Raw genomic sequence first — 57,671 nt, 5'->3', positions numbered from 1 at the left:
ATCGCCAATTGTTGCGCCAGCCCGAAGTGGGCGGCCTGATCATTTTTGCCCGCAACATCGAACACCCGCGTCAGGTGCGCGAATTGAGCGCCGCGATCCGCGCCATTCGTCCCGATCTGCTGCTGGCGGTCGACCAGGAGGGCGGTCGGGTTCAGCGGCTGCGTCAGGGCTTCGTGCGACTGCCCGCCATGCGCGCCATCGCCGACAACCCGAATGCCGAATACCTGGCCGAACAGTGCGGCTGGATCATGGCGACCGAAGTGCTCGCGGTCGGTCTCGACCTGAGCTTCGCCCCGGTGCTGGATCTGGATTACCAGCGCAGTGCGGTGGTCGGTACCCGTTCGTTCGAAGGTGATCCCGAGCGCGCAGCCTTGCTCGCCGGTGCATTCATCCGCGGCATGAACAGCGCCGGGATGGCTGCCACCGGCAAGCATTTCCCCGGTCATGGCTGGGCCGAGGCCGATTCCCACGTTGCGATTCCCAACGACGAGCGCAGCCTCGAAGAGATCCGCGCCAACGACCTGGTGCCATTCGCGCGATTGAGCAAGCAATTGGCCGCCGTCATGCCGGCCCACGTTATTTATCCACAAGTCGATTCCCAGCCTGCCGGCTTCTCCCGTCGCTGGTTGCAGGACATCCTGCGCGGCGAGCTGCAGTTTGATGGCGTGATCTTCAGCGACGACCTGTCGATGGCCGGTGCGCACGTGGTGGGCGATGCCGCCAGTCGCATCGAAGCGGCATTGACCGCCGGTTGCGACATGGGCCTGGTGTGCAACGACCGTGCGGCTGCCGAGTTGGCTTTGAGTGCCGCCCAGCGGTTGAAGGTCAAGCCTTCGGCGCGTATCGCGCGGATGCGTGGGCAGGCGTACGCCAGCACCGAATACCGTCAAGACCCGCGCTGGCTGACGGCCGTCGGCGCGCTCAAAGAAGCTCAATTGATTGATTAAGGACTTTTCGTTATGACGGTTTACGCGATTATCGGTGGCACCGGCCTGACTCAACTCGAAGGCTTGAGCATTCGTCAGTCATTGGCGGTGGACACCCCTTACGGTGCGCCTTCGGCCGAGGTGCAGATCGGTGAGTACGCCGGCAAGGAAGTACTGTTTCTCGCACGTCACGGCCACCCGCACCGCTTCCCGCCGCATCAGGTGAACTACCGCGCCAATCTGTGGGCCTTGAAGCAGGCCGGAGCTGAAGCGATTCTCGCGGTCAACGCCGTGGGCGGGATTCATGCCGCGATGGGCACCGGGCATTTCTGCGTGCCGCATCAATTGATCGACTACACCAGCGGTCGCGAACACACCTATTTCGCCGATGACCTGGAACACGTTACACACATCGACTTCAGCTATCCCTACAGCGAACCCCTGCGTCAGCGATTAATCGCGGCGTTGGCGGCTGAAGGCGTCGGCTATAGCAGCCATGGCGTGTACGCCTGCACTCAAGGGCCACGTCTGGAAACAGTTGCTGAAATCGCGAGGCTGGAACGTGACGGTTGCGACATCGTCGGCATGACCGGTATGCCAGAAGCTGCATTGGCGCGTGAACTGGAACTGGACTATGCCTGTCTGGCGCTGGTGGTGAACCCCGCGGCGGGCAAATCGACGGCGGTCATTACCATGGCCGAGATTGAACAGGCACTGCATGATGGCATGGGCAAAGTGAAGTCGACGCTGGCGCGGGTATTGAAAGGCTAAGCTCGACACTCTCGAGCGCCAGTCTCGACGGGCTGCTGGCGAGCAATCGGTTGTTGATCGATGCGGCGATGCCGGCCATCGACTATCTGGCCGATCGCCAAGGCAAGGAAGGGCTGATCATCCTCGCCAATTCCGACGCCACCATCCTCGCCGTCGAAGGTCGCGCCGACCGTCTCAAGGGCAGCGGCCTGCAAGACATCACCCTTGGCGCAGGGGCATGGTCTGGCCGTCGGCGGCCTCGACCCAGTCACCGCCAATGAGCATGCGCGGTGCGCGCTGGATGAACGCCGAGGTGGCGGGAAGCAGATAAGGGAGGGGCATGGCAAGACCTCTTGTTGTGCGTGAAAACGGGGGCTTGCTCAATGTTTGGCAATGGCTGTGCCAAGTGCCGGGAAGGGGCTGATCGCCCAGTGTCGGCGGGGTTTTGAGTGATGCGAGGGGGCGGGCGACTCGCTTGGAGGTGTCGCAAATCGCGACAGCCCGATGAGACGACGAGCAACCTGTCACAGCCTTGAGACACCCGCTAATGAGGATTAGAATTTTCAGGCTAAAGGGTGAAATGACGGAGCATTTGCCCGGCATCCATCTGGCGTGAGGGAGGTAGCGATGTTCCTATCACCCCTGGAAATCCAAAACATCATCGAGCAAAGTTTTCTGCCCGCCGTGTGCACCTGTAGCATGGAGGCAGACCAGTTCCTGACGATTCGGGTCTGCGATTGCATGACCGGCAAAGTGGATCTGGTGGCCACTCACGTACCGGTATGGACACTGGACAGTCCCCATGCAATTGCATCGCTGGTGGCTGATATGCGGTTGGAAATCGAGGCTCACAAAGGCGTTCACCCGACGTTCTACAGCTGAACCGATGTCACGCCGCACCTGTCGATGGTGCGGCGTGCGTCTGTCATGTCAGGACGGGATTTTTCGGGAAATCTCATCGAACGTGTCGTTGTCTACAGCCGCAAGCAACCTTCTTCCATCCTTGAGTGTGGCCAGAAAGGTTACCTCGGTTTCCTTGCCAGCCAACATGAAGCCGGCAATTGCGCCGATAGGCCCCAGCAACATGGCCCCCGCCACGCCGAAGCCGATGACATCCTTGATGTTGTTGATCGAATCCTCGTTGGCCACTTCTACACTCTTGAACAATGAGAGCGGGAGGGTGATGCCGGGCCACGGGTGAAGCGACGTCCTGAGCGTGAAAACGCCGTCTGTGTACTCTCCATCACCCTGCAGAAAGTCCCCCGCCAGGACCGTTATGCTTGCCATGTTCTTACCCTCTGACTGGCAATCGGTGAACCCACATTTCGCGCCTGCACTGCAGCATCGTCAATCGCCGGGCGATGAAGTGTTCCAGCCGGGGGCCTCTATGCTTGTCTCACACTGCAAACAGGTATCGCGATATTAGACGCGGGCGATCTCGTTCAGACGCGCCCATAAGCCAGTTATTTCAAGTAACTGATTGATTTTTATAGTGATCGTTAAGCTGGCACGCGGCGGCCTCAAGAACGCCGCAGCATCAAGCCTCAGGCACCGGGCAACTCAAATCCCCTTCCTTACACTTCAAGTAAGTCTTGAATGCTTCGACCCGCGCCTTGGTCAGCGCCGTGGTGCAGTTGCTATAGATCAGCGGGTAAACACTGCCTCCCTCCACTCCGGACGCCGAGAACTTGCACTCGGCATCGCGAAACGCAATCCATGAGCGCTGGGCACCGACCAACAGCTTCTTGGCGTCAGGGCTGTCCTTCAATCGCGTGGTGATCTGCTGGTAAAGCGCATTCAGCTCCTTGTCGGCCGCTTTGTTCTGCTGCGCCGCGCACTGATTCATCGTTGTCTGGTCGGTGGCGTTGTCGCAGTCGACGGCATGCGCAAGAGGGGTGAACAGCAGCGGCGTCAGTGCCAGGAGCAAGCGTGGGTGCATGGGAATTCTCGCTGTGACAATTGAAAAGAGGAGGTTGCAGTGTAGCGAAGACGCAGGCTTCAGCTTGTAGAAAGGGCGCCTGAAGCCGCGAGTAACTGGTCCGCACAAACCTGGATGTCAGCGCGCCTGTGCAACTTCGCCAGCCAGCCTTCAGGGATGGCCTGCGCACCATAGTGAGCCCCGGCCAACTGACCGACGATGGCGGCAGTGGTATCGGCGTCGTCACCCAGGTTCGCGGCTTCGAGGATGGCGGCTGCAAAACTGTCAGTGTGGTGAAAGCACCACAAGGCCGCTTCCAGTGATGCAACGCAGTAGCCGCTGCCCCGGATATCGTCTTTGGACTTGTCGAGGTAGTCGCCTCGGGCGATGGCCATGACTTTTGGTTCCAGGAATATTGTCTCTGGCAGGCGCTGCAAATCCGGCTTGGTGGCGCCTAGCAATGCCTTGCGGAGCAGTTCGGCAAGCAACTGACAGCATTCAAGTGCCTCCGGCGCGGCATGGGTAGTACGCGAACTGTCTACGGAAAACGTCCTGATCCGGTCGCGGTCGGGAAAGTAGTACAAGACTACCGGCGCCAGCCGCATCAGCGAACCGTTGCCCGCCGTGTCGGGATCGGAGGAGCCTGCGAATGGCTGACCGGTTTTCTGATAACGAGCCAGCGCGTCACGTACGGTCATGCCAATGTCGAAGCATTCGCCGGTCGAACTCTGGTAACCCCATTGCCACCAGTTGAGGTAACGGCCCATCTGGTCAGCCGCATCAAAACCTTTTTTGTTCAGCAGACTTTCAGCCAGGCAAAGTGCCATGGATGTGTCATCGGTCCATTGCCCCGGCTTCAGATTGAACGGGCCGCCGCCAACCATATCGGTCAGGGGCTCGAACGAGCCGCGTGGCTGGAATTCGACACTGGTGCCGATAGCATCTGCGCAAGCAAGCCCAAACAGGGTTGCGCGATAACGCTCCGTGAGTGAAGGCTGCATGAATCTTCCTTGTAAGGTTGCACGTCGTTGCAAACGTTAGCAGTTTCAATCCGTTGACTGTGCCTTTCAAACCAGAACTTATGGCCAAAATCGAGGCCGAATATTTCAGGTACGGTTGATTGCATCAGCCGTTTGATACAACTTTTAGGTTGGTCTTCTGGTCTTTACGGGCCTACTGTTCAATACAGGAGGTGACTTATGAACCCAGCATCAGATCGCATCGAAAGGAAGATCCTGCTCAAGGCGCCGCGCTCGCGGGTCTGGCGCATGCTGGCCAATGCCGAAATGTTCGGACAATGGTTCGGCGTGGCACTCGAAGGCAAGCGCTTTGTCGCCGGCGAGTGGACCCAGGGGCAGATTACGTATCCTGGTTATGAGCACTTGTTGTGGAATGTACTGGTGGAGCGGGTCGAGCCGGAGCGGGTGTTTTCGTTTCGCTGGCACCCGTATGCGGTGGAGCCGGAAGTCGATTACTCTCAGGAGCCCACCACGCTGGTGAAATTCGAACTCCAGGACATGGACGAAGGCACGCTGTTGACGGTCGTCGAGTCCGGTTTCGATCACGTTCCCCAGTCGCGCAGGCTCAAGGCTTTCCGCATGGACAGCCGTGGCTGGGATGAGCAGATGAACAACATCGAACAGTTTCTGGCAGAAAACACCAAGGCCCACGAGCGTCAGGGAAGTTGATGGCTGCAAGCCGCGAAATTCGCGGCTTCGGCCCATGATGGTTGATACGTCCAAGGGTTTTCGGAAGGGTGGCTATAGCGAATGTCTTACACGCGGTAGTAGCTATATCGTCTATTGCTGATTGGATCCGAAGCGTAATCTAGCCCCATCAACTGAAGCACAGGAAGTGCTCAGGGTCACGGATGATCGACCATAAGCAAGGATTGCTGCCGACAGGGAGTCGATATGGTCTTGGGAAAACCCGCTTCGGCGGGTTTTTTTTCGTCTGCAGGAAACTGCGACCGATCGCCCGTACCTGTACCCGTACTAGTAGCAGCTGCCGAACGCAGCCTTCGGCAGCTGCTACAGGGGCTGCTTTCAGGTGCTGAATGGTCAATGGCTTACACGCAGCCGCTGTTATGTCGTCTTTTGAAGCTTCGCCAATGTGTTTAATCTGGATCCATCAACTGAACACAGGACGTGTTCAGGATCACGGATGATCGACCATACGCCAGGATGGCTGCCGACAGGATGTCGCAATGGTCTTGAGAAACCCGCTTAGGCGGGTTTTTTTATGGGTGTCAGAAAAGTCCGTCAGATGTCCACGACTTCACGCAGAGTCTCCAGGGCGCGCTTCAACACGTCGAGGCTGATCGATCCCATGGCCACCCGCAGTGCAGGAGGCACATGAGTGGTCGTGGCAAAGGGTGCGGCGCTGGTCACCTGCACACCTTTTCGTTCCAGCTCGGCAACCACCGTTTCGGCCCGCAAGCCTTCGGGCAATCTGAGCCAGAGGTAGTAGGAAGCGGGATGCGCCACCAGTTCGCAGTTTTTCAGGATTTGCCGAGCCAGGTCCTGTCGCTGCCGGGCGTCCAGGCGTTTTTGCTCTTCGAGGTTGTCGACTTCGCCGCTATCGATCCAGCGGCAGGCCAGCGCGACGGTCAGCGACGGGGTGCTCCATGTCGACACTCGGATGGCTTGCTCCAGCGCCGGCATCATCGCTTTCGGTGCAACGATGAAACCGATGCGCAGGCCCGAGGCAACGCTTTTCGACAGGCCGCTGATGTACAGCGTGCGCTGCGGGGCCAGGGTAAACAGCGGTTTGGGGGCCGGTTCTGCGAGGAAGGCATAGGCGCCGTCTTCGATGATCAGAAAGTCGTATCGCTCGGCCAATTGCACCAGGCGTTCACGGTCGGCGATGGACATCACCGTCCCCAACGGATTGTGCATCGTCGGCATGCTGTAGAGCGCCCGCACGGGGCGCCGCTTGCACAGCGCTTCCAGGGCGTCGAGGTCGGTGTGCCCGGCGATTTGCGGGAGGGCTTCGAGGTCCAGCCGATGGGCCTGGGCCAAGGTTTTCAGGCCGGGGTAGGTGAGGGCGTCGAGGGCCAGAATATCTCCCGGCTTGAGCAGTGCCATCAGCGTCACGGCAAGACCTTGCTGGGCGCCGTTGACGATCAGAACCTGATCGCCCCCCACCCGAATGTCCCGATTGCGTAAATGCCGGGCCGCCGTCTGCCGTTCATGCGGCCGCCCGCCCTGAGGCGCGGAATGCAATAGCGCATCGATATCCCCGGAGGCGGCAATCGCTCGCAAACCCTCGCGCAATAACTCGTCCTGACCGGGTACCGACGGGTAATTGAAGGTCAGGTCCACCGTGCCGATGCCCAGTGGTTGCTGTTCCAACCCCAGTCCGCGAGGCAAGGACGTGTCGCGCACAAAGGTGCCACGACCGGTCTCGCCGACCACCAGGCCGATCGCCTCCAACTCGTGATAGACCCGCAAAGCCGTGGCCAGGGCGATCCGTTCGCTCTGCATCAACGCGCGAATGGTCGGCAATTGTGTGGCGGGTGGCAGTTCACCGCTGCGAATCTTCCCGGCGAACTGATCCACCAGGCGTTTGTAGCGAATACGGGTCATGGGTGAGCGCTCTTTGTATCTGGATCAATTTTTTGTTTGTATCAGATTGGCGCTCTAATCTACAGGCTTTCCAGGACGGAGACTTCGCTGTGATTGACCCTGCGACCTTATCGATTTTCGTCGGCGCGGTGATGCTGTTGCTGCTGTCACCCGGGCCGAACATGGCCTTCGTAATCAGCCATGGTGCCAGTTATGGCTGGCGCGGCGGTGTGGCGTCGGGATTGGGCATTGGCCTGGCCGATCTGATCCTGACGGCGCTGACCGCGATGGGGGTTACGGCACTGGTTGCCAGTTGGCCACCGGCCTTCGACCTGATCCGTTATGCCGGCGTTCTGTATCTGCTGTGGCTGGCGTTCAAGGCGTTGCAAAAGCCATCGGCCAGCGGCACGTCGGATGTTGCGCAGGTGCCGCTCAAGACCCTGCTGATCCGGGCGATGCTCAACAGCCTGCTGAACCCCAAGGCCTTGCTGTTTTTCATGGTGTTCCTGCCGCAATTCGTTAACGCGCAACGAGGCTCGATTGCCGTACAGCTGGTGCTGCTGGGCATGGTGCTGACCCTGGTCAGTGGCGTGTTTCACACCCTGCTCGGGGTTTTCGGCAGCACGGTCAGCCGGCGTATTTCCAGCACGTCGACATTCGCCACATGGCAGTCATTGGGGCTGGCCGCGGTATTGCTGTTGCTCGCCGTCAGGCTGGCCCTGATGACACGTCCGGCCTGACTCATTCACTGAAAAGGAACCTCTACATGTACATCGCATCGTTTATCTACAAACCCGGGCAACGAGACGAGGAGTTCAACCTGTTGAGCACGTTGATCGACGAAGTCGCGATCAGCATCGAAGGGTTCGTCGGTACCCAGTCCTGGTGCTCGGCCGATGGCGAAATGGTCAACGCCAGTTACTACTGGCAGGACGAAACCTCTATCCGGGAATTCGCCAGCCACCCCAGGCACCTGGAGGCCAAGCGCCAGTACCGCAAGTGGTATGCGGGTTATCAAGTGGTGATCGCTAAAGTGGAGCGGGCTTATGGCGATGACTCGTTCGAGCTGTTTGTGCCGAATGGCCGGCGTGAGTGACTGGCTGCGGGGGATAGCCCCCCGCGGCCATCTCTTTCACTGGAGGTCGAGTTTCGCCGCTGCACGTTCGGTGATTTCCGTACGTAATTTCAACGACCCGGCAGCACGTTTACGGGCTTCCTCCAGTACGCCGGCTGGCGCTGTCTCGGGGCTGCCCGAAGCAAACGGCGGTGCCGGGGCGTATTCCAGCTGCAATTGCACCAGTTGCGCGGTGTCCTTATCGAACAATTCAGCGGCCAGGGTCAGGGCAAAATCGATTCCCGCGGTGATCCCGCCACCGGTCAGCAGATTGCCGTCGCGCACCACCCGATCCTTCACCGGGATCGCCCCCAACAGCCCGAGCAACTCGTGATACGCCCAGTGCGTGGTGGCGCGCTTGCCCTTGAGCCGCCCTGCCGCGCCAAGCACCAGGGCACCGGTGCAGACCGAGGTGACATACCGCGCCGTGGCGGCCTGAGTCTTGATGAAGGCCAGGGTTTGTTCATCCTCCATCAATGGGCCGACGCCGCCACCTCCGGGAATGCAGATCACATCCAGCGGCGGGCAATCGTCGAAGGTGATGGTCGGTTTCAACACCAGCCCGGTACTCGCGGTGACGGGCACCAGGTCTTTCCAGATCAGATGCACCTTCACGTCCGGCAGCGAGGCCAGCACGTCATATGGGCCGGTCAGGTCCAGTTGTTGAACCTGTGGAAACAACAGTAAACCGATCTGCAACGTCATGGCGTTTTTCTCCTGATTGGGGTGGACGGCTTCACTGTAGGCTCGTAGGATTTGGCGAATACGCCAATAACCCCACGAATTACGCCAATCATGCCAAACCACCCGAAAACCATTCATGTGCTGGCCTTCGCCAACGTGCAAGTGCTCGATGTCACCGGGCCGTTGCAGGTGTTTGCCTCGGCCAATGACATTGCCCGCCAGCAAGGTCTGCCGCCGCCCTATGCGCCGTCAGTGATTGCCAGCGGTGGCGGGGCGGTGATGTCGTCGGCGGGGTTGGCACTGTTGGCAGAACCGCTGCCGAATCGGGGCAGCGACACCTTGATCATTGCCGGTGGCTGGGGCGTTTACGCGGCGGCGCAGGACGCGTCGCTGGTGGGGTGGGTGCGTGAGCATGCGCGAGATTGCCGGCGGGTGTCGTCAGTGTGTACCGGGGCGTTTTTGCTGGCGGCCAGCGGCTGGCTTGATGGTCGACGGGTGGTGACGCACTGGACCCGCTGCGAGCAATTGGCGCAGCAGCATCCCAAACTGCAGGTCGAACCCAACCCGATCTTCATCAACGACGGTCCGGTCTGGACCTCGGCCGGGGTTACCGCGGGCATTGACCTGGCGCTGGCCATGGTCGAACAAGACCTCGGCCGAACCATGGCCCTCGAAGTCGCCCGGCAACTGGTGGTGTTTCTCAAGCGTCCGGGGGGCCAGTCGCAGTTCAGCGTGACCCTGTCTTTGCAGAAAGAAGGCAACCGATTCGACGAGCTTCACGCCTGGATCAGCGAAAACCTCACCAAGGACCTTGGCATCCCGACCTTGGCCTTGCAGGCCGGGATGAGCGAGCGCAGCTTCGTCCGTCACTACCGCGCCGACACCGGCCAGACCCCGGCGCGGGCCATAGAACTGATTCGGGTCGAGACCGCGCGACGACTGCTCAGCGACACCGGCGTACCGATCAAACGGGCCGCGATGCAATGCGGGTTTGGTAGCGAAGAGACCCTGCGCCGCAGTTTTCTGCGGGCCATGGGCGTGACACCGCAGGCTTATCGCGAGCGGTTTTCCGTCAGCCCTTCAGCAGATCCAGTATTGCCTTGAGCGTCGCCTCGGGCGCTTCCTCGGGAATGTCATGCCCGACGCCCGCCAACACTCGGCGTTCGTAGGGGCCGGTAAAATGCTCGGCGTCTTCATCGACTTCAGGCGCGGGTCCCACACCGTCATCGGCACCGCACAGGGAAATTGTCGGCACGCTGATTGCCGGTTGTCGGGTCAGCGCTTCTTCCATCCATTCCAGCGTCGGGTCGCCGGGCGCATACATGAACCGGTGCCGGTACGAGTGAATTACTACGTCGACGAAATCCGGATTATCGAAGGCTGGCGCGCTCAAGGGATATCGTTCGGCATTTTGCGCCCAGGTCGGTGACCACAGGCGCCAGAGCAGTTCGCACAGGGCCCGGCGGTTTTGGGTCAAGCCTTCCACGCCGCGCGGGGTGTGGAAGTAATACTGATACCAGAGACGATGTTCAGTCTGCGGATCCAGAGGCTGGGTGGAGCGGGGGATGTTCTGCAGGTTGTAACCGTCCCCGGTCACCAGGCAGCGCACCCGCTCCGGCCTTAGCGCCGCGACAATGCACGCCGCCCGACCACCCCAGTCGTAACCGCACAGCGCGGCCTGTTTGATGGCGAGGGCGTCCATCAGGTCCAGTAAATCCTGGGCGAGGGCGGCCTGCTGGCCAGAGCGCAGGGTGGCGGGGGAGTTGAAACGGGTCGGGCCGTAGCCGCGCAGGTACGGGACGATCACACGGTAGCCCTTTGCGGCGAGGGCTGGCGCGATGTCGTCGTAGGCGCGGGGGGAGTAGGGGAAACCGTGCAGAAGGATGACTGGGTCACCGGTGCTGGGGCCGTGTGTTTCGCAGGCAATATCGAGGTTTGGCGTCAGGACATGTTGGATCTGCATTCGATGCTCCATGGGCTGTCTATCAACGGCTGATTCAGATCGACCCGGGCTCTTTCCTCAGGCTTCCACGTCCATCTGATTGAAGTACTTCGACCGATCCGGCGTAAATGTCACGACCATTTTGGTCCTGGAACAGGTCAACGCCCGTTCTGCGCTCAGATCAATATCCAGATCTTCCCCGCGTAACCCTTGCCATTGGGCGAGGTATTTGAGGGATCCGTATTTTTCGAGTTTCTTCAGGCTGCGGCTGACGCCACCTTTCCAACCCAGCACCGGGAGTTCGCCGGTGAGGCATTGGTGGGCGAGGTCGGGGAAGCGGGCGGCGCGCTGACGGCCGATTTCCCAGCATTTGATCAAGCCTTTGTCGGGGCCTTCCCACAGTTCAGTCCGATTCAGGCCTGATCGGAGTGGGACGTTGATGCTGCGATGGATGCGCTGGGTCATTCTGGTTCCTTGAATTCGGGTTTTGTTGGACAGCTCCGCTGTGCCCGTTGAGCGTGGATGGTAGGGATGGATGTAGGTGCTGGCAACAAGGTATTTCCGGATGTAGGAATCAGTTACCAAGTGTTGATTGGGCAGTTTTGTTTAGTAAATGTAGGTGTTCGACCTACACGATCCTGTGGCGAGGGTGCCTGCCCCCGTTCGGCTGCGCAGCAGTCGCTGAGCCAGTAAATACGGTGCTTCTGGAGGAATGTGGTTGCAGATTTCAGGGCCGCTGCGCGCCCCAACGGGAGCAAGCTCCCTCGCCACAGGAGGTCAGCCCTGCCAGGCAGAGTGTGTTTAAGTTCACCGCGGGTAGGTCTTGATCCTACAAAAAGTGTCGTAAAAGTGGATATTTCCGACGAGTTTTGGCGGTTGTTGGTTAGGAAAGGGAGCCGATAGGCTTTGGGGGTCGTTGCAAATTCAGCGACCGGGCGTCGCAGTCCGTTCAGTTCATTTGGTGCATAATCGCCGCCGCCCAACCAACGCTCCTTCGGAGTGTGTCGTTTGGTCTTATGGTGGCTGTGCGCGGGATACCTTCGGGTATGCCGGGTTTCCAAATGACTCGGTCTGCGACCCCGCGTACAGCTGCCTCCCTCCATCGCGTCGCAGCGATCAGTGGCAGCTCAACTTCTCATTTGGAGTGTCACCATGTTCAAAGCCACACCGAATCCCCCAGAAACCGACGACGTTTCGCCCTATGAATCCCTCGATTCGAAAAAACTCCACGACGCTGCCGAACGCGCGCTCGACCACTACCTCAAACCCACCCCGAAAAAAACCGAAGGTCGTAAGCCAAGCAGGATGTTTCTGGTTGCGCCGGATATGGATAACGAAAGTCTGCTGGCCCATGTCTGCGAATCACTGGCCTCAGCCAGCGTCATGACCAGCGACATTGCCGCTTATGTCGACGCCCCACAGCGGCATACGCTCCTGGCGATTCAGCAAGTCATCATGCTGGCCGAGCTGGCAGTGAATCGGGTGCTGGATAACGTCGACGTACCGAAGCCTGCGCCACACAGCTGATCCCTCGTCATCGCGAGCAAGCTCGCTCCCACATTGGACTCGAATTGAACCCGGTTCCGTGTAGGAGCGAGGCTTGCCCGCGAAGCAGTCACCTCAGTCTCAAGGCTGCCAGAAGTTCTTCTCCCCACTCAACTTCCGATCCAGAAAGCTCGCCGCGCTGATCAGCGCCAGGTGCGTCAGTGCTTGCGGTGTATTGCCCAAATGCCGCGCGTGGCTGTCTAGCTCTTCGGCGTACAGCCCCAGCGGGTTGGCGTACCGCATCAATTGTTCGAACTCCAGGTGCGCCTTTTCTATCTGGCCGGCGCGGGCCAGGCATTCGACGTACCAGAACGAGCAGGCGGCGAAGGCGCCTTCGGTGCCGGGCAGGCCGTCGATCTGGCTGTCGTCGTTGCGGTAGCGGTAGACCATGCCCGCGCGCACCAGGTGTTTCTCGATGGCTTCGAGGGTCGCGATCCAGCGCGGATCCTTGGCGCTGACGAAGCGCACCAGCGGCATCAGCAGCATCGAGCCGTCGAGGCCGGTGCCGCCGATGTGCTGGACGAAATGCCCGCGTTCTTCGTTCCAGAAGTTGCTCCAGATGTCGGCGTAGATCGCTTGACGGGTCTGGTCCCAACGGGCGAACGGGGCGGGCAGCGAGCGTTTGGAGGCCAGCCGGATGGCCCGATCCAGCGCCACCCAGCACATCAGTCGCGAGTGCAGGAAATGATGCTGCTCGCCGCGCATTTCCCAGATGCCAACGTCCTTTTGCTGCCAGGTTTCGCAGACCTGATCGACCACTTCCACGGTGTGTTTCCAGCCTTCATGGGAGATCGCTTCACCGTACTTGTTGACCAGGTACACCGCGTCCATCAGCTCGCCGAAGATGTCGAGCTGGATTTGTTCGTAGGCCTGATTGCCGATGCGCACCGGCGTCGCACCGCCATGGCCGGACAGGTGCGCAAGTTCGACTTCCGGCAACTCCTGGCGGCCATCGATGGCGTAGAGAATATTGAGTTTCATCGGTTTACCACGGCAATCACTGACCCTGCCGCGCAGCCAGCGCATGTAGGCGTTGGCTTCCTCGACGAAGCCCAGGCGCATGAAGGCGTAGACGGTGAACGAGGCGTCGCGGATCCAGGTGTAGCGGTAGTCCCAGTTGCGTGTGCCGCCAGGTGTTTCCGGCAGACCGAAGGTGGCGGCGGCGAGGATGGCGCCGTGTTTGCGCGAGGTCAGCAGCTTCAGCGCCAGGGCCGAGCGATTGACCATTTCCCGCCAGCGCCCGCGGTAATTGGACTGGCCGATCCAGTCGCGCCAGAACTTCAGGGTGCGCTCCAGGCACAGATCGGCGGCGCCTTCCTTGAAGCGCGGATCGTCAACGCCGCCGAGCAAAAACTCGGCGCTCTGGCCCTGTTCGAGGGTGAATTCGGCAATCGCTGCGTTGCCCTCGACGCGCAAGGGCTGATCCGCACACAGCTGCATGGGCGGCTGACCGGTGGCCTCGAAATACACACTGCGGCCGCGCGCCCGCGCCTTGGTGTGAGCCCGCGCATAGTCATGACGCAGGTTGCACAACATATGAATCGTCGCTTGACCGCTGACCACGCGCACCCGGCGCATCAACATCGGCAAATCATCCTCGCTGTCGCCGATGGGCAGCAGGTCGGTGACTTCGACCACCGCATGATCGCTGAGCCAGCGGGTTTGCAAGACGTTGGTGTCGGGCAGGTAAATCTGCTCGCGGCGGGCGTCGGGCAAGTCCGGAGCCAATTGGAAGATGCCGGCTTCGGGGCTGTCCAGCAGCGAGCAGAAGATCGACGGGCTGTCGAATTCCGGCCAGCAGAAAAAGTCCACGCTGCCCTTGTCGTTGACCAGCGCCGCGCTGCGCATGTCGCCAATGATGCCGTGGGCGTCGATCGCGCTTTGTCGTTCGGAAGGATCAGCCATTGCCGCAGAACTCCGGGAATCGAGGGCTTAACCAGCTGACTGGTTTAAGCCACGGAGAGTTCATTTGGCGACGAACCGGCCTTCACACTCAACCAATAATTCGACGCTTTCTCCCAGACGGGATATACCGGCGCCGACTAATTTGCGCCCCTCGCGGGTCGTCTTCCCTTACAGACGACTTTTTGAGGTAAACGTGGTGACCAAGCTGACCCTGCTGTGCCTGCCGTATTCTGGCGCCAGTGCCATGGTCTACAGCCGTTGGCGACGCAAGTTGCCGCAGTGGCTGCAGTTGCAACCGGTGGAGCTGCCGGGGCGGGGCGCACGGTTTGGCGAACCGCTGCACACCGACATGCGCGCGCTGGCGATGCAATTGGCCAGGGAGTTGCGTTCGACGCTCAAGGCGCCCTATGCACTGTTTGGCCATAGCCTGGGCGCCTTGCTCGCGTGTGAGCTGGCCCACGCCTTTCGTGCGTTGGGTTGCCCGGAGCCGGTGGCGCTGTTTGCCTCGGGAACGGCGGCGCCAACAATGCGGGCCGATTACGATCGCGGCTTTGCCGAGCCGAAAACCGATGCGCAGTTGATCGAGCAGCTACGCACGCTCAATGGCACCAGCGAAGAGGTGCTGGCCAATGAAGAGCTGATGAGCCTGACACTGCCGATTCTGCGTGCGGATTTTCTATTGTGTGGGCGTTTTCAGCCGGTGCAGCGGCCATTGCTCAAGTGCCCGGTGCATGTGCTGGGTGGCAAGGCCGACAAGGCCACCACTGAGCAGTTGATCGGCTGGAGCAGGGAAACCCTCGGCAGCTTTTCGGTGGACATGTTGGCCGGTGGGCACTTCTTCATTCATGAGCACGAAGCCAAGGTGCTGCGGGTGATCAAGGATCAGCTGGAGGTTCACCATCGGCGGCATGCCTTGGTTGCAACTGCCTGAACATCCGCCCGGTTTCACCCTGTGAGCGAGCCTTTGTGGCGAGGGGGCTTGCCCCCGTTCGGCTGCGAAGCAGTCGTAAGCCCTATGCATGCGGTTTGACTTTGAAATGCCGGGGGCGCTTCGCACCCCAACGGGGGCAAGCCCCCTCGCCACACAAGGGTTACGGTCATCTGTGTTTCCTCGCTCGACCTTCCTTCCTGATACTTGTTCTCAAGCGCTAATTTTTCCAGTCTGCATTCGTTTCATAGGGACGACGTGCCTTTGTGCTTCCTGCCTACTGATCCGGATGCTAAGAAATGAATGCTGAAGACTCCTTGAAACTTGCTCGCCGGTTTATCGGGTTGCCCCTGGAAAAGCGCCAGATGTTCCTTGCGGCCTTGCACAWGGAGGGCGTGGACTTCGCCCGTTTTCCGATTCCGCAAGGGGTCGAGGCCGAGGACCGGCAAGCGCTGTCCTACGCCCAGCAGCGCATGTGGTTCCTCTGGCAACTGGACCCGCACAGCGGCGCCTACAACTTGCCGGGCGCAGTGCGCCTGACTGGGCAACTGAACCTGCCGGCCCTGGAGCAAGCGTTCGCCAGCCTGGTGGCGCGTCATGAAACCCTGCGCACGGTGTTCCAGCGCCAGGCCGACGAGTCCCTGCAACAGGTACCTGCCAGTGCGCCGTTGGTGATCGAGCAAATTGATTTCAGCGCGCTGCCAACCCTTGAGCGCGAACAGGCCGTGGCCGAGGCCGCCCAGCAGCAATCGTTGCTGCCGTTCGATTTGGCCGTCGGGCCGCTGCTGCGGGTCAAGCTGCTCAAGCTCGCCGAGCAGGAGCACGTGCTGCTGCTGACCCTGCACCACATCGTTTCTGATGGCTGGTCGATGAACGTGTTGATCGACGAGTTCATCCGCTGCTACGACGCCCATGATGCCAGCGTGCAACCGCAGCTCGCGCCGTTGCCGATTCAATACAGCGACTACGCCTTGTGGCAACGCCGCTGGCTGGAGGCCGGCGAGCAGGCGCGGCAGCTGGAATACTGGCAAGCCCAATTGGGCTTCGAGCATCCGGTGCTGGAGCTGCCCACCGATCACCCGCGCCCGGCGATGCCCAGCTATCGCGGCACGCGTTATGAGTTCGGCGTCGACGGCCCACTGGCCGAGCAACTGCGAGCCACCGCGCAGAAGCACAACATCACCTTGTTCATGCTGTTGTTCGGCGCATTCAACGCGTTGCTGCACCGTTACACCGGGCAGACCGACATCCGCGTCGGCGTGCCGATCGCCAACCGCAATCGCGGCGAAATCGAAGGCCTGATCGGTTTCTTCGTCAACACCCAAGTGCTGCGCACCCGGCTCGACGGCCAGACCCGCGTGGCGGATTTGCTCAGTGACATCAAGGAAACCGCCCTCGGCGCCCAGGCCCATCAGGACTTGCCATTCGAGCGGCTGGTGGAAGCGTTGAAGCTGGAGCGTAGCCTCAGCCATACGCCGTTGTTCCAGGTGATGTACAACCATCAGCCGCAGGTGGCAGACATTTCCACGGTAACCACCGCCTCGGGCCTGGAGCTGGGCGTGATCGAATGGGAAGGGCGCACCACCCAGTTCGACCTGACCCTGGACACCTATGAAAAGGCCGGCACACTGCATGCCGCGCTGACCTATGCCAATGATCTGTTCGATGCGCCGACCATCGAGCGCGTGGCGCGGCACTGGACCCATTTGCTGCACGGCATGGTCAACGACAGCCAGCAGCGCATCAGCGATTTGCCGATGCTTGAAGCCGAGGAATACCAACGCATCGTCCATGATTGGAACCGCGCTGACGAAGGTTTCGCCGATGATCTGTGCATTCATGGGCTGATCGCCAGGCAGGTCGCGGCCATGCCGGACGCGCTTGCGGTGACCTTCGCGGCCAAGCAACTGACTTACGCCGAGCTCGACAGCCGCGCCAACCACCTCGCCCACAAGCTGATCGAGTTGGGTGTGGGGCCGGAAGTGCGGGTCGGCGTGGCGATGCAGCGTTCCGACAGCTTGCTGGTAGCGCTGCTGGCGGTGCTCAAGGCCGGTGGCGCTTATGTGCCATTGGACCCGGATTATCCAGCCGACCGCGTGGCCTACATGCTCGACGACAGCCGCGCGTTGGTGCTGCTGACCGAGCAGGCTGTTGCGGCAACATTGAACGTCACTGCGGGCACTCAAGTGCTGTTGATGGACAACGCCGAGCCATGGCTGGCCACTTACCCAAGCAGCGCTCCGGTCACTCGCGTCACGCCGGATAACCTCGCTTATGTGATCTACACCTCCGGCTCCACCGGCAAGCCCAAAGGCGTGGCCATCGCCCATCGCAACGTGCTGGCGCTGATCGACTGGTCGCAATCGGTGTACAGCCGCGACGATATTCAGGGTGTGCTGGCCTCGACCTCGGTGTGTTTCGACCTGTCGGTGTGGGAGCTGTTTGTCACCCTGGCCAACGGCGGTTCGGTGATCATCGCCCGCAACGCGCTGGAGCTGCCGCAATTGCCGGCCCGCGATCAGGTGCGCCTGATCAACACGGTGCCATCGGCGATCAATGCGCTTCACAGTGCCGAGCAGATTCCGCCGGGCGTGCGCATCATCAACCTCGCCGGTGAGCCGCTGAAGCAGTCGCTGGTCGACGCGCTGTATCAGCAACCGACCATCGAGCACGTCTACGACCTCTACGGCCCATCGGAAGACACCACCTATTCCACCTGGACTCGCCGCCAGTCCGGCGGCAGCGCCAACATCGGCCGACCGCTCAAACACACCGCCAGCTATTTGCTCGACGCCGATCTGCAACCGGTGCCGCAGGGCGTATCGGCTGAGCTGTACCTGGCCGGTGCGGGCATCACCCGGGGTTACTTGGCGCGACCGGGCATGACTGCCGAGAAGTACGTGCCGAACCCCTTTGCCAGCAACGGCGAGCGTCTGTATCGCACCGGTGATCTGACCCGCTATCAGGTCGACGGCGCGCTGCAATACGTCGGTCGCATCGACCATCAGGTCAAGGTTCGTGGTTTCCGCATCGAGCTGGGTGAGATCGAAGCGCGGCTGTTGCAGCAGGACGCGGTACGCGAACTGGCGGTGCTGGCTCAGGATGGCGCCAGTGGTCAGCAACTGGTCGCCTACATCGTGCCGACCGATGCCGCGGTGTTGGCGGATGATGCCGACGCTCAAGCGAGCCTGCGCGAAACCCTGAAAGCCGCGCTGCGCCAACATTTACCGGACTACATGGTCCCGGCGTATCAGCTGTTCCTCGAACAATTGCCGTTGACCCCCAACGGCAAGCTCGACCGCAAGGCCTTGCCTGCGGTCGACGGCTCCCAGCAACAACGTGAACACGTGGCGCCACGCACGGCGCTGGAAAAGTCGCTGGCAACGATCTGGCAAGACATCCTGGCCATCGACAATGTCGGCCTGGAAGACAACTTCTTCGAGCTGGGCGGCGACTCCATTGTGTCGATGCAAGTGGTCAGCCGCGCGCGTCAGGCGGGCATCCTGTTGAGCCCCAAAGACCTGTTCCAGTACCAGACCCTCCGCAGCCTGGCGCAAGTGGCCCGCAGCGGCGAACAGAAGCTGATCGATCAAGGTCCGGTTGTTGGCGCGGTGGCCTTGGCGCCGGTGCAGCACTGGTTCTTCGAGCAAGCCATTCCTGAGCGTCATCACTGGAACCAGTCGCTGCTGCTGGTGCCGCGCGAAGCGCTGGATGTCGGGGCGCTGGATCAGGCGTTGGCGCAGTTGTTCCAGCATCACGATGGGTTGCGTCTGCGTTATCAACAGACCGACGCCGGTTGGCAGCAGGCCTATGGCGCAGCGTCTGTTGAGTCGGTGTTGTGGCAACGCTCGGCGCAATCGCTCGAAGAACTGAATGCGTTGTGCGACGAAGCCCAGCGCAGTCTTGATCTGGGCAACGGCCCGTTGCTGCGAGCGTTGTCGGTGCAGATGGCCGACGGCACTCAGCGGCTGCTGCTGGTGATTCACCACTTGGCGGTGGACGGTGTGTCGTGGCGGGTATTGCTGGAGGATCTGCAGCAGTTCTATCGCCAGGCACGCGACGGCTCGACGCTGACGACGGCGGTGAAAACCAGTTCATACCAGCGCTGGGTGGCGCGTCTGCAAAGCCACCTGCCAACGTTCCACAACAGTGTCGATTATTGGCAGGCGCAACTGCGCGATGCGCCGCAAACCGACTTGCCGTGCGACCGCCCAGACGGTGCACTGCAAAACCGTTTCGAGCAGAAAGTCGAACTGACCTTCGATGCCGAACAAACCCGCAAACTGCTGCAACAGGCGCCGGCGGCTTATCGCACTCAGGTCAATGATCTGCTGCTGACCGCGTTGGCGCGGGCCGTGTGCCGCTGGACCGGGCAGGGCAGCACGCTGATCCAGCTCGAAGGCCACGGCCGCGAGGACCTGTTCGACGACATCGATTTGACCCGCACTGTCGGCTGGTTCACCAGTCTGTTCCCGGTCAACCTGAGCCCGGTCGGCGACCTCGGCGCATCGATCAAAACGGTCAAGGAGCAACTGCGCGCGGTGCCGGACAAAGGACTGGGCTACGGCGTGCTGCGCTATCTGGGCGACTCGCAGGTTGGCGCCGCACTGGCAGCCATGCCGCAACCGCGCATCACCTTCAACTACCTGGGGCAGTTCGACCGTCAGTTCGACGAAGCGGCGTTGTTTGTGCCGTCCAGCGAAGGCAGCGGTGTGGCCCAGGATCCGTCGGCGCCGTTGGCCAACTGGCTGACGGTCGAAGGCCAGGTGTACGGCGGCGAGCTGTCGATGAGCTGGGCCTTCAGCCGCGAGATGTTCGACACCACGACCATCCAGCAGCTGGTTGATCAATACGCTGTCGAACTCAACGCATTGATCGAGCATTGCTGCACCCTTGAGGTGCCACAGGCCACGCCGTCGGACTTCCCGCTGGCGCGCATCACCCAGGCACAACTCGAGGCATTGCCGGTGGCCATCGGCCAACTCGACGACCTCTATCCGCTGTCGCCGATGCAGCAGGGGCTGTTGTTCCATACCCTGTACGAGCAGGCGGCGGGTGAATACATCAATCAGTTGCGGGTGGATGTGCAAGGCCTCGAACCGGAGCGTTTCCGCGCCGCCTGGCAGGCCACGGTCGATGCACAGGACATCTTGCGCACAGGTTTTGTCTGGCAAGGCGAACTGGAACAACCGGTGCAGATCGTCCACAAGCAGGTGCAGTTGCCGTTCACCGTGCTCGACTGGCGTGAGCGTGACGATCAGCTTCAGGCCCTGAATGAACTGGCCAATGCCGAGCGCCAACAAGGATTCGACCTGAGTCAGGCGCCGTTGCTACGACTGGTGCTGGTGCACACCGCAGCCGATCGCTGGCAGCTGATTTACACCCATCACCACATCCTGATGGACGGCTGGAGCAACTCGCAGTTGCTCGGCGAAGTCTTGCAGCGTTACAGCGGTCGCGTACCGATGGCCACCGGCGGGCGCTATCGCGATTACATCGCTTGGTTGCAGCGTCAGGATGCGCAACTGAGCCAGGACTTCTGGCGCGAGCCATTGGCCTCCTTGCAAGAGCCGACCCGACTGGCGCGGGTGGCGTCCGGCAACGAAAGCCTGAGCGGACATGGCGACCACTTCCAGACCCTGGACATCAGTCGCACCCAAGGCCTTGAAGCCTTTGCCCGGCAACAGAAAGTCACCCTCAACACGTTGGTGCAAGCCGCGTGGCTGCTGTTGTTGCAACGCTACACCGGTCACCCAACCGTGGCGTTCGGCGCCACGGTGGCCGGGCGACCGGCAGACTTGTCCGGCATCGAGCAAGCGGTCGGCTTGTTCATCAATACCTTGCCGGTGATCGGCACGCCGCGTCCGGACCAAAGCGTCGGCCACTGGTTGCAAGCGGTACAGGCGCAAAACCTCAGCCTGCGCGAGTTCGAGCACACGCCGCTGGCGGACATTCAACGCTGGGCCGGGCAGGGCGGCGAAGCGCTGTTCGACAACATTCTGGTGTTCGAGAACTACCCGATTGCCCAGGCGCTGCAACAGGGCGCGGAGCAAGGCGTGGTGTTCGGCGATGTCGCCAACCTCGAGCAAACCCATTATCCGTTGAGCGTGGCCGTGACATTGGGCCAGACCCTGGCGCTGCATTACAGCTTCGACCGGGCGCATTTCTCAGCGTCCACGATCGAACGCATCGCTGCGCACCTGCTGCAACTGTTGGAGCAGTTCGCCGAGTCGGCCGAACGCAATCTTGGTGAAATTGCCCTGGCCAGCGCCGCCGAACAGGCGCAGCAACAGGCCGATAACCAGCCGCAGCCGTACCCGGTGAATGTCGCCGTGCACCAACGCATCGCCGAACTCGCCGCCCAGCGCCCGGAGCGCACGGCGGTGATTTTCGCCGGCCAGCGGTTCAGCTATGGCGACATCGACCAACGCGCTAATCAGTTGGCCCACGCCCTGATCGCGCGGGGTGTCGGCCCGGAAAGCCGGGTCGGCGTGGCCTTGCCGCGCAGCGAAGGGGTGATTGTCGCGCTGCTGGCGGTGCTCAAGGCCGGCGGTGCCTACGTGCCGCTGGACACCAGTTACCCGCGCGAGCGTCTGGCTTATCTGATCGAGGATTCGGGGCTGGCGCTGTTGATCACCGATTCGTCGGTTTCTGTGCAGTTGCCGGTGGATGATGCGGTCCCGGTGCTGGAGCTCGACCGTCTCGATCTGCGCAGCCAATCCCTCACCGCGCCCAAGGTGCCGCTCGATCCGCAGAACCTCGCTTACGTCATTTACACCTCCGGCTCCACCGGTAACCCCAAAGGCGTGAGCGTCGCCCATGGCCCGCTGGCGATGCACTGCCAGGCCATTGGCGAACGCTATGAAATGCGTGACAGCGACTGCGAATTCCACTTCATGTCCTTCGCCTTCGACGGCGCCCATGAGCGTTGGCTGACCAACCTGACCCACGGCGCTTCGCTGCTGGTTCGCGACGACAGCCTGTGGACCCCGGAACAGACCTACAACGTCATGCGCGAACACGGCGTGACGGTGGTGGCGTTCCCGCCGGTCTACCTGCAACAACTGGCCGAACACGCCGAACGTGAAGGCCATCCGCCGAAGGTGCGGATCTACTGTTTCGGCGGCGATGCCGTGCCCAACGCCAGTTTCGAGCGGGTCAAGCGTGCGCTCGATCCGGACTACATCATTAACGGCTACGGCCCGACCGAAACCGTGGTCACGCCGCTGATCTGGAAGGCCGGGCGCGACGTGCAGTGCGGCGCGGCCTACGCGCCGATCGGCAGTCGCATCGGCGACCGCAGCGCTTACGTGCTGGACGCCGACCTGAACCTGCTGCCCCAAGGCATGGCCGGTGAGCTGTACCTGGGCGGCACCGGCCTGGCCCGGGGTTACCTGAACCGTCCGGGCCTGACGGCGGAGCGCTTTGTCGCCGATCCGTTCAGTGCGGTCGGTGGCCTGCTGTACCGCACCGGCGACCTGGTGCGGCAACGCGCCGACGGCACGTTCGATTACCTGGATCGCATCGACAACCAGGTGAAAATTCGCGGTTTCCGCATCGAACTGGGGGAAATCGAAGCGCGCCTGCAAGCCCTCGAAGGTGTGCGCGAAGCCGTGGTGGTTGCCCAGGAAGGCACCGCCGGCAGCGGCAAGCGCCTGGTGGCTTATGTGGTCGCCGATGCGTTCAATGCCGAACGGGCCGATTTCGCTGACAGCCTGCGCGAGCAACTTAAAGTCGCGCTGCCGGCGCACATGGTCCCGGCGTATTTGCTGCTGCTTGAGCGCCTGCCGCTGACCCCCAACGGCAAACTCGACCGCAAGAACCTGCCCAAGCCGGACATCAGCCAATTGCAGCAAGCCTATGTGGCGCCGCAAAGCGCACTGGAGCAGCAACTGGCGACAATCTGGCAAGACGTGCTGAAACTCGATCAGGTCGGTTTGAGTGACAACTTTTTCGAACTGGGCGGCGATTCGATCATCTCGATTCAAGTGGTCAGCCGCGCCCGTCAGGCCGGCATCCGCTTCACGCCAAAAGACCTGTTCCAGCACCAGACCATCCAGGCACTGGCCACGGTGGCGCGGTTGGGTGAGCAGGCTCAGGTCATCGATCAGGGGCCGGTCACAGGCGATCTGGTGTTATTGCCGGTGCAGCAGGCGTTCTTCGAACAGACCATCCCCGAGCGTCAGCACTGGAACCAGGCGGTGATGCTCAAGCCGACGCAAAAACTGAACGCCAATGTGCTTGAGCAGGCGTTGGGCGCGCTGGTTGTGCACCACGATGGCTTGCGCTTGAGTTTCGTCGAACAGGCCGAGGGCTGGCAGGCGCAATACCGTGCGCCGGGCAGCCAGACCGAGGCGTTGCTCTGGGCGGTTGACGTCGCCGACGCCACGGCACTGGAAGCGGTGGCCAATGAGGCGCAACGCAGCTTGAACCTGCAGCACGGGCCGCTGCTGCGCGCGGTGCTGGCGAACCTCGATGACGGCACTCAGCGCCTGTTGCTGGCGATCCACCATCTGGTGGTGGACGGCGTGTCGTGGCGGATTCTGTTTGACGATCTGCAAACCGCTTACCGTCAGCTGTTGAGCGGCGAGCCCCTGCAATTGCCGGCCAAAACCAGTGCGGCCAAGGTCTGGGCCGAGCACCTGCAAACCTACGCCCGCAGTGCTGAATTGCGCAGCGAACTGGCCTGGTGGCAACAGCAGTTACACGGCGCCGACGTGGCGTTGCCGGTGGACAATCCCGAGGGCGGGCAGCAGAACAAGCATGCACTGACGGTGCGCACGCAACTGAACAAGGAAATGACCCGGCAACTGCTGCAAGACGCCCCGGCGGCGTATCGCACGCAGGTCAACGACCTGCTGCTGACCGCTCTGGCCCGCGTGATGGTGCGCTGGACCGGGACCGACAGCGCATTGATTCAGCTCGAAGGTCATGGCCGTGAAGAGCTGTTCGACGGCGTTGACCTGACCCGCACCGTCGGCTGGTTCACCAGCCTGTACCCGGCCAAACTGACGCCGGTCGCTGACCTCGGTGGCTCACTGAAACAGATCAAGGAACAGCTGCGCGCGATCCCGAACAAGGGCCTCGGTTTTGGTGCGCTGGCCCATCTGGGTGACGACGCTGCACGTCAAATCCTCAGCCAATTGCCGGTGCCGTGCCTGACCTTCAATTATCTTGGCCAGTTCGACGGCAGCTTCACCGAAGCCGACGGCGCCTTGTTCGTACCGTGCAGTGACGCGGCCGGTGATGAACTGGATGCTCGTGCGCCATTGGCCAACCAGTTGGCCCTCAATGGTCAGGTGTATGGCGGTGAACTGAACCTGGGCTGGACCTTCAGTCGCGAACGGTTCAATGAGGCGACCATTCAAGCGCTGGCCGACGATTACGCACTGGAACTGCAAGCGATGATCGCCCATTGCTGCCAGGCCGGTCAGCACGGCGTTACCCCGTCGGACTTCCCGCTGGCGCGCTTGAGCCAGGCACAACTGGACGGTTTGCCGCTGACGCCGCAATCGATCGAAGACCTGTATCCGCTGTCGCCGATGCAGCAGGGCATGTTGTTCCATGCCGTGTACCAGGAAACCACCGGTGATTACATCAACCAGATTCGCCTGGACGTCGACGGGCTCGACCCCGAGCGTTTCCATCAGGCCTGGCAAGCGGCGGTAGAGGCCCACGACATTCTGCGCACGCGCTTTGTCTGGCAGGGCGAACTGGAAAACCCGGTGCAGGTGGTCAGCAAATACGCGCAGATGCCTTACAGCCTGCACGATTTACGCGCCCATCCGCAGCGCGATCAGGCCTTGCAGACGCTCGCCGACACGGAACGCCAAGCCCTCAACTTGAGCGCGCCGACCCTGTTGCGGCTGGTGATTACGCGCATCGACGACCACCGTCATCACCTGATCTACACCAACCATCACATCCTGATGGACGGCTGGAGCAACTCGCAATTGCTTGGCGAAGTGCTACAGCGTTACCGCGGCCAGTTCAACGCCGCTCACAGCGGACGTTACCGCGATTACATCGCCTGGCTGCAACGCCAGGATACGGCAGCCAGCGAAGCGTTCTGGACCCCGGCGCTGCTGGCGCTGGAAGAGCCGACGCGCCTGGCCCAGACCGTCGCAATGCCGCAAGCGTCTACCGAAACCCAAGGTTACGGCGATCACTTCCAGGTGCTGGAGGCCGATCAAACCCTGCGTCTGGGCGAGTTCGCCCGGGCCGCGAAAGTCACGGTCAACACGCTGGTGCAGGCGGCCTGGTTGCTGCTGTTGCAACGCTACACCGGTAAGAACACCGTGGCCTTCGGCGCGACGGTCGCCGGTCGTCCGGCGGACTTGCCGGGTGTCGAGCAGCAGATCGGGCTGTTCATCAACACCTTGCCGGTGATCGCCAGTCCACGGGCCGAGCAATCGCTTACTGGTTGGCTGCAAGCGGTGCAGGCGCAAAACCTGGCCTTGCGCGAGTTCGAACACACCGCGCTGTTCGATATTCAGCGCTGGGCCGGGCAGGGCGGTGAAGCGCTGTTCGACAACATTCTGGTGTTCGAGAACTACCCGATTGCCCAGGCCCTGGAGCAGGGCGCCCCGCAAGGGCTGCGTTTTGGTCCGGTGGCCAGTCAGGAGCAAACCAACTATCCGCTGACCCTGCTGGTGAGCCTCGACACGCAACTGTCGCTGCACTTCAGCTATCAACGCGGCAGTTTTGCGCAGGCGACAGTGACGCGACTGGCGGCTCATTTGCAGCACCTGTTGAGCCAGATGATCGACGCCGGTGAACGCTGTCTCGGCGAGTTGTTGCTTCTGGATGAAACCGAGCAGCAACAAGTGTTGCTGGATTGGAACCCTGCTGACGAAGGTTTCGCCGATGATCTGTGCGTCCATCAATTGATCGACCGTCAAGTCGCCGCCCAACCGGATGCGCTGGCGGTGACCTTCGCGGCCAAGCAACTGACTTACGCCGAGCTCGACGCCCGGGCCAACCGTCTGGCCCACAAGCTGATCGAGTTGGGCGTGGGTCCGGAAGTGCGGGTCGGCGTGGCGATGCAGCGTTCCGACAGTCTGCTGGTGGCGCTGCTGGCGGTGCTCAAGGCCGGTGGCGCTTATGTGCCATTGGACCCGGATTATCCAGCCGACCGCGTGGCCTACATGCTCGACGACAGCCGTGCGCTGGTGCTGCTGACCGAGCAGGCTGTTGCGGCAACATTGAGCATCGCTGCCGAGACACAAGTGTTGTTGATGGACAGCGCCGAGCCATGGCTGGCTGCTTACCCGAGCAGCGCACCGGTGACCGGTGTCACGCCGGATAACCTGGCCTACGTGATCTACACCTCCGGTTCCACCGGCGAGCCCAAAGGCGTGGCCATCGCCCATCGCAACGTGCTGGCGCTGATCGACTGGTCGCAATCGGTGTACAGCCGCGACGACATTCAGGGTGTGCTGGCTTCGACTTCGGTGTGTTTCGACCTGTCGGTATGGGAGCTGTTTGTCACCCTGGCCAACGGCGGCTCGCTGATCATCGCCCGCAACGCCCTGGAGCTGCCGCAACTGCCCGCCCGCGATCAGGTTCGCCTGATCAACACCGTGCCGTCGGCGATCAATGCGCTGCACAGTGCCGGGCAGATCCCGCCGAGCGTGCGCATCATCAACCTCGCCGGTGAGCCGCTGAAGCAGTCGCTGGTCGATGCGCTTTATGGGCAACCGACCGTGGCGCATGTCTACGATCTTTATGGCCCGTCGGAAGACACCACCTATTCCACCTGGACCCGTCGCGAAGCGGGTGGCACGGCGAACATTGGTCGCCCGCTCAAACACACCGCCAGCTATTTGCTCGACGCCGATCTGCAACCGGTGCCGCAAGGCGTATCGGCCGAGTTGTACCTGGCCGGTGCCGGCATCACCCGGGGTTACCTGGGGCGGCCGGGCATGACCGCCGAGAAGTACGTGCCGAACCCGTTCGCCAGCAACGGCGAGCGCCTGTACCGCACCGGTGATTTGACCCGCTATCAGGCCGATGGCGTGCTCGAGTACCGAGGCCGAATCGATCATCAAGTGAAGATCCGCGGCTTCCGCATCGAACTGGGTGAAATCGAAGCGCGCCTGCTGGAGCAGCCAGCGGTTCGCGAAGTGGCGGTGCTGGCGCAGGAAACCCTGGGCAATCAGCAACTGGTGGCCTACGTGGTCGCTTCACCACTGGAGCTCGATGATCAGCAGTCCCTGCGCGATGAACTCAAGGCACGGCTCAGGGAGTCTTTGCCGGAATTCATGGTCCCGGCGCACCTGTTGTTCCTCGAACAATTGCCGCTGACGCCCAACGGCAAACTCGACCGCAAGGCGTTGCCGACGGTGGAGGGCGGTCATTTGCAGGTGCGTTATGTCGCCCCGCAGAGCGAGCGCGAGCAGCAGGTCGCGGCGATCTGGCAGCACGTACTGCAAGTCGAACGTGTCGGCCTGCTGGATCACTTTTTCGAACTGGGCGGCCACTCGTTGCTGGCCGTCAATGTGGTTTCACGCCTGCAACTGGAACTGGGCCTGAAACTGACCCCGCAACTGATTTTTCAACACCCCGTACTCACGGATTTCGTCAGCAGTCTGGCAACCGCAGGTGAGCAGGTCGATACGTTGAAACTGAGCAAGCTGGACGCCCTGCTTGATGAAATGGAGGAAGCTTGATGGATACCAATGTCGCTTTGAAGATCGCCCGGCGCTTCATTACTTTGCCGCTCGACAAGCGCAGGGTCTATCTGCAGAAGATGCTCGAGGAGGGCGTTTCGCCGGCGAACCTGCCGATTCCCGAAACCCAGTCGCAGTTCGATCCGGTGCCGCTGTCTTTTGCTCAGGAGCGCCAGTGGTTCCTCTGGCAGATGGACCCCGACAGCGCCGCCTACAACATCCCCAGTGCCATGCATTTGCAGGGCGAACTTGACGTAGCAGCACTCGAACGGGGGTTCAATGCGCTGATTGCCCGTCATCAAAGCCTGCGCACCACGTTCCGGCAGCAGGATGAGCAAGCGGTGCAGGTGATTCATCCGCACATGAACCTGACCGTCGCCGTGCATGAACTGGATGAAAGCCCCGATGCCCTGTCGCCAGAAGCGCAGATTCAAGCGTTCGTCGCCGAACAGGCCGGGCAGCCGTTCGACTTGGTCAACGGGCCGCTGTTGCGCGTCAGCCTGCTGCGCCTTGGTGCGCAGGAGCACGTGCTGACCCTGACCCAGCACCACATCGCCTCGGATGGCGCGTCGATGCGGGTCATGGTCGATGAACTGCTGCAACTGTACGGCGCTTACCGCCAGGGCCAGGAACTCGCTTTGCCGCCACTGTCGATCCAGTACGCCGACTATGGCATCTGGCAACGGCACTGGATGGAAGCCGGGGAGCGCGAGCGGCAGCTGGAGTATTGGCAGGCGCACTTGGGCGGCGAACATCCGGTGCTGGAATTGCCCACCGATTACCCGCGTCCGGCGGTGCAGAGCCTGCGTGGCGCCCGTCATGAGCTGGCGTTGCCGCCGGCACTGGGCGAGCGCCTGAGGGCCTTGGCCAAAAGTGAAAACGTCACCCTGTTCATGCTGTTGCTGGCGTCGTTCCAGACCTTGTTGCATCGCTACAGTGGCCAGGCCGAGATTCGCGTCGGCGTGCCCACCGCTAACCGCAACCGGGTCGAGACCGAGCGGCTGATCGGCTTCTTCGTCAACACCCAGGTGCTCAAGACCGAGTTCGACGCTCAGGCCACGTTCAGCACGCTGCTGGCCCAGGTCAAGCAGACCGCGATGGCCGCCCAGGCGCATCAGGACCTGCCTTTCGAGCAATTGGTCGAGGCCTTACAGCCGGAACGCAGCCTGAGCTACAGCCCGCTGTTTCAGGTCATGTACAACCACCAGAGCACCGGCGCCAGCCAAAGCCGCCAGGGCACCGGCGAGTCGGCGCTGACGATCCGCCACTTGCATCAGCCATCGCGCACCGCGCAATTCGACCTGACCCTGGAAACCTTCGACGGCCCCGAGGGCCTCGGCGCACAGCTGACCTATGCCACCGACCTGTTTGACGGCGCGACCATCGAGCGTCTGGCACGGCATTGGCAAAACCTGTTGGGCAGTATCGTTGCCGATCCGCAGCAGCGGGTGGGCGAACTGGCGCTGCTCGACGAAACCGAACAACAGCGGGTGCTGGTCGACTGGAACCGCAGCGCCGCCGAATACCCGACCGACCGTTGCATCCATCAATTGATCGAAGCCCAGGCCCGGCGCACGCCAGAGGCCACGGCGTTGGTGTTCGACGGGCAATCCCTGAGTTATGCACAACTCAATCGCCAGGCCAACCAGTTGGCCCATCGGCTGATCGAACGGGGCGTCGGCCCGGATCAGTTGGTCGGTATCGCCATCGACCGCAGCCTGGAAATGCTGATCGGGCTGTTGGCGATTCTCAAGGCGGGCGGTGCCTACGTGCCGCTGGACCCGCAATACCCTGAAGACCGTCTGGCGCACATGATCGAAGACAGTGGCTTGCAACTGCTGCTGACCCAGGCGCATTTGATCGGGCAATTGCCGATTCCGGCCGGCGTGCAGACCCTGTTGCTCGACCCGCAAGGCGAGCACGCTCGCGGTTACAGCGAGGCCGATCCGCAGGTAGCGCTCAGCGGTGAACACCTGGCGTATGCGATTTACACCTCCGGCTCCACCGGCAAGCCCAAAGGGGTGATGGTGCGCCATCAGGCGCTGGTGAACTTCGTGGTGAGCATGGTCAAGGCGCCGGGCATCGAGGCCCAGGACCGCATGCTGTCGCTGACCACGTTCTCGTTCGATATTTTCGGCCTGGAAATCTACGGCCCGCTGCTCAGCGGTGCCGGTGTGGTGTTGGTGGACAAGCACACCGCCCAGGATCCGCAAGCGCTGCTGGAGATGATCCGGCAGCAGGAAGTCACGGTGGTGCAAGCCACGCCGTCGACCTGGCGCATGTTGCTCGACCATGAACAGGCGCCCACCCTCCAGGGTTGTAAATTCCTCTGCGGCGGCGAAGCGCTGGCCGATGACCTGGCCCAACGCATGCTCGGCCTGGCGGGGCAGGTCTGGAACCTTTATGGCCCGACCGAAACCACCATCTGGTCGGCGGCCTGGCAGCTGACCCGCGAGCAGCGCCAGCCGTACCTGGGCAAACCGATTGCCAACACCACGCTGTACATTCTGGGTGACGATCTGGCGCCGAACCCGGCGGGCTCGATTGGCGAACTGCTGATCGGCGGCGACGGCCTGGCCCGTGGGTATCACCACCGTGCGGCGATGACCGCCGAGCGCTTCCTGCCCGACCCGTTCGGCAACGGCGCGCGGCTGTACCGTACCGGCGATCTGGCACGCCATCGTCATGACGGCGTGCTCGAATACATGGGGCGTATCGACCATCAAGTGAAGATTCGCGGTTTCCGCATCGAACTGGGTGAAATCGAGGCGCGTTTGCTGGAGCAGCCAGCAGTCCGTGAAGTGGCGGTGCTGGCGCAGGAAGCCCTGGGCAGCCAGCAACTGGTGGCCTATGTGGTCGCGCCGCAACTGGACCTCGATGCCGCCGACGAGCAACTGGGTCTGCGCGATGAACTCAAGGCGCGGCTCAAGGAATGCCTGCCGGAATTCATGGTCCCGGCGCATCTGCTGTTCCTCGCCAACCTGCCGCTGACACCTAACGGCAAACTCAATCGCAAGGCGTTGCCAGCGGTGGACGCGAGCCAGTTACAGGCGCGTTATGTCGCCCCACAGAGCGAGCGGCAACAGCAAGTCGCGGCCATCTGGCAGGACGTACTGAAGCTGGACCGCGTGGGCCTGACCGACAACTTCTTCGAGCTGGGCGGGCACTCCCTGCTGGTGACCCAAGTGGTGTCGCGGGTGCGGCGGGTGCTGGGCATTCAGGTGCCGTTGCGCAGCCTGTTCGAGCACAGCACCCTGGAGGATTTCGTCCAGGCGCTGGGCGCCGAGCCGGGCGAACAGTCACCGCCGATGACCCGGGTCGACCGTGACCAACCGCTGGCGCTGTCCTTTGCCCAGGAGCGCCAATGGTTCCTGTGGAAAATGGACCCCGACAGCGCCGCCTACAACATCCCGACCGCGCTGCGGATGCGCGGCGCGCTGGACAAAAATGCCCTGCAACGCAGCTTCGAGACGCTGGTGGTGCGCCACGAAAGCCTGCGCACAGCGTTCGTCGAGGAAGATGGCCGCACCTGGCAGGTGATCCGCCCGCAAGGTCGCGTGAGCTTTGTCGAACAACGCCTGGCTGCCAGCGATGAAGCGAGCATCAAGGCCTTCATCGAGAAGGAGACGCAACGCCCGTTCGATGTGCTCGACGGCTCGTTGGTGCGTTTCGTTCTGCTGCAGGTGGGCGAGCAGGATCACGTGCTGATTCTGACCCTGCACCACATCGTTTCCGACGCCTGGTCGTTGCAGGTGATGATCGACGATTTGATGGCCCTGTATGCGGCGATCARCCAGGGCCGGCCGGCTGAACTGCCGCCATTGCCGGTGCAGTACGCCGACTACGCGGTGTGGCAGCGTCAGTGGATGGCCGCCGGCGAACGGGATCGGCAGTTGGCCTACTGGCGCGAGAAACTGGGCAGCGAACAGCCGCTGCTAGAGCTGCCACTGGATCATCCGCGCCCGGCGCAGCAAAGTTTCCGCGGCGCGCGGCTACCGATCACCCTCGACGAATCCCTGGGCAATGCCCTGAAGGCCTTGGCCCGGCGTGAAAACGTCACGCTGTTCATGCTGTTGCTCGGCTCGTTCCAGACCTTGCTGCATCGCTACAGCGGCCAGGCCGATATCCGCGTCGGCGTGCCGATTGCCAACCGTCATCGGCTGGAAACCGAGCGTCTGATCGGTTTCTTCGTCAACACCCAAGTGCTGCGCGCCGAGTTCGACGGCCAGCTGACGGGCGCTCAATTGCTGCAACAGGTGAAGCAGACGGCCATGGCGGCGCAGATGCATCAGGACCTGCCGTTCGAGCAACTGGTCGATGCCTTGCAACCGCAACGCAACCTGAGCCACAGCCCGCTGTTCCAGGCGATGTTCAACCATCGCAGCGAATCGGCGTCGACGCTGGCCGAATCCTTGCCGGGCATCGAGCTTGCTCATCTCAGTTGGGAACACCGCACCGCGCAGTTCGACCTGACCCTGGACACCAGTGATAACCCGCAAGGCCTGCACGCGTCGCTGACCTACGCCACTGATTTGTTCGAGCCATCGACCATCGAGCGCATGGGGCGGCATTGGCTGAATCTGTTGCAGGGCCTGGTCGAGGACATCCACCGCCCGGTCGGGCAATTGGCGTTGCTCGATGACCGCGAGCGGCAACGGACGGTTGTCGAATGGAACGCCACTGCCGTCGACTACCCGTTGCATCGCAGCGTGCAGGCGCTGATCGAAGAGCAGGTCGGTAAAACCCCGCAGGCATGTGCGCTGGTGTTTGCCGAGCAACGCCTGAGCTACGCCGAGCTCAATGCTCGAGCCAATCAACTGGCGCACGTGCTGATCGAGCAGGGCGTCGGCCCGGATGTGCTGGTGGGCATCGCGGTCGAGCGGTCGGTGGAAATGGTCGTGGGCCTGCTGGCGATTCTCAAGGCCGGCGGTGCCTATTTGCCGTTGGACCCGGAATACCCACAGGAACGTTTGGCCTACATGTTTGAAGACAGCGGCATCCAGTTGCTGCTGACCCAGAGCCATTTGCTTGAGCAATTGCCGATTCCGGCCGGCATTCGCAGCCTGGTGCTGGATCAGGACGGCGACTGGCTGGAAGGCCGCAGCGATGCCAACCCTGGCGTTGATCTCGACGGGGAAAACCTTGCCTATGTGATCTACACCTCGGGCTCCACCGGCAAACCCAAAGGCGCGGGCAACCGTCATTCGGCACTGATCAATCGTCTGTGCTGGATGCAACAGGCCTATCGGCTCGACGCCACGGACAGCGTGCTGCAAAAGACCCCGTTCAGTTTCGACGTGGCGGTCTGGGAGTTCTTCTGGCCGCTGTTGACCGGTTCGACCCTGGTGGTGGCCGCGCCAGGTATTCATCGCGATCCGGCGCAGCTGATTGAATTGATCACCGCGCAACGCATCACCACGCTGCACTTTGTGCCGTCGATGTTGCAGGCGTTTCTGCAAGACCCATCGGTGGGCCAGTGCAGCAGCCTGACCCGGATCGTCTGCAGTGGCGAAGCCCTGCAAGTGGACGCGCAGCAGCAAGTGTTTGCCAAGCTGCCGAATGCCGGGCTGTACAACCTCTACGGCCCGACCGAAGCGGCCATCGACGTCACGCACTGGACGTGCATCGAGGAAGGGCGCGACAGCGTGCCGATCGGCCAGCCGATCGCCAACCTGGGCACTTACATTCTCGATCACGAGTTGTCGCCGGTGCCGGTGGGCGTGATTGGCGAGTTATACCTGGGCGGCGAAGGCCTGGCCCGGGGTTATCACCGTCGCCCATCGCTCACGGCAGAGCGCTTCGCGACCAGCCCGTTCGGTGACGGCCAGCGTCTGTACCGCACCGGCGACCTGGCGCGTTATCGCGCCGACGGGGTGATCGAATACGCCGGGCGCATGGACCATCAGGTGAAAATCCGTGGCCTGCGCATCGAATTGGGCGAGATCGAAGCGCGCCTGGCTGAACACGCCGAAGTCCGTGAAACCGTGGTCATCGCCCAGGACGGCACGCTGCTGGTGGCGTATGTGGTGCCGGCCCGCGACGCATTGCTGCACGCCGACGATGAAACTCGCAACGCCTTGCAGCGCAGCCTCAAGGAACACCTGAGCCAGACATTGCCGGACTACATGGTCCCGCAGCATTGGCTGTGGCTGGAAAAAATGCCGGTCAGCCCCAACGGCAAACTGGAACGCAAGGCGTTGCCCAAGGCCGACACCACGGCCAGCAGCAAGGCTTACACCGCCCCGACCAGCGCTATCGAACAGGCGTTGGTGGAGATCTGGCAAAGCGTGCTGGGGCGGTCGCAGGTGGGGATCAGCGACAACTTCTTCGAGCTGGGCGGCGATTCGATCATCTCGATCCAGGTGGTCAGCCGGGCGCGTCAGGCGGGGATTCATTTCAGCCCCAAAGACCTGTTCCTGCACCAGAACGTGCAAAGCCTCGCGGCGGTGGCGAAGGTCGGCGACAGCGACTTGCGCATCGACCAGGGCCCGGTCACTGGCGATACGCCGTTGCTGCCATTCCAGCAGTTGTTCTTTGAACGCGAGATGGCCGAGCCGCACCACTGGAACCAGTCGGTGCTGCTCAAGTCCGCCAAACCACTGCACGCCGAACACCTGGAGCGTGCGTTGCAGGCACTGGTCAGCCATCACGACGTGTTACGTCTGGCCTTCACCCGTCAGGGTAATAAATGGACCGCGCAGCATCGCTCCCCGGCCGAGCAACAGGCGCTCTGGCAACAGTCGCCGCTGCTGTGGACCTCCGAGGTTGCCGATGCGGCGGCACTCGAACAGTTGGGCGAACAGGCACAGCGCAGCCTCGAACTGGCGAACGGTAATCTGCTGCGCGCGGTGCTGGCGAACATGGCCGATGGCAGTCAGCGACTGTTGCTGGTGATCCATCACCTGGTGGTCGACGGCGTGTCCTGGCGGATTCTGCTCGAAGACCTGCAACAGGCCTGCGAGCAGTTGCAGGCGGGCCAAACGCTCACATTGCCGGCCAAGACCAGCGCCACCCAGGCCTGGGCGCGACGCTTGCAACAACATGCCGACAGCCCGGCGATGCAGGCTCAGCTGGCGTTCTGGCAAGAGCAATTGCAGGGTTCACGCAATGACTTGCCCTGCGATCGACCCCAGGGCGAGTTGCACAATCGCCACGCCTTGCATGTGCAGACCCGTCTGGACAAACAGCAGACCCGCCAGCTGTTGCAGGAGGCACCGGCGGCCTATCGCACGCAGGTCAACGACCTGTTGCTGACGGCGCTGGCGCGGGTGATTGCGGACTGGACGGGTGAAGCCTCGACCCTGATCCAGCTCGAAGGCCACGGTCGCGAGGCGCTGTTCGACGAACTCGATTTGAGCCGCAGCGTGGGTTGGTTCACCAGTCTGTTCCCGGTTCGGCTGACCCCGGCGAGCACGCCGCAGGACTCGATCAAGACGATCAAGGAGCAACTGCGGGCGATCCCCGATAAAGGCCTGGGCTTTGGCGCGCTGCGCTACCTGGGCAACGACAGTACCCGGCAAATGCTGCAAGCCTTGCCCGTGCCGCGCATTACCTTCAACTACCTCGGCCAGTTCGATGCCGGGTTCGGCGACGAGGCGGGCGCACTGTTCACCCCGGCCAGCGAATCGGCGGGCGCGGAGCAAAGTCCGCTGGCACCGCTGGACAACTGGCTGACCCTCAATGGCCGGGTGTATGGCGGCGAATTGAGTATTGGCTGGACGTTCAGCGGGCAGATGTTCGATCCGTCGACCATCGAGCGATTGGCGCAGGCTTATGCGCGGGAACTGGGGCTGTTGATCGAGCACTGCTGTGAGGCTCGGCATCAGGGCCTGACACCGTCGGACTTCCCGCTGGCCGGGTTGACGCAACGCCAGCTTGATTCATTGCCCGTGACGCCACGCCAGGTCGAAGACATTTACCCGCTGTCACCGATGCAGCAAGGCATGCTGTTCCACACCCTCTACGAGCAGCAGGCCGGCGATTACATCAATCAGCTGTGCGTGGATGTCGAAGGCTTGAACGTCGAGCGTTTCCGCGAGGCCTGGCAAGCGGCAATGGATGCGCACGATGTGCTGCGCAGTAGTTTTGTCTGGGACGGCGAATTCAAGCGTCCGTTGCAGGTGATCCACAAGCAACTGGCCGTGCCGTTCACCTTCCATGACTGGCGCGACCACAGCGATGTGGCCCTGGCGCTCAGCGAACTGGCGGCCGCGCAGCGCCAGCAGGGTTTTGATCTTGCCGCCGCACCGTTGCTGAACCTGACGGTGGTGCGTCTCGACACCGCGCGTTTTCACCTGATCTACACCAGCCATCACATCTTGATGGACGGCTGGAGCAATTCGCAGCTGCTCGGTGAGGTGCTGCAACGCTATAGCGGCCAGGTGCCGGCGAACACGGCGGGGCGTTATCGCGACTACATCGAATGGCTGACGCAACAGGACGCGCAGGTCACCGAAGGTTTCTGGAAGGGCCAGTTGGCCGGGTTCGATGAGCCGACCCGGTTGGCCAAGGCGCTGGTATGGACCGGCAGCGATGCGGCCAACACCGCTCAAGGCGAGCACTTCCTGACCCTGGACCTGGCGCAGACCGCCGGGCTCAATACGTTTGCACGGGAACAGAAAGTCACCCTCAACACCCTGGTGCAGGCAGCCTGGCTGTTGCTGTTGCAACGCTATACCGGGCTGGACACGGTCAGCTTCGGCGCCACGGTGTCCGGACGTCCGGCGCAACTGACCGGGGTCGAGCAGCAGATCGGCCTGTTCATCAACACTTTGCCGGTGGTCGCCAGCCCACGGGCCGAACAGCCGCTGGCGCACTGGTTGCAACAGGTGCAGGCGCAGAACCTGGCCTTGCGTGAGCAAGAACACACCGCGCTGTTCGACATCCAGCGTTGGGCCGGGCAGGGCGGCGAAGCCCTGTTCGACAACATTCTGGTGTTCGAGAACTACCCGATCTCCGAAGCCCTGCAACAGGGCGCACCGCAAGATCTGCGTTTCGGTGAAGTGGGTAACTTCGAGCAAACCAATTACCCGTTGACCTTGTCGGTAAACCTCGGCGCTGAGTTGTCGTTTCAACTGAGTTTCGATCGTCAGCAGTTCGATGACGCCGCGATTGAACAACTGGCCGGGCATCTCGCGCACCTGCTGTTGCAGATGGTCGAGGCACCTGCCGCCAGTGCCATGGGCGATCTGGCCCTGGTCTCGACCGCTGTGCGCGAACCGCTGGCGCTGCCGGTCGATGACGTGTGCGTGCAGCGTTTGTTTGAACGGCAAGCCGAGCGCACACCGCAAGCGCTGGCGCTGATTTTCGACGAGCAACGCCTGAGTTATGCCCAGCTCAATGACCAGGCCAACCAATTGGCCCGCGTGCTGCTGCAACACGGCGTCGGCCCCGAAGTGCTGGTGGGCATTGCGGTCGAGCGTTCGACGCAGATGATCATCAGCCTGCTGGCGGTGCTCAAGGCCGGTGGCGCCTACGTGCCGTTGGACCCGGAGTACCCGGCCGAGCGACTGGGCGCGATGATCGAGGACAGCGGTCTGCGTGTGCTGTTGACCCAAAGCCACCTCGTGCCGACGTTGCCAGAAGCTGCGGGTGTCACCGTCCTGAGCCTGGATCAACTGGATTACCCGACCCAGACCGACAATCTGCCGGAGCGCAGCGGCCCGCAAAACCTGGCGTATGTGATGTTCACCTCGGGCTCCACCGGGCGCCCGAAAGGGGTCGGCATCACTCAATCGGCGCTGACCCGTCATGCCCGGGTGGCCCTGGATTTCCTCGGCCTCACGCCGCAGGACCGCTCGCTGCAATTTGCCACGTTCAACTTCGATGCCTTTGTCGAGCAGCTTTACCCGGCACTGATTTGCGGTGCCTCGGTGGTGCTGCGCGGACCGGACATCTGGGACAGCGAGACCTGGTATCGCGAATTGCGCGACAAGCAGTTCAGCGTCAGCGACCTGACCACTGCCTACTGGAATATGTTGGCCAAGGACCTCGCGGCGGCGGGTCATCGTGACTATGGCGCGTTGCGCCAGGTGATCGTCGGTGGCGAAGCCATGCCGCCGGAAGGTGTTGCCGCCTGGGGCCAGGCCGGGCTGGGCCATGTGCGCCTGCTGAACACCTACGGCCCGACCGAAGCCACGGTCAGCGCCACGCTGCTCGATTGCAGCGACTACGTGTCCGGCCGCGACCCGTTGCCGGTGACCATGCCGATTGGCCGGGCGTTGGGCGGCCGGGCGATTCATGTACTCGACACCCAGGGCCAACCGGCGCCGGTCGGTGTGGTCGGGGAATTGGTGATTGGCGGTGAGCTGCTCGCACGGGGCTACTTCCAGCGCCCGGAATTGACCGCCGAGCGCTTCATTCCCGACCCGTTCGATCCACTGGGTGGTGGCCGCGTGTACCGTACCGGTGACCTCGCGCGTTATCGCGCCGACGGCGTGATTGAGTACGTCGGGCGGGTCGATCATCAAGTGAAGATTCGTGGATTGCGCATCGAGCTCGGTGAAATAGAAACCCATCTGCTGCGGGTTCCTGCGGTGCGTCAGGCACTGGTGGTGGCGCAACCGGGCGCCATCGGTCAGCAATTGGTGGCGTACGTGGTGTTCGACGATCCGACGCAAGCCAGCGCCGATTCATCCACGCTGGCGGCGTTGCGCAATGACATCAAGGCACGCCTGAAGGCCAGCCTGCCGGATTACATGGTTCCGGCCCATGTGCTGTTCCTCGAAGGCCTGCCCCTGAGCCCGAATGGCAAGATCGATCGCAAGGCCTTGCCGGGCGTCGATGCCAATCTGCTGGCGTTGGACTTTGTCGCGCCTGAAGGTGCACTGGAACAGCAGATCGCTACGGTCTGGCAGGACGTGCTGGAACGGGAACAGGTCGGCCGCGACGATCACTTTTTCGAACTGGGCGGGCATTCCCTGCTCGCGACGCAAGCGGTCTCGCGCCTGCGCAAACTCACGGCCTGTACGTTGAGCCTGCGCGACCTGTTCAGCCATCCGCGACTCAAGGACCTGGCGGCGTGGATCGCGCAGCAGCAGGGCACACCTGAGCCGAACGGCCACGGTGTGGTGCTCAAGGCCCATGGCACCCGGCACAGCGCACCGTTGTCGCTGGTGCAGCGTCGCTTGTGGATCGCCGAGCAATTGTCCGGCGGCACCGCGGCCTATGGCATGCCGATGGCCTTGCGTTTGCGTGGTGAGTTGTCGGTGGAACGGCTGATCAGCAGTTTCGCCGAGGTGGTGCGCCGCCATGAAGTACTGCGCACCGCGTATACCCAGGACGATGAAGGTGACCCGATTGCCGTGATCGCCGAGCAGGTTGAACTGGATTTCCCGGTGATCGATTTGTCCGGTCTGTCCCGCAGTGCCCAGGAAGAATGGGTGGCACAAGCGGCACTGGAAAACGCGCGCACGCCGATTGATATGGAACACGCACCGCTGTTGCGTGGGCGGATCCTGCACCTGGGGCCGACCGAGCATGTGATGCTGTATGCGATGCACCACATCATTTCCGATGGCTGGTCGATGGGCTTGCTGGTCAACGAACTGGTGCAGATTTACCACCGCACCAAGGCCGGTGACCTGACCCCGTTGCCGGCGCTGGAGGTGCAGTATTCCGACTTCGCGCTGTGGCAGCAGGAGCTGGAACAGCAAGGCGTGCTGGCGCGTCAGGCCGAGTACTGGAAAGCGCGGCTCGCGGGCTATGACGGGCAACTGAAGTTGCCATCGGATAACCCCCGTGGTTTGACACCGTCCTATGCCGGTGACTCGGTGCAGTTCCAGCTCACCACGCCACTCAGCACGGCCTTGCGCCAGTTGTCGATGGACGCGGGCGTCACGCTGTACAGCACGCTGCTGGCGTCGTTCCAGGTGTTGTTGCACCAGGTCAGCGGCGTTGCGGATGTGTTGGTCGGTGCCGACGTGGCCGGGCGTGAACAGCCGGAGCTTGAGCGGTTGATCGGCTTCTTCGTCAACGTCTTGCCGTTGCGTTCGCGGTTCGACGCCGCCACGCCGTTCGCCCGATTCCTGGGCCAGACCCAGGAATYCCTGCTCAGTGCCCTGGAGCATCAGGACCTGCCGTTCGACATGATCGTTGACGCCTCGGACGTGCCGCGGCACAAGGGCATGAACCCGCTGGTGCAAGTGTTGTTCGTGATGAACAACCTGCCGGGACGCACCCAGGCCATCGGCGGTTTGAGCGTGGAATCGCTGCCGGCGCTGGAGACCCATTCTAAATTCGACATGGCGTTGTTCGTTGACGATGAAGCAGGGCAATTGCTGGGTAATTGGCAATTCGCCACAACCTTGTTCGGACACGAGCGCATCCAGTACCTGGTGAAGGCCTGGATAGCCCTGTTGGAACAGATCGTCGCTGATCAGGACATTCAATTGGGAGCTATCAGCATGCCAGTCGACAATTTAGCGGTGGCCACCAAGCCTGCCGTCCCCGGACCCAAGGCCGACAAACTCGGTAAGTTCCTCAAGCGTGGCGCCGCCCCGGCGGCCAAGGCCCGACCGGCGCCAATACGCGAATCGCTGATCGCCGCGCCACAGCCGTTCCCGCTGCTGCTGGAACCGAACGAGCCGCACCTGGACTTGATCGAGTGGATCAACAACAACCGGCCGCTGATCGAAGAAAAACTCGCCAGGCATGCCGGGATTCTGTTCCGTGGTTTCGAACTGGATGGCATTCAAGGCTTCGAGGCGTTTGCCGAAGCGATCCAGCCAGGGCTTTACGGCCAGTACGGCGATCTGCCGAAGAAAGAGGGCGGCAAGAACACCTACCGCTCCACGCCGTACCCGGAACGCAAGATGATCCTGTTCCACAACGAGAGCTCCCATCAGGACCGCTGGCCGCGCAAGCAGATGTTCTATTGCGAGCAAGCCGCGCCCATTGGCGGTGCGACTCCAGTGGTGGATTGCCGGTTGATGTACGAAAAACTGCCGGTGGACCTGCGGGACAAGTTCGAGGAAAAAGGCCTGCTTTACGTGCGCACCTTTACCGACAACCTCGACGTGTCCTGGCAGCATTTCTTCAAGACTGAAGACCGTGCCGAAGTCGAGGCCCGCTGCCGGGCCGGTGGCATCGAATGGCGCTGGCTCGACAACAACGAATTGCAAACCCGCACCCCAGGGCCGGCCATCATTCGTCACCCGGTGACCGGCGCCAAATCGTTCTTCAACCAGGTGCAACTGCATCACATCTATTGGCTGGAGCCGGACGTGCGGGAAGACCTGTTGTCGATGTTCGGCCTGGACCGCTTGCCGCGCCACGTGTTCTACGGCGACGGCACGCCGATCGAAGACGAAGTGATGCAACGCATCGGTGACTTGTACGAAGAATGCGCGGTGCGTTTCGACTGGCAAAAAGGCGACGCCATCCTGCTCGACAACATGCTGGTGGCCCATGCCCGTGATCCGTTCGAAGGCCCGCGCAAGATTGTCGTGGCCATGGGCGATATGTTCGACCGCAGCGCCCTTGAACGCGAAATGAACACCGAGGAAACCGGAGCATGAACGAGGTATCGATGGACCAGCAGGACCTGGGTTACGCCTTGACGCCTGAACAGCAACGGTGGCTGGAGCAGTTGCCCAAGGCCCCGGCCTGTGGTGATGCGCTGCATTTCCTGGAGATCGAGATCCGCGGCGCCCTCGATCCGCAGCGGGTGCAAAACGCACTGGATCGCTTGCTGGCGCAACAGCCGATGCTGGTTGCGCGGCTGGGCAAGGCGCCGGGATTCCATGGTGTCCGACAGTTCGTCGGGGGGGCGGAGCGCTACCCGCTGAGCGTGCAGGCGCGGGTCGATACCCCGGCCGGTATTCAGGCTCAGCTCAGCGAATGGGCGGAACGTGCTTTTGTCGTCGGTGAATCCGAAGGCGCGCAAGCGGTGCTCTATCGCCTGGCCGATGATCAATGGAAATTGGTCTTGGGCCTGGCCCGGCACAGCCTCGATCAAAGCGGCGTGCGGTTGCTGTATCAGCAATTGGTGCGGGCCTATGGGCAACAGTCGGCGGCGGACGACGAAGAGACCGGTGAATTCACCCAGTACCTGGAATGGCGCAGTGAAGTGGTGCTCGACGAAGACGCGGCCGGCGCACGTACTTACTGGCAGGAACACCTGCAAGGCGCCGATCCCGATTTGAGTACTCCGTGGCTGGCCTATCGCAACGCGAATCCTGGATTGTCGTCGGCCACTGAATCGCTGGCGCTCACGCTCGATCCGGCACTGCGCAGCGGTTTGCAGCAAGTGGTCGGGGCGTTGGAGCAATCGCCGAGTGTGGTGCTGCAAGCGGCCTGGTGGCTGTTGCTGGGTCGGCTCAGCGGGCATCAACAGGTGCTGGTCGGGGTGCGGCATGACAGTCGCGAAGATTACCAATACTTCAGTAATGCCGTGGGCGTGTTCGAGAAAACCCTGCCGCTGAACCTGTCACTGACGGCGAATGCAGCATTCAGCACTTGGGTGGCGGAGTTGGCGGCGCGCCTGGATGAGCACCGTACGTGGCAGGAATACTGGTCGCCTGAACTGGCGCCGACGGCGGCTCGCCCGGCCTATGGTTTTGCCGTGTGCCGGGCCATGCAAGCCGCGACGTCCGCTGATCTGCAATGGACTCCGCGTTTGGCGGTGCGCGAAGCACTGTTTGAATTAATGCTTGAACTGGAAACGAACGAGGCGGGCAACGCCCACGAATTCCGCCTGCATTACAACGCGTCCCGCTACTCGGTTCAGGCGATGGAAGGGTTGCTGGCGCAGTTGCGCGTATTGCTCGAAAACATCGTTGCCAATCTTCACGCCGAACTCGGTCAACTGAACGTGTTGGGAGCCGCCGAACAACAGCGCTTGCTGTCGATCAACCCGCCAGCGCGAGCACGGGTAGATAGCCGGTTCTTACCGCAGCGCATTGCCGATTGGGCCCGGACCACGCCGCAAGCTATCGCCCTGACTGACGGTGATCACCGCCTGAGTTACGGGCAGTTGCAGGCGAAGGTCGAGGTGTTGGCCCAGGCATTGAAGGCCCAGGGCATGGCGCCGGGGGCTATCGTCGCGCTGGCCTTGCCACGCTCGGCGGAGCTGGTGATCGCCATGCTCGCGGCGTGGCGCATCGGCGCCGCGTACCTGCCGCTGGACCCGCAATGGCCGCAAGCCCGTCAAGCCTTGATGCTGGAACAGGCCGGCGCTGCGTTGCTGCTGGTCGACGCCGGGCACATCGCGCAATGGCACGATTATCCGTTGCCTCTGGCGACCGTGGATCGTGTGCTGCAATCGGCCCCGGCGAGCACGTCGGCCATCACCCACGATACACAGGGCGATCAGGCGGCGTATGTGCTGTTCACCTCCGGCTCCACCGGTATGCCGAAAGGCGTGGTCATCGAGCATAGGCAATTACTTAATTACACCGCTCACGTCAGCCAGGCCCTGGGGCTGGATCAATGCCAGCAGTTCGGCTTCACCTCCACGGTGGCGGCGGACCTGGGCAACACGGCGCTGTTCGGCGCCTTGTTCAACGGCGCCGCACTGCATGTGGCCAGCGATGAGCAAATGCAGGACGGCAATTTGTTTGCCGACTTCCTGCAACGGCAAGCCATCGATTGCCTGAAGATCGTTCCGTCGCACCTGGCCGCGCTGCTCGACAGCGAACGCGCGCAACTGCCGCGCACGCTGGTGCTGGGTGGCGAGCCGATTGCCCAGGCATTGGTGCAACGGATCGCCGGTTTGCGCAGTGATTGCCGGGTGTTCAATCACTACGGCCCGACCGAGGCCACGGTCGGTGTGCTGGTTCATCCGCTGGATCTGGAGGCGGCGGTGCCTGACACCGGCGTTCTGTCCCGGGTGTTGGGCAACAATCAGGTGTTTGTACTCGACGATAACCGGCAACTGGCGCCGGTCGGTGTGCTGGGCGAGTTGTACCTCGGCGGCGCGCAGTTGTGTCGCGGCTACGTGAATGTCGAGGCCGATTCGCAAGTGTTCATCCAGAGCCCGTTCAATCCGCAGGAGCGCCTGTACCGCACCGGCGACCTGGCCCGCTATCGCCCGGATCTGGCGATTGCGTTGCACGGTCGGCGCGATCAGCAAATCAAGGTGCGGGGTTTCCGTATCGAACTGGCAGAGATCGAAGCCGAGTTACTGCGTTTGCCGCAGGTCGCGCAAGCACTGGTGTTGCCGGGGCCGTCCGCGCAAGACGGGATGCTCGCGTTCATCGTGCCGCATCAGGCGCCTTCGGCGACGTTGCTCGATGCCGTTCGCGACGAACTGGCGCTGCGTCTGCCCAGTGTGATGCTGCCGCAGCACTTGCAGTTGATCGACAGCTTCCCGCGACTGGCCAACGGCAAGGTTGACCGCAAGGCCTTGCAACAACTCGCGTCCACCTCGGCTGACGATGAAGGCATGCAACCCCGCGATGCTCTTGAGCAATTGCTGGTGACGCGCATGGCGCAGTTGCTGGGGGTTGAGCGTCTGGGCATCGACCGGGACTTTTTCGCCGCTGGGGGCCATTCCTTGCTGGTGATCAAACTGGTGGCCGGCATTCGCAAGTTGTTGCAGTGCGAAATCCAGCCGGGCGTGGTGTTTGACCATCCGACCGTGGCGGGGCTGGCGGCGGCGTTGCGCTCCCGGGAAAGCAGTCCGGGTCAGTTGGAGAAAATCGCCCAGGCGCGGTTGCGTCTGGACAATATGAGCCCCGAAGAAAAAGCGTTGCTCACCGAAAAAGCCCGGCAACTGCAGAACGCCAAGGCTGCACAAAACGGTTGAAGTAGCAGAAAAAAAGGCCGACGCCCGATGCGTCGGCCTTTTTTTGAATTTTTGCGTAAATGATAAATAAACTCATTCCGGTTTTTGCACGGTGCTGCGTCTTACTTACGTAAGCAGATAAATCGAGCCGGGCAGGGTAGCCACTGGGCTCAGGTTTTCCCAGCCGTACACATTTTTACCGCTGCCCGGACAAACGATCGAGCCCGGGGAGGGGCCGGTCATCAACTTGCGACACGTTGCCCGAAAGGCAGCCGATCCAGGTGGTTCACAGGTCCAGGCAGCGGCAGGGCACTCGGTTGCCCATGGATCCTATCCATTTCAACTAAAAAATAGAGAGCACGATGTCAGCAATTCATGAGTTGAAACCTCTGTTCAAGGCTTTGGTCATTGCCCGAACCCTGCGCTCGCGTCGCTCGTTGGCCGGTCTGGGCATGGCTTGCCTGCTGCCGCTCAGCGCGCAGGTCCACGCCGAAGACTTCACCCTCGACATTCCTGCCCAGCCTTTGCCCCAGGCGTTGCAGGCGTTTGGCACGCAGACCAATCAGCAGGTGATCTACAGCGCCGATGATATGACCGGCCTGCGCAGCACACGCGTCAGCGGCAAGTTGAGCAGCGAAGCGGCGATTGCCCAATTGCTCAAGGGCACGGGCGTGCACTACAGCTTTGAAGGCAACACGCTGATGCTGGTACGCGGCAGTTCGACCGAGGGTCTGGAACTGGGCGCTACCACCATCAATGCGCAACAGGTGGGCGCGACCACCGAAGGCTCGAATTCCTACACCTCGAATGCCGTGACCATCGGCAAGGGCACCCACACCCTCAAGGAAATCCCGCAGTCGGTCACGGTGATGACCCGCAAGCAAATGGATGATCAGGATATCGTCGATCTCAAGGACGCCGCCAACAAGACCACCGGACTGGTCGGTGCCCAAGGCGTCGGCAGAGGTTTGATCCTCTCTTCGCGCGGTTTCCAGATTGATGACTGGCAGTACGACGGTGTGCCGATCCCGCGCAACACTTACGCGCTGGGCAACTGGGCCACGCAGGACTTGATTTTCTTCGATCGCATGGAAGTGCTGCGTGGTGCGTCGGGCTTGCTGCAAGGCACCGGCAGCCCGGGTGGCGCGGTCAACCTGGTGCGCAAGCGCGGTCAGGCCACACCGACCGTGACCCTGACCGGCAAGGCTGGCTCCTGGGATCACTACGGTCTGCAACTGGACGCCGGTGGGCCGTTGAACCAGAACGGCACCATCCGTGGACGCTTCGTGGCCGACCAGGACGACACCCACACGTTCGTTGATTCCGAATGGTACAAGACCACCTCGCTGTACGGCGCGCTGGACTTCGATCTGAGCGAAGCCACCACCGTGGGCGTGGCGGTCAGCCAGTCCGACGGCGAATCGCGCTCGAATGTCCGCGGCTTCCCGCGTTACTCCGACAGTAAACCCATCGACCTGCCGCGCAGCACGTACACCGGGGCGAAGTGGAACCATTCGGATATCGACGTCACCACGCTCTACACCGATCTGGAACACCGTTTCAACGATGACTGGGCTTTCAAGATCGGCGCCGTGCGCATGACGGAAACCAACAAGGCGAAGAACCAACGGGTGCAATCCACCGGCGATGGCATCAATCCCGATGGCAGCGGCGTGCAATACGCGGACTTCGTGACGGACATGGACTCCACCAAAGTCGCTCTGGACATGAACCTCACCGGCAAGTTCGAAGCCTTGTCCATGCCGCAGGAAATCATGGTGGGCGGCAACTATTCCAAATACACCTCGGACGACAAATACGCCCGAACCTTCAATGACAGCTCCGACAATATCTTCGACATTGATCACAACCGTCCGGATATCAGCTACGAAGGCTTGATCAATAGCCCCGGTGGTCGTGGGACTCCCAGCCAATACGACATCCGCCAGAAAGGCCTGTACGGCAGCTGGCGGGTCAAGCCTGTTGAAGACCTGACCCTGGTGCTCGGCTCGCGCGTCAGTTGGTACGACTACAATTACAAGTCTTCGACCCAGACCGCGAGCGGCATTACAGAAGATCCAAAAAGCACCGCCACTGAAACCGGAGAAGTCACGCCCTATGCCGGTATCGTCTATGACCTGAGCCGCGAATGGGCGGTCTACGCCAGTTACACCGACGTATATACACCGCAGACCGAACGCGATACCGCCGGCGCGGTACTCAAACCGATTATCGGCAGTAACTACGAGATTGGTCTCAAGGGCGAGTTGATGGATGGCCGGATCAATACCTCCGTGGCCCTGTTCCGTTACGACCAGGAAAACCGTGCCGTTCTCGATACGCAGGGTGCGCAAACCTGCGACGGTTGGTTCTGCTCGACGGCATCGGGCAAAGTGCGCAGCCAGGGTCTGGACGCCGAAATCAGCGGCGAAGTGATCGACAATCTGCAACTGTTTGCCGGCTACACCTACAACACCACCAAATACCTCGACGACCCTGACAACGAAGGCAAAATCTTCAGCTGGTGGACGCCTAAACACATGCTGCGTGTGTGGGGCAATTATCAGTTGAGCGGCGACTGGAGCCGTGTGAGTACAGGCCTGGGCTTTACCGCACAAACCCACACGATAGGTTTCGACCACTCCGTCAACGTTCCGGGTTACACCGTGTGGAATGCCCGCGTCGGTTACCAGCTCACCCCAGAAATCGAGCTGGCGATGAATGCCAACAACCTGTTTGACAAGACCTACTTCGCAGCGGCCTACAACCAGATCAACGGCAACAACAACTACGGTGATCCACGCAACGTGATGTTCAGCGTGAAATACACACCGCAGTTCTGAGTCCTTTGCACTAGCGTCAATGTCCCGGCCCGCGGCCTCGCGCTGCTCGGCAGCTGCTACGGTATTGCCGGAAGTACAAACAAAAACGCAGAAGCCATGGCTTCTGCGTTTTTGTTTGCCGTCGCTCGGTCAGCTACATGACTTGCCCTGGCAGCCGAGGAGCACTTCGGTAAACGACTCCAGTAGCGACTCGCTGTAGATCATGCTGCGGTGCGGCAGTGGTGAGTGGATCGAGGTGTGCAATTGGCCTGTCACGTTGTGGGCCCTGAGCAGTTGTTCCGAATACAGCACTTGCTCCAGGGTTTTATGCGACAGCGACCACCAGCAACTGGCCTTGACCTTGAGCGGCGGCAGCGAGAAGGCATTGAACGCGTCCACCAGGCGATCGTGAATCGCATAGGCCTGGGCGTTCATGACTTCCTGCTTGATGCCTTCCAGGGTCGCGATCATCTCTTGCTCGCCGGTGGCCGTCTGTTCGCTGGCCCAGCGATAGAAGGTCTTGAGGTCGGCCGTCGGGTTCCGGGCGATGAAGCTCGCCGCCGCCGGTTCCAGATGCGCGAACATCAGGTTGAAGACTTCGAGTGCTGCCAGCAGTTCGTTTTCCGCGCTGAGGTGGTTCGGGTTGTCTTCTTCCAGAGGCTTGCGCGGCAGGTCGGCGGGCAAGGCATGTTCGGGCAATGTGCTGTCGACGAGGCCGAGGAAGGTCACTTCCTTGCCCTGGCGCTCCAGGTGGGCGGCGACGTCCATGGCAATCGCGCCCCCCAATGACCAGCCCATCAATCGGTAAGGGCCGTGTGGCTGCTTCTCGACGATCTGTGCGCTGTAGTCGGCAATCATCTCGGCCCATGTCTGAGCGTTCGAGTCTTTGTCGGCAAAGCCCTTGTGCATCACGCCGAAGGTCCGGGCATGGGCACTGAGTTTTTTCGCCAGCGGCTGATAACAGAACACGATACCGCCGCTGGGGTGCAGGCAGAACAGCGGCGGCGCCGACGCTGTCGAGGCGTTGAGTTCGACCACGCATTGCACATGCTGCTGATGCTCCAGGGCGATGAATCTGGCCAGTGCCTGGACATTGGGATGAGCCAGCATGTGTTGCAGCGCCAGTTTGATGCCCAGGCGCGCGTTTAGGGTCGAGATGAATTGAATGGCCAGAATCGAGTGGCCACCGAGTTCGAAAAAGTTGTCGTCGAGGCTGACACGCTCGACCTGCAACGCTTCTTGCCAGAGTTCGGCGAGCGCCTTTTCCAGGGGCGTTTCGGGGGCAATGAAGTGGCGCTGCGTCTGGCTGAGGTCGGGCTGCGGCAGGGCCTTGCGGTCGAGCTTGCCGTTGGGGCTCAACGGCATGGCGGCCAGTACCAGCAGATGGCTGGGCACCATGTAGTCCGGCAGATTGGCCTTGAGCTCAGCCTTGAGGGTTTCGCGCAGGTCGAGTTGTTGCTGCTCGCTCAGCGAGTCGCTTTGGGCCACGACATAGCCGACCAGTTGCAAACCCACCGCGCCTTCCCGGGCAACCACCAACGCCTCGCGGACCTGCGGCGATCGCAGCAGGCATGACTCGATTTCCCCGAGTTCGATGCGGAAGCCGCGAATCTTCACCTGGTGATCCAGCCGGCCTGCATACTCGATCACACCGTCGGCGCGATAGCGCGCCAGATCGCCGGTGCGGTAGAGACGACCGCCGCCCTGAACATCGAACGGGTCGGGGATGAAGCGCTCGGCCGTGAGCTCAGGTCGCTTGAAGTAGCCGCGTGCGAGCAGGTCGCCGGCAATCATCAGTTCACCGACGACACCCACTGGCACTGGCTGGCCGCCGGCATCGAGCAGGTAAATCGCCCGTCCGGCCAGAGGCTGGCCGATCGGCATGCTTTTGGGCAGGGCGATATGCCCTGTCACGTAGTCGCTGCAATCAAGCACCGTGGCGCTGACTGTCGTTTCCGTCGGCCCGTAGGTGTTCAGCAGCTTCACGTGCCCGAGCCCGGCCTTGCCCCAGGCCGCAACGCCCTCCGGTGGCATCGCTTCGCCACCGACGATCACTTGCCGCAGTGCACCGTAGTCGCGCTGACCGGCAGCGGCGAAGTCCTTGGCCAGCATGTTCCAGTAGGTGGTGGTCAGGTCGCTGACGCTGAACTGTTTGTCGAGCAGTTCGCGGTACCAGGTTTCACTGTCCCAGATATCCGGCCCGCGCAGCACCACCGAGGCGCCGCAGATCAACGCCGGGTAAAGCTGCTCGACAAAGGCATCGAAGTTGAACGTGGCGAACTGCAGGGACCGGTCCTGTGCGCTCAGGCCGAGAAACTCCAGCGCCACCTGGGCGTGACGGGTCAACGCCGCCTGGGTGATGCCGACCCCTTTGGGGCGACCGGTAGAGCCGGACGTGAACATCACATACGCGAGGTTTTGGCCGGTGGTGCGGCAGGGCGGGTCAAGTGCGGGCAGCGTCCCCCGGACATCGATGTCGTCGACGCAGCGTCGCTGGACGCCGGGCATCGATGGCAGTCGATCAAGCAGCGAACGCTGGCTCAGCAACACGCTCAGGCCACTGTCTTCAATCATCCAGGCCAGGCGTTCCTGCGGATAATCGGGGTCCAGCGGGACATAGGCGCCGCCGGCCTTGAGCACCGCCAACAGGCTGATGATCATGTGCGCCGAACGCTCCACGGCAATGCCCACCAGCACTTCCGGTCCGACACCCTGTGCAATCAACGAGTGGGCCAGGCCATTGGCGGCGGCGTTGAGCTGGGCATAGCTGAGCTCAAGGTCGTTGAAGATCAGGGCTACCGAGTCGGGGGTTGCCAGCGCCTGGCGTTCGAACAATTGATGCACGCCGTCCTCAGGCATGGCTGACGCGGGCGGATTCCACTGCTGCAACTGAACCTGGCGTTCGTCTCTTGCCAGCAGCGGCAATTCGCCGAGCGCACGCAGCGGATCTTCCGTGAGTGCATGGAGCAGGTTCAGCCAGTGCCGGGCCAGGCGTTCGAGGGTGGCAGGGGCGTAGAGGTCCTGGCTGTATTCGAGACTCGCGCTGATGCCCTCGAGCGAATAGCCGACGTCCAGGGACAGATCGAATTTGGCCTGGCTGGGACCCGCGCCGAGGAACTCCAGCGCCAGTCCGTCCAGGTCGATCCGGTCTGGTTGCCCGGTGTCGGTGCGCCAGTTGAACAGCACCTGGAACAACGGATTGGCGTGTTCGCTGGCGTGCAATTGCAACGCGTCGAAACTCAATTCCAACGGGTAATCGCCATGGTCCAGTGCCGCCAGCGATTCGCGCCGCAGCCGCTGGAGAAAGTCTGCGCAGGACAGCAGCGGATCAATGCGCGCCCGGTACACCTGGGAGCTGACGAAAAAGCCGACCAGATCCTGGGTTTCGCTGCGATTGCGGGTGGCGTTGGGTACGCCGACGGTAAAGTCGTATTGGCCACTGTAGCGGCTCAATAACAATTGCCAGGCCCCGAGGGTCACGACGAAAGGCGTCAGTTTTTGCTGCTGGCAGAAGCGGTTCAGGGCTTGCGCGAGGGGCGCGGGCACACTGAAGTCATACTGCCCGGCAGGGTGGCCGTGCCGGGCATTTCGTGGGAAGTCCACCGGCAGATCGAGGGCCGGCAATGTTTGCCCCAGATACTCTTGCCAGTATTCGGCGCTGCTGGCGCAGGTTGCGCTGTGCAGGTATTCGCCACGCTGCCAGGCGGCATAGTCGGCGTACTGGATGGCCGGGCGTGGCAAGGGTGATGTATCGCCGCTGCCGGCTTGGGCAAAGGCCCGTGTCAGGTCTTGCATCAGAATGGCATTGGACCAGGCATCGGAAACGATGTGGTGCATGTTCATCAGCAACAGATGCTCGTCGGCCGAAATCTGCAGCAGTGTTGCCCGCATCAGCGGCGCCTGGCGCAGGTCGAACGGCGTGCCGGCCTGGGCCTCGATACGTAGCGCGATCCGGTTGGCGCGGGCCTCGTCCGACAGGCCCGACAGGTCTTCATGGTCGAGCACCAGTGTTGCCTGCGCATCGACCACCTGCATGGCGCAACCATCGATTTCGACGAAGGCACTGCGCAAAATATCGTGACGCTCAAGCACCTTGTTCAGGGCTGTTTCCAGCCGCCGGGGCGCCAGGGGGCCGGTGATGCGCATGACACGGGGCAGGTTGTAGGCGGCGTTGTCCGGTGACAGTTGCTGGAGAAACCACAGCCGCTGCTGGGCGAAAGACAGCGGCGCCGGGCGCTGGTTGACGCGGGCGGTTATCCCTTGGGGTTGATCACCGGCATCGGCCAGCAACAGCGCCAGTACATCATCATCGATCAAATCGTTCATCGGGGCTCTCGTAGTCGGCGGTGGATCGTTCAGGCGGTCGCCAACGGTTTTTTTTGCGCGACGAGCTTGCCGCCTTCCATCCGCACCAATTGGTCGGCGACATCGAAGTAACGGTCGTCGTGGGAAATGACGATGATGGTCTTGCCCAGGTATTTGAGTTCCGGCAACAGCTCGGTGTAGAAGATGCGCCGGAAGGCCGGGTCCTGGTCGGCCGCCCACTCGTCGAACACCAGCACCGGGCGTTCTTCCAGCCAGGCGTTCAACAGGGCCAGGCGTTTGCGCTGGCCGGTGGACAGGTCGGTGGTGCTGAAGGCGCCATCGCGGATGCAGACCTTGTGCGAGATTTCCAGGCGTTCTAGGTAACGGTTGGCGTCTTCGGGAACGTTCTGCTCGCCTTGTACCAATTCGTCGAACAGGTAGTAGTCGGCGAAAATCGTGGTGAACAACTGGCGATAGTCGTCGCGGTTATGCGCCAGGACCGGCTTACCGTTAAGGATGATTTCCCCGCCCTGGGGCGCATACAACCCCAGCAACAACTTGATCAGCGTGGTCTTGCCGCCGCCATTCTCACCGACGATAAACACGATCTCGCCCTGGGCGATGGACAGGTTGACCGGCCCGAGGGCGAAGGGCTTGCTGCCGTCCACCGCCGGGAAGGCGAAATGCACATCGCGCATTTCAAGGTGTTCGACCACCGGTTTCGGCGCGTCTTTGTCACTGAGCAGCAGGTGCGGTTCCGGCGAGGAAAACTGCTCCGCCAGGTCGGCGATGCGCTTGAACGCAATGTTGGCGCGGCTGACCACCGGCAGGGTGGTGACCAGGTATTCCATCGGGCCTTTCATGTACAACAGCACCAGCACGAACCCGCTGAGCACCGCTTTATCGGTGCCCAGCCACAGCGATTGCAGGGCCAGCGCCAGGCCGATCACCACGAAAAACAGCATCGAGCCAAGGGTCTTGGCCACCACGAAGGTGTTGACCGCGCGGATGTGCGTGTTGCAGATGAAGTCAGCGGTGCCTTCGATGCGCTGGCTGAACATGCGTTGGCGGCGCGGACGATGGATGCGCAGTTCCTTGGCGCCGGCGGCAATCGCGCTGTAGTGCTTTTGCAGTTCGTCCTCGGCTTCGCGAGCCGCCTGGAAACCCTTGATGCCCTTGGTCCGGGCCACGTATTGCAGCGCGGTGCCGATCACCAGGGCCACCAGCAGCAAGGCAAACATCGGCAACGACAGGTAGGCCAGGTAGCTCAGGCAGCCGAGGGTGACGGTGAACGCAATGGCCAGCGGCGCGAAGGAAAAGGCGAAATCACTGACGGTGTCGACGTCATGGGTCAGCACCGGAATCAGTCGATAACTGCGGAAGCGCTCGATCTGTTCGATCGGTGCCAACAGGACTTTTTCCCCCAGGGATTTACGCAGCCCGGCAATGATGTGTTGCCCGACATGGTTGGTGCCGATGTCCGACAGGATCGACGTCAGCAACGCCACTGCGCACAGGCCGATAAACGTTGCCAACACCCGGGTCGACGGGGTATCGGCGGCGTTCAGCGCGTCATTGATGGTCGCCAGTAACGCGGTGATGCTGAGGCCACCGAGCATGCCGAGCATGATCGACACCACAACGATGACCCGGAAAGGCCTGAGCAGGCCGAGGACTTCACTGAAGGCTCCGCGGGATTTTGAGGTCATGGAAGTTTCCGCTTCAAGTGCCGCTAAAGGGCAAAGGTTCAAGAGTTTGGCTGCTTAAAAGACGAAACCCGTGGGCGGCGATTTAGCCGCGCACGGGTTTGTTGCAGGTCATGCGACGGGAGGTGGGAGCCTCAAAGATCCCGCGCGACGCGAAAACCGAGCCAGTCGCCACGGGTGTCGGGGTAGGTGGCATTACGGTTGCCCGAACGCGAGAACACCGGTGCTTCACCCCAGTCATTGCCGCGAATGCGCCGGGCGGTGCATTCGCCGGTCAACCAGGCGCTGCCATCGCTCGGTGCGCCGACGTAGTTGTCGTTGTAGCAATCGGCGGTCCACTCATAGACGTTGCCGTGCATGTCGTACACGCCGAAGGCGTTGGCCGGGAAGCTGCCCGCCGGTGAGGTGAAGTTGTAGCCATCGGCGGCGCCGTAGGTGTTGGCGTGTTTGGCGATGCTGTATTCCTTGCCTTCATCGAACGGGAAGGGGAACGAGCCACTGCTGCCCGCGCGGGCGGCATACTCACGCAGCGATTCGCTGACCAGTCGATAGTGCTTGCCGGTCTTCTTCGAGAGCCAGGCCACATAGGCATTGACCTCGGGGAAGTTCATGCACACCGCCGGATGCCTGGCCGTGCGTTCATAGCGCGGCACGCCGGCCTTGCACTCGCGGCCCGGCCGGGTGTCGCCGTCGGGCATGAGGTAACCGCTGTCGCGCAGGTACGCGTCCCACTCGCCGGCCAGCACCTGAAAGCGGCTGATGGCCAGCGGTTTGGCGAAGGTCACCGGGTGCAACGGACCCTCGTCGGGCTCGCGGCCCACCTCATTGTCCGGAGTGCCCATGGTGAAGGTCCCGGTGGGCAGCACGACCATCTCCGGGCAGTGCTTGCAGTCCTTGAACACTTTGCCGGGCGGGGCGGGGGCGGCGGCCTGAGCGGCACCCGGCAGCAGGCCTGCAACCACGGCGGCGAAGGCCAGTGCGGGGAGCGTTTTCAGGGACAAGCTACGCAACTCACTGTTCATCATTGCTCTCGATAAAAAGTTAAAGGGAATCAGGGGGGGCAACTTCCGCCACGCCGCAATCTCTGTAGCAGCTGGCGAAGCCTGCGTTCGGCTGCGAAGCAGTCGTAAAACCAGAGATTACGGTGTGTCAGGCAGACCGCGTCAGTCGGATTCACGACTGCTTCGCAGCCGAACGCAGGCTTCGCCAGCTGCTACAGATCGCGTTACGACTTAACTGACTGACATTAACCATGGGGCTGGCGATCAGAGCTGTTTGCCGAGCAACGCGATGAAGCGGTCGACTTCAGCTTCGGTGTTGAGCAGCCCCGGCGCCGTGCGGATCACCGGGCCCACGTCGCGCTCCACGGCATCGGCGATCACGCGGTTTTGCATCAGCCAGGCGGCGATCTTGTCGCTGCTTTTGCCCTTGACCCGAAAGAAGCTGAAACCGGATGACAGCTCGGGACTCACGGGCGTGACCAGTTCGATCTGCGGGTGCGCTTGCAGGCGTTTTTTCATATGGCTGTTCAGGGCATGGATACGCGCCTGAACATCGGCCTTGCCCCATTGCAAATGCAGCTTGAAGGCTTCGTTCAGCGCCCAGCGGTGCTCGAACGAGTGGTAGCCGCCCGGTGTCATGGTGGTGGAGAACGCCGTGGCTTCGGAGAAGGTCGGGATGATCGGCGTGACGTATTTGACCTCTTCACTGCGGCTGCAAACGATGCCGGTGCCACGGGGACCGAACATCCATTTATGGGTGCCGGCGATGAAGAAGTCGCAGTTCATGGCGGGAAAACTCAAGTCCTCGACACCAAAGCCGTGCACGCCGTCGACCAGGTAAATAATGCGGTCCTGATCGGCGCGATTGCGGTTGTGCTTGTCCACCAGCGCGCCGATGTCGGCGATCGGCAGTTTCACGCCACTGCCGGAATGCACCCAGGTCATGCCGAGTACACGGGTTTCGGGTTTGATGTTCTGCTCGATCGAGGCCAGGATCTCCGCTTTGGACACCGTCTGCGGATCCTTGAACAACCTGATCTTGCGCACCCGAGTACCGTCCCGTTGGGTGCGCAGATCGAGAATGGTGTGGGTCGCGTAATGCTCGTGGGCGGTGGTGAGGATTTCCTGGTCCGGGCGTACATGAACGCCGCCGTAAATCATCGCCAGGCCTTCGGTGGTGCTGCCGGTCAAGGCGATCTGTCTGGCATTGGCTTGCAGGTAGCGACCGGCCCAGACACGTACCTCTTCTTCACGCTGCTCGATAACGCCGAGGTCCCAGTCCATCGCCAGCCCGGGGTTTTTATCGAGGGCGGCACGGTGCATCTCGATCGCTTCACGCACAGGCTTGGGGTGCGAGGTGATCAGGAAATTGGAGAAATGCAGGTAATCCGGATCCTGGTTGAAAAGCTGCCGCAGTTGCGCCCATTTGTCCCCAGGCAGCGATGGCACTGGCGTGGCGTTGGCGACGTTGTCCAGACCGGCAGTCAACGGCAGGCCGGCGGCGAGGATCCCGGCCTGTTTCAGAAAAGTGCGACGATCGCTCATGGTGTGCTCGTGCCTTGTTGTGAAATCAGCGCCGGCTTGGCGGCTTTCTGTACCTGATCCCAGACCCGCAGGAAGTTGCCGCCCCAGAGCTTGGCGATGTCTGCTTCGGAGTAGCCGCGCGAGATCAGTTCCGCCGTGACATTGCGAATGTCACCGACGTTTTCCCAGCCTTTGACGCCGCCCCCTTCGTTGAAGTCGGAGCTGATGCCGACATGGTCAATGCCGATTTTTCGCACCGTGTAATCGATGGCGTCGCCGAGGTCCTTGAGGCTGGCTTTGGGTTCTTCTTCGAGAATCGCGTAGAGACGGCTGGCGTACTGGCCGAATTTTTTCTCGGGCCAGGCAGCGATGACCGGATCGCCCGGCATTAATGCCATGGCGAGGTTCGGCAGGGGCGGCAGGTCGAACGCTTTGCGCAGTTCGTTGAGTTTGTCCTGGGTGGTCTGGGTCAGCGGGCGCAGGTATTGGGAAAAACCGACCACCTGCACCACGCCACCGCTGTTCTTGATCAGCTGCATTTCCTTGTCGCTGAGGTTGCGCGGGATGTCGACCATCGCCCGTGGCGCCGAGTGCGAGGCGACCATCGGCGTGCGGCTCAATTGCGCGACTTGCTCCAGGGCCTTGGTCGACATTTGCGACACGTCGATGATCACGCCCAGGTCATTCAAGCGATGTACCGCTTGCTTGCCTAGGTCCGAGAGGCCGTCGAGGGCATCGGGCGAATCGTTGAAAAACGGCAAGGGGCGCGAGGAGTCGGCCCAGTCGTTATTGCCGATATAGCTGAAGCCGAACATGCGCATGCCGCGTGCCGTCYACAGGTCCAGCAGCTTCAGGTCGTGGCCCAGCGGGTAGGCATTGAGCATGCTGATGAAAATCGCGAACTTGCCTTCGCCGTGCAAACGACGGAAATCGTCGGGGGTGTAGGCAATGGCGACCTGATTGGGAAAGTCGCGGACCATCCCGGAAATAATCTTGTAGCGGATCTCTTGCTGGTTGCGTGCCTCTTCGACAAAACCGGCGGTGGGCTTGTGCGGCGCGTTGGCGCCATTCCACAGTTCCGGCCAGCCGAAAATCGTCAGGGCCGCGCCGGACAGGCGTCCGCGGTTGGCCTTGACCAGGTCGAACTGGCCCTCGCCATCCTTGTCGGCTTCATTGCCCTGGGTGCCGAAGTTCTGCATCAGGCTGATGTGGCTATCGAAGGAGAGCATGCGCTCGTGCAACTCGTCGGCCTGTTGCATGACCTTGATCGGGTAACCGGGGTTGTCCTTGAACCCGTAATACCAGACTGCGAAGCCCGCGCCGGCGCTGATCGCCAGGGCCAGCGGCAGGCCGATGTAAAGAGCCTTTTTCGAACGTGGTTTTGTCATTGCCATCTCTGTCAGGTTCGCCGCCCCGGTGCAGGCGCAGGGGCCTTTGCTATCTGGGAGGAACGAGTGGCTGGCAGAAAAAATTAGGAGATAGCGAGATACCTGTGGCGAGGGAGCTTGCTCCCGTTGGACTGCGAAGCAGTCCTGAAACCTGCAGCCTCGTACTGCCAGGCACACCGCATGCGCCGGATTTACGACTGCTTCGCAGCCGAGCGGGAGCAAGCTGCTTCGCAGCCGAGCGGGAGCAAGC

26 protein-coding genes and 1 pseudogene (1 of these 27 running past the window's edge) are annotated in these 57,671 nt (G+C 61.9%); 14 read left to right on the top strand and 13 right to left on the bottom strand.

The window, feature by feature from the left end; genetic code table 11:
• From nagZ to AC1DIS_RS02400, 4 genes and pseudogenes are all read left to right on the top strand, one after another.
• Nucleotides 1–947 carry the 3' portion of a beta-N-acetylhexosaminidase gene (gene nagZ / locus AC1DIS_RS02415; protein ID WP_019579917.1) on the top strand. It extends 64 nt beyond the left edge of the window, so the window shows 947 of its 1,011 coding nt (coding positions 65–1,011); its start codon lies beyond the left edge, outside the window; its stop codon occupies nt 945–947.
• Between the two features lie 12 nt (nt 948–959).
• Entirely contained in the window at nt 960–1,697 is a 738-nt protein-coding gene (locus AC1DIS_RS02410; RefSeq protein ID WP_019579918.1) for an S-methyl-5'-thioinosine phosphorylase, read from the top strand.
• A gap of 11 nt (nt 1,698–1,708) precedes the next feature.
• Nucleotides 1,709–1,933 (top strand): annotated as a pseudogene (locus AC1DIS_RS02405) (sigma-54-dependent Fis family transcriptional regulator); the annotation flags it as partial.
• 370 nt (nt 1,934–2,303) lie between these two features.
• Nucleotides 2,304–2,558, top strand: coding sequence for a DUF1652 domain-containing protein (locus AC1DIS_RS02400; protein WP_018925324.1), 255 nt, complete (start codon nt 2,304–2,306; stop codon nt 2,556–2,558).
• A 48-nt stretch (nt 2,559–2,606) separates the two neighbouring features.
• Here the strand turns inward: AC1DIS_RS02400 and AC1DIS_RS02395 are convergent, their stop codons facing one another.
• From AC1DIS_RS02395 to AC1DIS_RS02385, 3 genes are all read right to left on the bottom strand, one after another.
• Nucleotides 2,607–2,963 (bottom strand): hypothetical protein, encoded by a 357-nt coding sequence (locus AC1DIS_RS02395; RefSeq protein WP_018925325.1) that lies wholly within the window; start codon nt 2,961–2,963, stop codon nt 2,607–2,609.
• A gap of 250 nt (nt 2,964–3,213) precedes the next feature.
• Nucleotides 3,214–3,615, bottom strand: a complete 402-nt coding sequence (locus tag AC1DIS_RS02390; protein ID WP_018925326.1) for a lysozyme inhibitor LprI family protein — start codon at nt 3,613–3,615, stop codon at nt 3,214–3,216.
• Between the two features lie 59 nt (nt 3,616–3,674).
• Nucleotides 3,675–4,595 carry an ADP-ribosylglycohydrolase family protein gene (locus tag AC1DIS_RS02385; RefSeq protein WP_018925327.1) on the bottom strand — a complete coding sequence of 307 codons (921 nt, stop codon included), beginning with the start codon at nt 4,593–4,595 and terminating at the stop codon, nt 3,675–3,677.
• Between the two features lie 198 nt (nt 4,596–4,793).
• Between AC1DIS_RS02385 and AC1DIS_RS02380 the strand changes: the two genes are divergently transcribed.
• Complete coding sequence (locus tag AC1DIS_RS02380; RefSeq protein ID WP_018925328.1) at nt 4,794–5,282, top strand: SRPBCC family protein; 489 nt, start codon at nt 4,794–4,796, stop codon at nt 5,280–5,282.
• 573 nt (nt 5,283–5,855) lie between these two features.
• Here the strand turns inward: AC1DIS_RS02380 and AC1DIS_RS02375 are convergent.
• Nucleotides 5,856–7,181, bottom strand: coding sequence for an aminotransferase-like domain-containing protein (locus tag AC1DIS_RS02375; RefSeq protein WP_258612435.1), 1,326 nt, complete (start codon nt 7,179–7,181; stop codon nt 5,856–5,858).
• An 89-nt stretch (nt 7,182–7,270) separates the two neighbouring features.
• Between AC1DIS_RS02375 and AC1DIS_RS02370 the strand changes: the two genes are divergently transcribed.
• Nucleotides 7,271–7,900, top strand: coding sequence for a LysE family translocator (locus AC1DIS_RS02370; RefSeq protein WP_018925330.1), 630 nt, complete (start codon nt 7,271–7,273; stop codon nt 7,898–7,900).
• A 26-nt stretch (nt 7,901–7,926) separates the two neighbouring features.
• Nucleotides 7,927–8,256, top strand: a complete 330-nt coding sequence (locus AC1DIS_RS02365) for an antibiotic biosynthesis monooxygenase (protein ID WP_477743774.1) — start codon at nt 7,927–7,929, stop codon at nt 8,254–8,256.
• Nucleotides 8,257–8,292: 36 nt separating this feature from the next.
• Here the strand turns inward: AC1DIS_RS02365 and inhA are convergent, their stop codons facing one another.
• Nucleotides 8,293–8,979 carry an isonitrile hydratase gene (gene inhA / locus AC1DIS_RS02360; protein ID WP_477748764.1) on the bottom strand — a complete coding sequence of 229 codons (687 nt, stop codon included), beginning with the start codon at nt 8,977–8,979 and terminating at the stop codon, nt 8,293–8,295.
• A gap of 90 nt (nt 8,980–9,069) precedes the next feature.
• On the opposite strand from inhA, the gene AC1DIS_RS02355 reads away from it, so the two are divergent.
• Nucleotides 9,070–10,062 carry a GlxA family transcriptional regulator gene (locus AC1DIS_RS02355; protein ID WP_477743773.1) on the top strand — a complete coding sequence of 331 codons (993 nt, stop codon included), beginning with the start codon at nt 9,070–9,072 and terminating at the stop codon, nt 10,060–10,062.
• Here the strand turns inward: AC1DIS_RS02355 and AC1DIS_RS02350 are convergent.
• Entirely contained in the window at nt 10,031–10,921 is an 891-nt protein-coding gene (locus tag AC1DIS_RS02350; protein WP_082920885.1) for an alpha/beta fold hydrolase, read from the bottom strand. The two genes, AC1DIS_RS02355 and AC1DIS_RS02350, sit on opposite strands and share 32 nt — an antisense overlap.
• Nucleotides 10,922–10,978: 57 nt before the next feature.
• A complete protein-coding gene (locus AC1DIS_RS02345) occupies nt 10,979–11,365 on the bottom strand; it encodes a hypothetical protein (protein ID WP_064619081.1) in 387 nt (128 codons plus the stop codon).
• Between the two features lie 687 nt (nt 11,366–12,052).
• Between AC1DIS_RS02345 and AC1DIS_RS02340 the strand changes: the two genes are divergently transcribed.
• A complete protein-coding gene (locus tag AC1DIS_RS02340; protein WP_086945112.1) occupies nt 12,053–12,427 on the top strand; it encodes a DUF6124 family protein in 375 nt (124 codons plus the stop codon).
• 99 nt (nt 12,428–12,526) lie between these two features.
• Here AC1DIS_RS02340 and AC1DIS_RS02335 read toward each other — a convergent pair whose 3' ends face one another.
• On the bottom strand, nt 12,527–14,350 hold the full coding sequence (locus AC1DIS_RS02335; protein WP_477743772.1) for a glycoside hydrolase family 15 protein: 1,824 nt from the start codon (nt 14,348–14,350) through the stop codon (nt 12,527–12,529).
• A 193-nt stretch (nt 14,351–14,543) separates the two neighbouring features.
• Here AC1DIS_RS02335 and AC1DIS_RS02330 point away from each other — a divergent pair, with 193 nt between their 5' ends.
• From AC1DIS_RS02330 to AC1DIS_RS02310, 5 genes are all read left to right on the top strand, one after another.
• Nucleotides 14,544–15,281 (top strand): thioesterase II family protein, encoded by a 738-nt coding sequence (locus AC1DIS_RS02330; RefSeq protein WP_477743771.1) that lies wholly within the window; start codon nt 14,544–14,546, stop codon nt 15,279–15,281.
• 296 nt (nt 15,282–15,577) lie between these two features.
• The gene (locus tag AC1DIS_RS02325; RefSeq protein ID WP_477780743.1) at nt 15,578–27,949 is read left to right on the top strand and encodes a non-ribosomal peptide synthetase; all 12,372 of its coding nucleotides are present in this window, start codon (nt 15,578–15,580) and stop codon (nt 27,947–27,949) included.
• Nucleotides 27,949–41,466, top strand: coding sequence for a non-ribosomal peptide synthase/polyketide synthase (locus AC1DIS_RS02320; RefSeq protein ID WP_477780742.1), 13,518 nt, complete (start codon nt 27,949–27,951; stop codon nt 41,464–41,466). Before AC1DIS_RS02325 ends, AC1DIS_RS02320 begins: the two co-directional genes overlap by 1 nt.
• Nucleotides 41,463–44,696 (top strand): non-ribosomal peptide synthetase, encoded by a 3,234-nt coding sequence (locus AC1DIS_RS02315; protein WP_477743768.1) that lies wholly within the window; start codon nt 41,463–41,465, stop codon nt 44,694–44,696. Before AC1DIS_RS02320 ends, AC1DIS_RS02315 begins: the two co-directional genes overlap by 4 nt.
• 341 nt (nt 44,697–45,037) lie before the next feature.
• On the top strand, nt 45,038–47,518 hold the full coding sequence (locus AC1DIS_RS02310) for a TonB-dependent siderophore receptor (protein ID WP_477743767.1): 2,481 nt from the start codon (nt 45,038–45,040) through the stop codon (nt 47,516–47,518).
• Nucleotides 47,519–47,647: 129 nt separating this feature from the next.
• Here the strand turns inward: AC1DIS_RS02310 and AC1DIS_RS02305 are convergent, their stop codons facing one another.
• The 5 genes from AC1DIS_RS02305 to pvdM all read right to left on the bottom strand — a co-directional run bounded on the left by AC1DIS_RS02305 (nt 47,648) and on the right by pvdM (nt 57,421).
• Nucleotides 47,648–51,823: an amino acid adenylation domain-containing protein gene (locus tag AC1DIS_RS02305; protein ID WP_477743766.1), complete on the bottom strand. Its 4,176-nt coding sequence runs from the start codon at nt 51,821–51,823 to the stop codon at nt 47,648–47,650.
• A gap of 29 nt (nt 51,824–51,852) precedes the next feature.
• Nucleotides 51,853–53,511, bottom strand: coding sequence for a cyclic peptide export ABC transporter (locus AC1DIS_RS02300; protein WP_111454148.1), 1,659 nt, complete (start codon nt 53,509–53,511; stop codon nt 51,853–51,855).
• A gap of 131 nt (nt 53,512–53,642) precedes the next feature.
• The gene (gene pvdO, locus AC1DIS_RS02295; protein WP_477743765.1) at nt 53,643–54,530 is read right to left on the bottom strand and encodes a dihydropyoverdine dehydrogenase; all 888 of its coding nucleotides are present in this window, start codon (nt 54,528–54,530) and stop codon (nt 53,643–53,645) included.
• 243 nt (nt 54,531–54,773) lie between these two features.
• Nucleotides 54,774–56,054 (bottom strand): pyoverdine-tailoring periplasmic protein PvdN, encoded by a 1,281-nt coding sequence (pvdN, locus tag AC1DIS_RS02290; RefSeq protein WP_477743764.1) that lies wholly within the window; start codon nt 56,052–56,054, stop codon nt 54,774–54,776.
• Complete coding sequence (pvdM, locus tag AC1DIS_RS02285) at nt 56,051–57,421, bottom strand: pyoverdine-tailoring dipeptidase-like protein PvdM (RefSeq protein WP_477780741.1); 1,371 nt, start codon at nt 57,419–57,421, stop codon at nt 56,051–56,053. Before pvdM ends, pvdN begins: the two co-directional genes overlap by 4 nt.
• Nucleotides 57,422–57,671 lie beyond the last annotated feature (250 nt).

Source organism: Pseudomonas sp. 05N433 (genome assembly GCF_056396925.1).
The sequence above is the reverse complement of the archived record's forward strand: the minus strand, read 5'-3'. Positions and strand labels throughout refer to the sequence as shown.

Excerpts from the sequence above, each read along its gene's own strand:
- pvdO (WP_477743765.1), bottom strand. The coding sequence starts at position 54,530 with ATGAACAGTGAGTTGCGTAGCTTGTCCCTGAAAACGCTCCCCGCACTG.
- AC1DIS_RS02410 (WP_019579918.1), top strand. The coding sequence starts at position 960 with ATGACGGTTTACGCGATTATCGGTGGCACCGGCCTGACTCAACTCGAA.
- AC1DIS_RS02310 (WP_477743767.1), top strand. The coding sequence starts at position 45,038 with ATGTCAGCAATTCATGAGTTGAAACCTCTGTTCAAGGCTTTGGTCATT.
- AC1DIS_RS02400 (WP_018925324.1), top strand. The coding sequence starts at position 2,304 with ATGTTCCTATCACCCCTGGAAATCCAAAACATCATCGAGCAAAGTTTT.
- AC1DIS_RS02355 (WP_477743773.1), top strand. The coding sequence starts at position 9,070 with ATGCCAAACCACCCGAAAACCATTCATGTGCTGGCCTTCGCCAACGTG.
- AC1DIS_RS02365 (WP_477743774.1), top strand. The coding sequence starts at position 7,927 with ATGTACATCGCATCGTTTATCTACAAACCCGGGCAACGAGACGAGGAG.
- AC1DIS_RS02390 (WP_018925326.1), bottom strand. The coding sequence starts at position 3,615 with ATGCACCCACGCTTGCTCCTGGCACTGACGCCGCTGCTGTTCACCCCT.
- AC1DIS_RS02350 (WP_082920885.1), bottom strand. The coding sequence starts at position 10,921 with ATGCAGATCCAACATGTCCTGACGCCAAACCTCGATATTGCCTGCGAA.
- AC1DIS_RS02335 (WP_477743772.1), bottom strand. The coding sequence starts at position 14,350 with ATGGCTGATCCTTCCGAACGACAAAGCGCGATCGACGCCCACGGCATC.
- AC1DIS_RS02305 (WP_477743766.1), bottom strand. The coding sequence starts at position 51,823 with ATGAACGATTTGATCGATGATGATGTACTGGCGCTGTTGCTGGCCGAT.
- AC1DIS_RS02315 (WP_477743768.1), top strand. The coding sequence starts at position 41,463 with ATGAACGAGGTATCGATGGACCAGCAGGACCTGGGTTACGCCTTGACG.
- AC1DIS_RS02340 (WP_086945112.1), top strand. The coding sequence starts at position 12,053 with ATGTTCAAAGCCACACCGAATCCCCCAGAAACCGACGACGTTTCGCCC.
- AC1DIS_RS02345 (WP_064619081.1), bottom strand. The coding sequence starts at position 11,365 with ATGACCCAGCGCATCCATCGCAGCATCAACGTCCCACTCCGATCAGGC.
- AC1DIS_RS02395 (WP_018925325.1), bottom strand. The coding sequence starts at position 2,963 with ATGGCAAGCATAACGGTCCTGGCGGGGGACTTTCTGCAGGGTGATGGA.
- AC1DIS_RS02375 (WP_258612435.1), bottom strand. The coding sequence starts at position 7,181 with ATGACCCGTATTCGCTACAAACGCCTGGTGGATCAGTTCGCCGGGAAG.
- AC1DIS_RS02380 (WP_018925328.1), top strand. The coding sequence starts at position 4,794 with ATGAACCCAGCATCAGATCGCATCGAAAGGAAGATCCTGCTCAAGGCG.
- AC1DIS_RS02300 (WP_111454148.1), bottom strand. The coding sequence starts at position 53,511 with ATGACCTCAAAATCCCGCGGAGCCTTCAGTGAAGTCCTCGGCCTGCTC.
- AC1DIS_RS02385 (WP_018925327.1), bottom strand. The coding sequence starts at position 4,595 with ATGCAGCCTTCACTCACGGAGCGTTATCGCGCAACCCTGTTTGGGCTT.
- inhA (WP_477748764.1), bottom strand. The coding sequence starts at position 8,979 with ATGACGTTGCAGATCGGTTTACTGTTGTTTCCACAGGTTCAACAACTG.
- pvdN (WP_477743764.1), bottom strand. The coding sequence starts at position 56,054 with ATGAGCGATCGTCGCACTTTTCTGAAACAGGCCGGGATCCTCGCCGCC.